Source organism: Akkermansiaceae bacterium, from assembly GCA_017798145.1.
Classification (GTDB): Bacteria; Verrucomicrobiota; Verrucomicrobiia; order Verrucomicrobiales; family Akkermansiaceae; genus Luteolibacter.
Window position 1 is genome coordinate 748,530 of record CP059069.1, and the last position, 57,671, is coordinate 806,200.

The window sequence follows — 57,671 nt, forward strand, 5'->3', positions numbered from 1 at the left end:
GGGAAAATCATCAACATCCACCATTCGTTCCTTCCCGCCTTCATCGGCGCGAACCCATACAAGCAGGCGCACGAGCGCGGGGTGAAGCTCATAGGCGCCACCTGCCACTACGTCACCGCAGACCTCGACGCGGGACCCATCATCGAGCAGGAGGTCGAGCGGGTCTCCCATTTCCACTCGCCCTCCGATCTTGCCCGGCTCGGCCGCCACTGCGAGCGCATCGCCCTGGCCAAGGGAATCCGCTGCCACGTCCACGACCGGACTCTCATCGACGGGCAAAGGGCCATCGTGTTCCCGGACTGAGGGAATGCAAACCGCATGAAAGCCCTCAGAGATTTCATGGATCCCGGAGGGGTGTACACCCAGAGGCAATACCTCCTGGCAAACCTGCTTCTGCTTGCGCTTGCCATCATCGCGGCAAAGGCCATCAAGGGCATTGGCATGGAAGACCCGCGGCCGGCCGTGATTCCCCTTATCGTCGCAATCAACTCCCTCTATGGAATCGCCTCATCGAAGCGATTCCGGGGACTCGGGCACTCGGCATGGTGGGGCATGGCCGCATCCGCCCTTCCCTTGGTCGGGCTGCTTCTCCTCTCTTCACCGGATAAGGAAACACGCATTCAATGATGCGGACGGGGCGGATTTTCCGGCGTATCCCCCTAATTTCGAAAGTTGAGGGTTGAAGTTCCCGCCCCCCCGCAACTAGTTTCCCTGCCCCACAGCAGAACATTCATGAACATCGTCGTCGAAAAACAGCCGAAATGCATCGCAGTCCTCAATGTCGAGGTTCCCTCCGCCGATGTCGCAGCGAAGCGCGCATCCATCGCCTCCACCTACGCCTCACAGGCCAAGATCCCCGGTTTCCGCCCCGGGAAAGCCCCGAAAGCGGTCATCCAGAAGCGTTTCGGGAAACAGATCTCCGAGGAACTCACCGAAGCCCTCTTCGGCGAAGCCTGCGACCAGGTGCTCGAGAAGGAGAACCTCAAGGTGCTGGACTTCGGTTTCCCGGACAACCTCAACGAACGCCCGGACGGCTCGATCGCCTTCGAGACCAAGCTCATCCTCGCCCCGGAGTTCACCCTCCCGGAATACAAGGGCATCGAAGTGAAAGCCCCGCCGGAGGAAGTCACCGACGAGGAGCTCGGCACGCAGCTTGAGAACCTCCGCGAGCGCCTCGCCGAGTTCGACGACATCGAAGGCCGCGCCCTGCAGAATGATGACATCGCCATCGTCGATTTCACCACCACCGTGGATGGCACCCCGCTCGCAGAGGCGATCGGCGAGAAAGGCCAATACCTCGCCAAGCGCGAGAACCACTGGCTGCCTGTCAAGGAAGGCGCTTTCCTGCCCGGATACGCGGAGCAACTCGTCGGACTGAACGCCGGCGACAAGAAGGACGTGACCATCACCCTCGACGCAGAATTCCCTTTTGAGGAGCTGCGCGGCAAGGAAATCACCCTCCACACCACCGTAACCGGCATCAAGGCACCGAAACTCCCGGAGCTTGACGATGCCTTCGCCGAAAAGCTAGTCCCCGGCAAGAGCCTCGACGAGATCAAGGGGATGATCCGCGAAAACATGGGCAGGGAGAAATCCAAGCAGATCGGCGAGTTCAAGGTCAACCAGATCGTCGAGCACCTGAACAAGGCCGTGAGCTTCGAGTTACCGGAGGAAATCGTCCAGCGCGAGACCCAGAACCAGGCGAACCAGCTTGTCGAGGAAGGCAGCCAGAAGGGTGCCTCCGATGAGGAAATGCTCAGCCAGCAGGAGCAGATTTTCTCCGTCGCCACCCAACGCGCCGTGACCAACCTCCGCACCAACTTCATCCTTCAGGAAATCGCCACGGCGGAGAAGATCACCGTCCAGGACGCAGATCTGCTCTCGCACATCGCCAGGATCGCCGAAAGCCGCAAGGAGCCGATCAAGAAGGTCATCAAGGATCTCCAGAAAAAGCGCCAGATCCAATCGATCCGGAATTCCATGCTCATCGGCCAGACCATTGACTTCCTCGTCGAGCAGGCGAAAGTCACCGAAGTTTCCGAAGCGGAACTCCAGGCAACACCCGCAGAATAATCACATGAACCTTTTCCCACCCTCAAACAGCAGCAGCCTGCAGTCACCGAAGAACAGCTACTACGTCCCCGTCGTCATCGAGTCCGATGGCCGTGGCGAGCGCTCCTTCGACATCTATTCGCGCCTGCTCAAGGACCGCATCATCTTCATCACCACCCCCATCGATGATGGCGTGGCCGCCTCCGTGATCGCGCAACTCCTTTTCCTCCAGATGCAGGATCCCAAAAAGGACATCCACATCTACATCAATTCCCCTGGCGGCTCAGTCACCGCCGGCCTCGCCATGTATGACACCATGCAGTTCCTCACCTGCGACGTGAACACCTACTGCATCGGCATCGCCGCATCCATGGGTTCCGTGCTGCTCACCGCAGGCACCAAGGGCAAGCGCTATTGCCTGCCGAACTCCCACGTGATGATCCACCAGGTTTCCGGTGGAGCTCAGGGCACGGCCTCCGATGTTGAACGCACGATCGGGTTCATGTTCAACCTCAAGAAGCGCCTCAACGGAATCCTCGCCAAACACACCGGCAAGACGGTAGAGCAGGTCGAGCACGACTCCGACCGCGACAACTACATGTCAGCCGAAGAATCCGTCGCCTACGGTCTCGTGGACAAGGTTCTCGAATCCCGCAAACAGCTTCCCGACGCGGTCTTGGCCGAAATCGAGAAAAAGGACTGATCCTCAGACCGCCTCTCCACCGGCTATAGCGCCAGTCAGTTTGATGCGTGCCATGGGGTAGAATTTGCTTTCTCCCGAAGGCCTGAAAGCGTATTCCAACGTCATGCTTTCTGCATTCAATCCTGAGAGAGGCTGTCTGGAAAATAGCTTTTCCGAAATTTTATTGTGTACGGATGACCAACTCCCTGGGAGAAGCTTGGGATGCCAAATTATCCAAGCAGTCTCAACGACGGTGAGTGGGAAGTCCTGCGCAAGCTCATCCCGAAATCCCCGCTGACCCTTCGCGGTCGGCCGCTCTCCTATTCCAAGCGGTCCATCATCGACGGAATCCTTTACATCATCCGCAGTTGTGCCGCGTGGCGGATGATGCCCAACGACCTCCCGCATTGGAAAACCTCCTACCACTACTTCCGGCTCTGGGCGAAACAAGGTGTCTGGCTGCGCATCCACGATGCCCTGAGGGACAGGGCACGCCTGGCACTCGGAAAAAAGCCCCAACCGCTGCGATCCTCGACAGCCAGAGTGTTCGGACAGCTAGCCAGCCGGGAGTTCGTGGCTATGATGCGGGTAAAAAGATTACGGGAAGAAAAAGGCACGCCCTGGTAGATACAAACGGCTTCCTGTTGTCACTCAAGGTAACCGGGGCGGACGTCCAGGATCGTGACGGGGCCAGGATGTTGCTGGAACCCTTGAATTCGACCTACGGGTGGTTGAAGAAGATCTGGGCGGATGGCGGCTATGGGGGGAAGCTCGTCAAGGAGACTGCCCGGCTCGACCGCCACCGGCAGATTGATCTGGAAATCGTGAAGCGGAGCGATGACATGAAAGGCTTCGAAGTCCTTCCGAAATGATGGATCGTGGAAAGGACGTTCGGCTGGTTGATCCAGTCCCGGAGGTTGATCCGTGACCATGAGGTTCTGATTTCCAGCTCCGAATCGCTGATCTATGTCACAATGGCAAAGCGGATGCTTAACAGGTTAGCCGTGTGAACCATTTTTCAGACAGCCTCTAAGCGAGTTGTATCCTACAAAATAATCCAAAGTATTCATTGGACGTACACGTAGGGAACTTTGAGGCTTCTGAACATCGTCCGCATGGACGATATTGCGCACGGAAGGCCCAGCTACCGTGGGGCATACGGCCGTAGAAATCAACCGCTCGGATTTCCCGCTTTCCGTACGGGCTTTCCGGAGCTTTAATCAGGGAATGGCTCGCGCTTCCAATCTGACAATGTGCTCTTTCTGCGGAAAGAGCCACTCCGAGGTGAAAAAACTCATCGCCGGCCCCGGCGTCTACATCTGCAACGAATGTGTCGATGTCTGCGGAAACATCCTGTCCAAGGAACTCAACCCGCCCGACGAATCCGGCAAGGGAAAAAAGGGCAAGGGCAAGAAATCCCACACCAAGGACGAGATCCCCACGCCCGCCGAACTGCTCGCCGAGCTCGACCAATACGTCATCGGCCAGCAGACCGCCAAGAAGGTGCTCTCCGTCGCCGTTTACAACCACTACCTCCGCCTGAACCAGGACAACCTCTCCGTCTCCGCCGAATACAAGGACGTTGAGATCGAGAAGTCCAACGTGCTTTTGCTCGGCTCCACCGGCTCCGGGAAAACCCTGCTTGCCCGCACCCTCGCCCGGGTGCTCGATGTCCCCTTCACCATCGTAGATGCCACCACACTCACCGAAGCGGGCTACGTCGGCGAGGATGTCGAGAACATCATCCTCAGACTGCTTCAGGCCGCCGATTTCGATGTTGAGCGCGCCGAGCGCGGCATCATCTACGTCGATGAGATCGACAAAATCGGCCGCAAGACCGAGAACGTCTCCATCACCCGCGATGTCTCCGGCGAGGGCGTCCAGCAGGCCTTGCTGAAAATCCTCGAAGGAACCGTCTGCAACGTCCCCCCGCAGGGTGGCCGCAAGCACCCGCAGCAGGAATACATCCAGGTCAACACCGAGAAAATCCTCTTCGTATGCGGCGGCGCCTTCGTCGGCCTGGAGGAAATCGTCCGCCGCCGCCTCGGCAGCAAGACCCTCGGATTCCACAGCGACAACAAGGCCTCCGGCCTCGACGAGACCGATTCCAAAATCCTCGAGAGGGTGTTGCCGGAGGATCTCCTCCACTTCGGCCTCATCCCCGAGTTCATCGGCCGCCTCCCGGTCATTTCCTCGCTCTGCAAGCTCACCGAGGACGAACTGGTGAAAATCCTCACCGAGCCGAAGAACGCCTTGGTGAAACAGTATTCCAAGCAACTCGCGCTCAACAACGTCAAGCTCCGCATCACCCGCGACGCCCTCCGTGCCATGGCACATATGGCCGTGGAACGTGGCACCGGCGCCCGCGCCCTGCGCTCCATTTTTGAGAAACTCATGCTCGATGTCATGTTCGATGTCCCCTCGCGCGGTGATATCGAGGGCGTCTCCATCAACCGCCACGTCGTCGAGGGCACCAAGCCCCCCTCCCTCCGCCGCCGCAAGGCGGACACAAGCGCCGACGCCGCATAGCCTGGATGATCCCCGGACAACAACTAGTCCGCATCACTCCGGATGACTCGCACGCCGCCGCAGGCTGGCTCACTCCACGAGAATCCGGGAGCCGACAGCCATCTTTGGGTAGACGATGGGCATCACCGCACTAGGCCCGCGGATGCAGGCGTGGGAGGCCGGGTAGCGGCGGATCGGTCCGATGTGGTGACCCACGCCGTCCCATGTGAGGCGCATCCAGTAGCGCATCGGAGCACCCACGAATTTCCCGCCTTCGGGGATCTCATCCTTGTTCACGTCCGCATCGCCATTGATCATCTTTCCCTCGGCATCGTAGATTTTCCCATAGGTGTTCGAGCTTTTGTCCACGATCTTCTCTAGCACCTTGTAGTCTCCGGGAGGCGTCGGGCGGCTCTTGGTACCGGAGCAGATCGGGTAGTCAATGACCACCTCGTCCCCGTTCATCAGCATGCCGCGCTGTTGCTTGAGGTCGATCTTCACCCAGGAGTTGGACGAATCCGTCTTCGGCAGGAGCTGGACGTTTTTCCAGACGTTGTGGGTTTTCGGATACCCTTTCTCCGCCTTGAAGTGCTCGTAGCTGCCCGGTTCGAAAGGGTTCACATAGCCCTCATCGGTCTTAGACAGCGTGGGGGCCGCAGGCTTGGTGGCGCAGCTAACCAGGAACGCAAAGGAGGCGCCAAGCAGCGGGAGAAGCAATCTGTTCAATGGCATTGTCGGGTTGGTATGGTTCGTCGGCGGGAGATAAAGCAATATCCGCACCATTGCAACCTTTGTAATTCGAGGCACCTTGGGTCAGGATGTTTCCCGCGATCCAAACAGAATGGTCTCCCAAGAGCTAAAAACCAAACTCCGCGACGTGCCGCACCAGCCCGGCGTCTATCTGATGAAGGACAGGCTGGGATCCATAATCTATGTCGGGAAGGCGTTGGACCTGAAACGGAGGCTTTCCTCGTACTTCACCCCTTCCCGGAAAAACCGTGCGAATATCAAGACCAGGGCGCTGATGGACTCCATCCACGATTTCGAGATCCACACGGTGCGCAACGAGCAGGAATCCCTGCTGCTCGAAGGCAAGCTCATCAAGGACTACAGGCCTCGCTACAACGTGGCTTTCCGCGACGACAAGCGCTTTCTCCACGCCAAGGTGAAGATGAGCGATCCCTTCCCCCGCTTCATCGCCGTGCGCGCCAAAAAGGAGGACGGCGCGCGCTACTTCGGCCCGTTTCCCCATTCCACGGCGCTGCATGAAACGCTCAACTGGATCAACCGCCGCCTCGGCCTGCGAGTCTGCCGACCGGTGAATCCCGGCGAGGCCGAATACCGCCACTGCAACGCGGATGTCATCCGCAATTGCTCCGCCCCCTGCATTGCCAGGATTTCCAGCGAAGACTACCTCGCCAAGGTGGAGGAAGCCTGCCTGATCCTGGAGGGAAAAGGCAAGAAGGCCATCTTCGACGAGCTGCTTGCCGAAATGGAGGCCGCCGCCGATGCGCTGGATTTCGAGAAGGCGGCGACCCTCCGAGATGTCCTCGCAAACATCCGCAAGACCCTTTCGCCCACCCGCCAGTTTTCTCGCGGCCGCGGTGTCCCAAGCACCGTAAAGCCAACCGAAGACCTCGCCGATCTCGGCGAGGCGCTGGGACTCGGCGGGCCACCGCGGGTGATGGAATGCTTCGACATTTCAAACGTCTCCTCAAACCACATCGTCGCCTCCATGGTTCGCTTCACCAACGGTGCCCCCGACAACCAGAATTACCGGAAATACCGCATCCGCACAGTCGCGGGTCAGGATGATTTCGCGTCGATGGCGGAGGTGATTTACCGCCGCTATTCGCGCATACTCCGGGAAAACCTGGGCGAGGAAACGGAGTTTTCGCAGGAATCACCCATCGAGGCGCAGCGGCGTCTCGCAAAGGATGGCAAGGCCAAGATCATCCTGCCGGATCTGGTCATCGTCGATGGCGGCAAAGGCCAGCTGTCGAGCGCGTTCAGGCAGTTGCGCACACTCGGACTCCAGAATCTGCCGATCATTGGCCTGGCGAAACAGCGGGAGGAGGTTTTTTTTCCCGGCCAGCCAGATCCCCTGCTCATCCCCCACGACCGCGGAGCTCTGAAACTCCTCCAGCGCATCCGCGATGAAGCACACCGCTTCGCCAACGGCTACAACGAGCTGCTCTACCGCCGCCGCATGAAGGAGAGTGCGCTCGACGATTGCCCGGGCATGTCTCCACGCCGCAAGGAACTCTTGCTCAAGGCTTTCGGCTCGCCCGCCCGCATCCGGAAAGCGAAGGCTTCGGAAATCGCCGCCATCCCGGGTATCTCTGAAAAATTCGCCATCAGCCTGCTCGATTTCCTGGGCGGAGACAGATAGTGTGTCCGACATGCCCGCCATCCACCGTTATTCACGCAGGCGATTCATCGCCACCGCAGCCGGCGGGTTCGCCGCCGCGCATCTCCCCGCGCTGGCCTCCGGGGCATCCCGCCCAAAGTCCCTCATCCACCTTTTCATGTCCGGCGGCATGAGCCAACTGGACACCTTCGATCCTTTGCCAGGTCTTCCGCATGCGATCCCGACTTCGGCTCCGGGCATTTCCATCAGCGGAAACCTACCCCTCCTCGCCCGGCACATGGACAAGATCACCCTCTTCCGCGCCATGGGACACGGGATGAAAGGCCACCCAGCCGCCTGTGAAGCCGCGCTCCGCTTTCCCGGCAGCTGGTCTTTCGACCGACCGACCTGCAGCGATTTCCACTCCGCGATCGGCGAGGCCATCCCCATGCTGCAGGGCGGGCGAAATCTCATTCGAATCGAGCTGGGGGGCTGGGACATCCATACGGAAAATGCCAGCCGCACCGCCCCACTCGCCGCAACCCTCGACAGCGGATTTTCCAAACTGCTCGAAACGCTCTCCGCCATTGGGCTGCTGGATGAAACGCTGATTGTCCTAAACACGGAGTTCGGACGCAACCCGGTGCACAACGGCTTCGGCGGGCGCGAACATGATCCGCGCGCCTACTCCTGCCTCATCGCTGGCGGCGGGATGCAAGGCGGCCGCTTGGTTACGGCAAAAACCTCTCCCCAGGAGTTCCATGCCAGGATACTCGACCGCTTTTCCCACACGCTGGCTTGAACCGCCCGTCCCGCAGTTTTTCCAAGATTCTATCTTGGACGTTCACCGCCCGCCGTTCACCCTCTCTGCGTGTCCGGAAAAAACATCGTCTATTTCGACCTAGAAACCCAGCGCAGCCTTAGCGATGTAAGCAACAACAAGGCCAAGCTCTGCATCTCCATCGCCGTCACCTACTCAACCGCCACGGATGAATACATCATCTTCGGCGAGAGCGAGCTGGACGCGCTCACCGACCAGCTCCTCAAGGCCGACCTCGTTGTCGGCTGGAACCACGTCGGCTTCGACTACCCGGTGCTCCAACCCTATGCGCTCCCGAACCTCGTCGAACAGACGCTGAACCTGGACATGATGCTCGACGTCAAGGAGCGCATCGGGCGCTTCCTCAAGCTCGACAACGTCGCCTCCGCCTCCCTCGGCACCGGCAAATCCGCAGGCGGCCTCGATGCCATCCGCTGGTGGCAGGAACACAAGAAAACCGGCGAGTTCGAACCCCTGCGCAAGATCGCCGAATACTGTGCCTACGACGTGAAGGTCACCCGCTTCGTCCACGAATACGGAATGAAAAACGGATTCATCCGCTACGAGGACGCCGGCAACACAATCGAGCTGCCTGTGGATTGGTGAAACCCCTGTCAGGAAATCATCCCGATCACCCGCACAACCGTGAGGGCGAACACCACGATGAGCGCCAGCAGGAATACCTTGATCGAAGCCTCGATGGAAGAACGTGTCATTGCGCCGCAGGGATAGCCCCGCTGTTGCCTTTTCGCCAAGAAAAATCCATTCTGCCACCATGAAATGCCAACGCCTCACTTTCAGCACCACCGGCAACCCGGCCGATGTGCTAGGACTCACGGAGTTCGACGCAACCGCCCTACAGCCCGGCGAAGTCCTGCTTGAAATCCACGCCTCCCCGATCAACCCGGCCGACCTCAATTACATCGAAGGCACCTACGGGGTGAAACCGGAACTTCCCTCCGGTGCCGGCATCGAGTGCTACGCAACCGTCGCACAATCCCGCTCGGACAAATTTTCCGAAGGCGATCCGGTCATCCCCATCGCCCGCATCGGCGGCTGGGCAAGCCACGCCGTCACCTCGGAGGAAAACCTCATCCGCATCCCCTCCGGACTCGATCCTCTCCAAGCCGCCATGCTCAAGGTGAACCCCGCCACCGCATGGCTCCTCCTCAACCAGTTCGAAAGCCTCCGCGAAGGCGATTGGGTCGCCCTAAACGCATCGAACTCCGGAGTCGGCCAATGCGTTGCGCAACTCGCCGCCCTCATCGGAGTGCGCACCCTCTGTTTCCTCAGAAACACCAAACTCGCCGCCGATCTCACTGCCCTTGGAGCAACCTCCGTCCTCGAAGACTCCGCGGAAGGTTTCGCACAAGCACGCGAACTGCTCGGAAAATCCCGTGCCAAGATCGCCTTAAACGCCGTCGGCGGCGATAGCGCCCTGCGCCTCATGAAACTCCTCGGCGAAGGCGGCACACACATCACCTACGGTGCCATGGGCAGGAAACCTCTCACCGTTCCCAACGGCCCGCTCATTTTCGGGGATATCCGGCTCCGCGGGCTTTGGGTGACAAAATGGATCGAAAACGCTCCCCGGGGGGAAGTTGCAGATACCTACCGCATCCTCGCCGGCCATATGACGGAAGGACTCCTCAGGCAGGAAACCGACTCCACTTACCCCCTGGCGAAACACCGCGAAGCGCTCGCCCGGCTCTCTGCCCCGGAGCGCCGGGGGAAGGTGCTTTTCCTGCCAGGCTCGGGAAATTAAGCTCATAAAAGGTTGATTTCACGCTTTGCAAGAACTTTAATAAGCTTTAAATAAGTCTTCATGAAACGCCACATCTCCAGAAACGGCTTCACCCTGGTTGAGATGACCGTGGTGATCATGGTCCTCATGACCCTGCTTGGCACCGGCCTCTACGTATCAAAACAATACGGAAACTGGCAACTGGGCAGGGCCGCCTCCGAACAACTCAGGACCGTCTATGCCGCGCAGCGCCTCTACCTTGCGGACAATCCGACGGCCACCATCTCCTCCATCACCACCGCCCAGATCGTCCCTTACCTCCCCAGCCGGGCCACCTCCATGCCCACCGTCACCTCGCTCACCGGCAACACACTCAACATCCGCGTCAACGTCACCCCCCCGAACATCAACAATGGCTCCGGCGGGGTCTATGATCCTTCCGGAAGCTCCACGGACTCCCTGTGGGATGTCGGCCAATGAGAACGCTTGCCACGATTTTCCTGATGACCCTTGGCACGGCCTACGCCGGCCCGGATCAGTTCCGCCTTGTCGGCGACTACCTGCTGCGGGCGCATTACAAGCTGACAGGGGCGGAGATGACACCCATCCCCATGAAACCCATCGCCTTCCGCGTCACCACGGACGGCATCACGGTCCGCATCTCCCCGGAGGGCGATGAGGAGTCGCACACCAGCTACGATATCTACCGCTCGGACGGCATCGGGCGCCAACGCGCTGAGGCTGGTGCCCTGGAGGTCATACCCGGCATCCAGGCCTACTCCAACACGGATGGCACGCTTCGCCACTTGCGCCTCTCGCGGGAGTCGCTCACCATCACCGCATTCCCAGGCGTCTCCGACCAGACGGTCGTCAGCTATGCGGTCGCGGCCGCGCCGAAAGAACCGGAACCAGCAAGCCAGCCATGACACCCATCCCCAAAGAGCAGATCGAAAACGAAAGCCCCCGCGCAATCCCGGGACTTCCCATCAATCCCTCCCCCACATCCTTTTCCACAGCCAACCGACGCAGCACTCATTGCACCGTCCAGCGGGTTTACCCATGGTTGCTTTTTGCAAGCACCGCCATCGCCGCCACCTTCTGCCTTGCCTACATCACCAAGCCCGTCATCCTCGCCGGCCCGTCGCTTACCCTTCCAGGAAACCCGAAAAAAACGGCGGCCTCCTCGGGCAATCCCTCCATCGCCAGCCCATCCTTGGAAATCCTCCCGGATCCTGACCGCCTCCCGGGAGATGCGGGGCGCCCCACCCCCGCAACCGCCGAAGGGAAATCCCCCGCATCCTCCCAGAAATCCGATTTCGAGGAAACCAACATCCGCGTCCAACACGTGCTGGATGCGGAAAGCGCAAATGGTGAGATCGACCGCATCATCGTCGATGTCCCCGTCCTTTACCGAAGCCGCAATCTCCGCTGGACCCAGGCGGAAACCGAGGAAGCACGCAGGCTTCTCGATCTTCTCAACGCCCATCAGGAAAAAACCCGTGCCCTCCGCGATGAGGGCACCGCACTCCTGGACTCATGGAACGCACTCATGGGCAGCTCCATCCCCTCCGCAGCACTTCGCGCGGACAGCCCCTCCCTTCCCGCCAACCAGTTCGATCCGCTCGCTCCGGACGGAGCCGCCGCCACCGAAACCATCGAGACGATCAAGCTCTCTAATCCCGAGAAATAGCCATGAAAAACTTATCCCAGATCCTGCTCGGCTGCACCATCGCCTCATCCGCCTTCTCACAGGAAACCGCCGAGAACCCAAGCCTCAAGGATGAGGTCCAAAGAGCCATCCTCGAGTTCAACAGCCTCAAAAACAAGGGCAAGCCCGAGGAAAACGAGGTCGTCGTCATCCTGCCGCCGCCGGAGACCCCGCCCACAGAAGCTCCGGCAGCCCCCCCATCCGAGGAATCGCAAAAAAAACAGCCCGCTCCCGACGAGCCTAGACTAATCACCGGCAAGCCCCCTGCCGAACAGGCTGACCTGCGGAACGAGGAAACCCCAGTCCCTTCCGATGAACCCCCGGCAGAAAGCCCCGAATCCCCCGCCACCGCCCAATCTGAAACCCAACCCAGCCCCGAAGAAGGACAAGGCCTGCAAGTCCGCGTCGAATCCATCCGCGAGGGCACCAGCACATCCGATCCCGGCCAGGTGAAGCTCAAGGCCAGCTTCCCGGCCAAGCCCCTGAGCCCGGCACCCGACGGATGGGGTCTGGAAAAATCCGAACTCGCACCCACCTTCCTGGAGGAAATCACACTCCGCCCCGGCAAGACCATCACCCTCAGCATTCAGCCGCACATCCTCACGCCCGCTGCGGACGGCATAGGCACATTCGCTGTCGTTGAGCCGGGCTTCGCCGTCTCCGATGGATACCGGCAGACCAACACCGTCAGCGCCATCCTCGGGCAATCCGTCGCCCAGCTCGACAAGGACTCCCTTCTTCTTGGCAACGCCATCTCGGACTTGCACCAGCTGCTCTCATCCCTACCCAAGCCAGAACCACCAACGGAAGACCTTTCGAAACCATGAACCCCACTCCACCAATGCTCTGCGGCATCCTCCTTGCCGCCATGCTCGGCGCAGGCATCAGCCACCACTGGTTCGTGCAGGGCCTCGTCTCGAATTCCCAGCAAACACCTGCGGCCATCCCCCTGCCCGGAACCGGAACCAACACCAAACTGCCCCCACACACCACGCCCCCTCCCGATCTCGCCCACATGCCCCTATCCCCATCCGGCGATGCGCAGAAAGAATTCTTCCAAGGCCTGCTTGCGGAAATCCGCTCCCTGCGCAACGAGAACAGAAACCTCATCGACCAGGTGGCGGAGACCAACCGGGACATCATGAAAATGGAATTCCGCCTCGATACACCTCCGCCTCCTTCCGCCCCGCTCCCGACCTCAGAGCAAAGGGATGACAGATCCGAATTGAGCACTGGGGTGATCACCGACGATGATTTCACCGGCGTCCTGCCTCCTCGTGCCAGCCCCGTATATCCGCTCGAGGATTGAGATGCGGGCATGTGCCCGCACCCGCAAAAGGCGAACACATGAACCCCCTCATCACCCTTTTCCTAACCCTCGCCTGCGCCAGCGCCTCGCCCGCATGGGAGGCGGAGCTTTCCCCTGCGAAACCAGGTCCACACCCTCCCATCCCGCCCTGTTCACTCGCCTTCACCCTCAGTTGGAAAGGCATGCTCAAGGCCGGCCAGCTGACAATGGATTTCGCCCCAAAGGGCGTGAATAAACCCGGCTCCCTCGTCATCAAATGCTCCGCCTCCAGCCGCGGTGCCGCCGCCGCACTTTTCCCCTACCGTCACAGCTACTGGTCGGAGATCAGGCCTTCCACCCTCGCCTCGCGCTACTTCCATTCCACCGAGGAGGATTCCAAGGAAAAGGCCGTCACCACCATCCGCTACTCCCGCACAAAGGCAGATGTCACCGAGATCTCCACCGATCTGCAGACCACGGTCGCCACCGCCGAATCTTTCGCCTTCCCATACGGCTCCGCCCGCGACCTCTTTTCCGCCATCCTCTACATACGCAGCCAGAAACTCGAACCCGGCGAGCAACACACCCTCCTGCTCCTGCCTTTCAAAACCCCATACCTCCTCAAGGTACGGTGCGAGGCCAAGGAAATGCACCTCGGCCAAGACGCACTCAGGCTCTCCTTCGCACTTCACAAGATCGACAGGAAAACACTCACCCTCGGCTCATACAAGAAGCTGAAGAAACCCGTTACCGTCTGGCTCAGCGATGATGCGGACCGCTTCCCCATCGAGCTGCGGGCATCCGTTTACATCGGCGATGTCCGCGCCGTCCTCACAGGATTCTCGAAAACGCCATGACCCATTCCACAGCCGGCACACCCGAAGAAATGGCGAAGATCGGAGCCTCCTTCGCAGCCCTGGCCAAGCCGGGCAACATCTTCGGCCTGACAGGCACCCTGGGCACAGGGAAGACCCAATGGGCCAAAGGCTTTGTCGCCGCGCTGGATCCCACGGCCACCGTCAGCAGCCCGACCTTTCCCATCGTCAACGGATACAGCGGCGGCATCACGCCGATCTTCCACTTCGATTTCTACCGGCTTAAATCCGCCGCAGAACTCCTCGCCCTCGGATGGGACGAATACCTCGATCAGGAAGGCATCACCATCTGCGAGTGGGCGGACATGTTCCCGGAACTCATGCCCGAGGAAACCATCTGGATCCGTATCTCACATCTCCCGGATGGCGGGCGGAGCATTGTCAGGACCAGCCGCCCGGAAGGCGCACAGCCGATCAGTAGTTGAGCGGGTTCTGAACGGTCGTAACCGCGCTCTTCACCGTGTTCTGCGCGGTTCTCACGGCGGACATGGGGATCCCGCAGGAGCCAAGCATTCCGCCCATCACCACCAACGCACCGAACTTCAAGAGGTTTTTCATCCCGGCCAGTTTCCTCATCGCAGCCCCACCGTCAAGAAAACCTTTGCCTATCATCATCATTCCAGCAGCCGCAAAAAAGAATCCTCATTCGCGTGCATTTCCCCCGCCACGCGCTTAAATCCCCTCCGCTACCGTGTTCCGCTTCCTCATCATTCTGGCCGTCCTTCCCATCCTCGCCGCCTTTGCGGCGCGCTGGTGGTTCGGGATGCGCGTGCTTTCAGGCGCAGGCCGCAGGCAATGCTCATGCGATCTTTCCCGCTGGGAAAACGCCTTCGGAAAAACGCATCTGCCCCCTTCCAAGAACGGGGATGCCAGGATCTTTGCGGAAATGCTACGCAACGCCGCCCTGGCCGATTGGAAAACCCGCGATCCCAAGGCCGCCGCCGCCCGCGAAGGTTCCCGCCGCTTCGGCATGGCCGTCCCGCCTCTTTCCCTCATGATCGCCGTCCTTGCCATCATCGTCGGGAAGCTCCCCGTCGTCGGAGCCATAGCCATCTTCCTTTTCGCCATCGCATTTTCAGTGGTCATTTCCTACCTCAGCATCTCCCCGGAGCTGAGAGCCATACTCACCGCCGCCCGCCGCCTTCGTGACACCGGAGCCTTCCACCGCCGCGACGATGAGGACGCCGTCATCGAAGCAGCCTCAGCCCTCGTCTGGAAAGAAGGCGCCCCCCCCGTCTTCAACCTCATCCAGCGCTAAATCTCCGATCCATCATCCAGAAAGCCCAAACCCAAGCTCTTATTTGAAGCCTGAAGTTTGAAATTTGAACCTTATGACCCTCCTCATCGTCATCTCCCTTTTCCTCCTCTGGAACCTCGAATTCATCGCCACCCTTCTCAACATCAAGGCCTTCCCCTCCACTCCTCCCCGGGAGCTGGAAGGACTCATGGATCAGGAAAAACTCGAAAAGGCACGCTCCTACCTGACCACCAACTCGCGCTTCGACATCATCCGAGCCAGCTTCTCGCTCGCCCTACTCCTCGCCTTCTGGTTCCTCGGCGGATTCCCTTATTTGGATGGTCTCGCCCGATCACTCGCAGGTAGCGAAATCCTTGCCGGACTCATCTTCCTCTCCGCACTTTTCCTCGCCCAAAGCCTCATCTCCATCCCCTTCGATTTCTACGAGACCTTCGTCATCGAGGAAAAATTCGGATTCAACAAAACCACAAAAGCCCTCTTCTTCGCAGACCGTGCCAAAGGACTCGCACTCGCCGCCGCCCTCGGCCTGCCCCTCATCGCCGGAATACTCTGGATCTTCGATGCCGTCCCCCACGCATGGCTCTGGGCATGGGCATTCGTCACCGCCTTCCAGCTCATCGCCACCTTCCTGGCACCCTCGCTCATCCTGCCGCTTTTCAACAAATTCACACCCATGGAGGACGGCGAGCTGAAAAACGGCATCCAAGCCCTCGGGGAAAAATGTGGCTTCCCGCTCCAAGGCGTCTTCACCATGGACGGCTCAAAACGCTCCACCAAGGGCAACGCCTACTTCACCGGCTTCGGAAAACTCAAGAAAATCGCCCTCTTCGACACCCTCATCGCCAAGTCCACCCCACCGGAGTTGCTCGCCATCCTCGCCCACGAGATCGGCCACTTCCGCCTCGGCCACATCCGCCAGCGTCTTGTCGTGGGCATACTCCAGATGGGCTTCATCTTTTTCCTCATCGGCATCGCCGTCGATTCGGGCGGAGCCTCCGCACGCCTGCTGCACGATGCGTTTTTCGTGGAAAAAATCTCCACTCATACCGGTCTGGTTTTCTTCATCATCCTCTTGGAACCAGCCTCAAAGCTCCTCTCCATCTTGGCCAATGCATGGTCGCGCAAGCACGAGTTTGAGGCGGATGCCTACGCCTCCGCAAACACCGGCACCCCGGAAGCACTCGCCAGCGCGCTCAAGCAGCTCACGACGGATCACCTCTCCCACCCCGCCCCGCACAAGCTGCGCATCGTGCTCGACTACTCGCACCCACCCCTCCTCCAAAGACTACAGGCACTGGCAGGCGGCAAGTAGCGGGGGCATATCTCACACCACCGCGCGACTCCTCCTGTTCATCAAGAACATCAGCGGCAGGGACAGAAAGGGAGAAAGCAGCAAGCCCCCCGCCAAGCCGAGCACGAGATTCAAGGTCACGTTCGGGGAAACCGGAGCCTCGGCGATCACCGGTTCATCGTGGATGACTATGGCCTGGCTCTCTGAATTCCGGGTGATTTCCTCTGTGATCAACCGGAGTTTCAACTGCTCAAGCAAAGCCAAGTCTGTTTCATAATCACGTTTTGCATCAACATAATCCTGCTTATCAAGCGGCTCCGAAGCACCCATTGTTCTTGCGATCGTCTCCAATACCTTCCTCCGCTCCTCCACCTTGTCCTCCTGCTCCCTCACCGCCTTCTTCAGCTCATTCACCATTTTTCCGACCGACTTCGATTCGAGCTCCATCCGATAGTCCCCGTAGGCGCGGGCAACCTCCGCCGCGATGTCCCGGGCATCCTCCCTATTTGTATGGCGGACATGGATCGTGAAAAGATCCGTCCCCCTGATATTCTCCGTCCGCACAATCTGCCTCAGGATCTGAAGCGCACTTTCCCGATCCAGCCCCCACTTGTTGACGAGATCCAGCGAATCCACCACCCCCATCAGGGAGTTACGGCTTTTGATCTTGTTGAACTCGGTGGCTAGGTAATTCTGGGCGGGAGCCTGAATCCCAGCGTCCATAACCGACCTGCTAGCAGGCTTGATCTCCATCGTCAGGGAGCTCTCATACTTCTTCGGCATCACATACGTGACCACCGCCGCGACCAAGAACCCCGCCATCATCCCCACCGGAGCTATCGCAAACAAAACCCACCAGTAACGCTTGAACATTCCGCAGGCTGCCTGATCCCCCGCAGGGCGCAAGTCCGTTCCGTGCGCCGCTATCGGGTCACAGCCGCAGGGTTTTCCTTTCCTCCCGCACTCATCGTGATAGGTATCCCCCATGAGCGACACCACCACCCAGATCTCCGAGGACATCAAGACCGCGATGCGCGCGAAGGACTCCACCGCCCTCAACTCACTCCGTGCCCTCAAAGCCGCGCTTACCAACGCCGCCATCGAGAAAGGCGGGCTTGGCACGCTGCTCGACGAGCCGGAGACGCTCGCCGTCGTACGCAAGCAGATCAAGCAACGCCAGGACTCGATCGAACAGTTCGAGAAGGCAGGGCGGGCTGAGCTTGCGGAGAACGAGAAGGCGGAGATCGCCATCCTTTCCAAATACCTGCCCGCCGCGCTCTCCCCGGAGCAGATCGAGGCGATCGTCGGCCAGGCAATTTCCGAAACCGGAGCCGCCTCCAAGGCGGACATGGGAAAGGCCATGAAGCGTGCCCAGGAACTCGCGGAAGGCCGCGCGGATGGGAAGCTCCTTTCCTCTGCAGTGATGAAAGCGCTCTCCTGATCCATCTGTAGCACTTGCCATCGCCCCGGATGGGGTATCTTCTGGAAATATGTTCTGGAAACAATTTCTGCTCGCCATCCTTCTCCCGCTCACCGCCACGGCGCAGGCCATCCCCTTCTCGGAGGCCGGGCAGCATGTCGGCAAGGAAATCACCGTGACCGGAAAAGTCTCCCGCGTGAACACCATCGCGTCCGGAATGACCTTCCTGAATTTCGGCACGCGGGGCGGGGCCGGATCCTTCACCGCCGTCGCCCGCCCGGGTATCTCGGATGCTGCTACGCTAAAAGCCTTCGAGGGAAAGGAAGTCGATGTCACCGGCACCGTGGAGCTTTACAAGGGCAGCCCGCAGATTTCTCTGAAATCACTGGAGTCGATCCAACCCGCCGGAGCAACCGCACCCGCCGAGCCGACGAAGACCCCGGACAATCCGGAGCCGACAAAACCGATTGCCACAGGCTACGCGATTAGCTCATTCGAGGTGACGCTTGAGCGCGGCGAAGTCCGCGCGGCGGGCAAGACCCACTCCGGATTTGTCCCGGAAAAAACCGGTGTCTCGGTTGCGGTTCCCGAGAATTTCCAAGCCGGGGCTGGCATGAAAGTCCTCGCCGTTTTCCCGGATTTCTCCGGAGAGGAGAATCTCGAAAAACTCATCACACCCTACGCGAAGGTCGCCTGCGCCAAGGGCTGGATCGTCGTCGCCGCGCACAGCCGCTCCCCGCTCAACGAGCTCCCGCCCGCATGGTTCGCCTCCATGTTTCAGGCTGCCCTGCGCCACCTCGGCACTGACTATCCCGGCATCGCAGAAGCTCCCCTTTGCCTCGCCGGCAGCTCCATCGGCGCCGGCAGGGCGACCCTTGGCTACGGCGCCCTCGTGAAAGAAGGCTACGATGTCCGCGGGCTTTTCCTCAACTCCCTGAAGTGGGAAAACTTCGGGGAATCCATCCGCACCTTCAGCCCATCGAAGTCCAAGGTGCGCAGGACAAAGGTTTTCGTCTCACACGGCAGCAAGGATTTCATGGCCACCCCGGCGGACAGCAAGAAAGCCGCCGATGCGATCCGCAACACCGATGTGGAGGAAGTCCGCTATGAGCTCCATGAGGGCAAGGGCTTCGTCGATCCAGCCAGCCTAACCAAGGCTCTCGATTGGTTCGCAGAGGAAAAATAGCCTTCCGCCAGATCCGGGCTGGCGATCATCGGATCGAGACGGCAGCGAGAACCGTAGCTTCCGCCCGACGCGCTGCATCCTCGGATCTGGAATGGATCCTTGCGACGAGATCCCCCGCAGAGATCCGCGCACCGCACTTGGCCAGGCGGTCGAAACCGACGGCGAAATCCACCGAGTCAGCCGCCTTGGCTCTTCCGGCTCCGAGTTCCAGGGAGGCTTGGCCGATCTGCCCGGCATCCATACCGACCACCACGCCGCTTGCTGCGGCCAGTACTTCATGGATCACCGGTGCCCTGTGGATCTCCGCAAGCCTCGCCAGATCCCCTTCCTTGCCGCCCTGCCTGACAACGAGCTCCACGAATTTCGCCTTCGCAGTCCCGTCGTCGAGCATTTCCCCGAGCCGTCCGCGCGGTACCCCGGCGATCGCCTCGCTGAGATCCAGCACTATCTCCCGGAGATCCGCCGGGCCGCCGCCATCCAGGCACTCCAGCGCCTCAACCACCTCCAGGGCGTTGCCCACGGCACAACCCGTCGGCTCGCTCATTTCATGGAGCATGGCGCGAACCTCAACCCCCATCTCACGGCCCACCGCGAGCATCCCGGCGGCTAGGGTTTCCGCATCCTCAAGGTGTTTCATGAAAGCCCCGGAGCCGTACTTCACATCGAGCACCAGCCTGTCGAGCGATTCCGCCATTTTCTTCGACATGATCGATGCGGTGATGAGCGGGATGGATGGGACGGTGCCTGTCACATCGCGCAGCGCATAGAGCTTCTTGTCCGCAGGACAGAAACGCTCGGTCTGCCCCATCATCACAACCCCGAGATCGGAGAGGATTTCCCCAGCCTCGCCCATGCCTATCGCCACGCGGAAACCGGGGATGGACTCAAGCTTGTCGAGCGTGCCTCCGGTGATCCCCAGCCCGCGCCCCGACACCATGGGCACCCGGCAACCGGCGCAGGCCACAAGTGGCGCAAGCACCAGGGAGACCTTGTCGCCGATGCCGCCCGTGGAGTGCTTGTCCACCACGGCGCTTCCAGGCGGGTGGGAGAAAACATCACCGCTCTCCATCATCGCACGGGTCAGCGCCGCCGTCTCAACGGCTGTCATCCCTCTGAAAAAAACCGCCATCGCGAAGGCGGACATCTGGTAATCTGCGACAGCGCCAGAAACATAACCGTCGACCAAATCCCTGATTTCCCCGGCGGATAGTTCCTCCCCCTCCCTTTTCCGGGCGATCAATGTCGGCACGTGCATGGCAGTCTTGTAACCTCAGCGGCAGCGTTCCGCAAGCTACCCCGGGGATTTCGTGTTGCCCAGGCCGTTGCCGCAGTGTTTGCAGAAATTCGCGCCCGGATCATGCCCCACCCAGCCGCATTGGCCGCATTTCCTGCCATCCATCCGCAGCATCTCCCGCTCCCTGCCGATCTCCGTGATCACGATGCCGGCTGGCACCGCGATGATCGCAAAGCCGCTCAACATGATCATCGACGAAAGCACCTTGCCCACCACCGTCAGCGGTGCCACATCGCCGTAGCCCACCGTTGTCACTGTAACGATGGCCCAGTAAATCGACTGCGGTATGGAGCTGAAACCGGGATTGTGTGCGCCCTCGACAAGATACATCAGCGTGCCTTCGATCGAGACGAGTATGAGGATGAAAAACAGGAACACGGAGATCTTCGGCCAGCTGGAGCGCAGCGAATTGAGCAGCAGGTTCGACTGGCCGAAGTGGTGGGCCATTTTCAGCACCCGGAACATGCGCAACAACCGGAGTATGCGTATCACCATCAGGTACTGGCTGCCGGTGAAAAGCAGGGCGAGGTAGGTGGGCAGGATGGAAAGCAGATCCACGATGCCGAAAAAGCTCAGGGCATACTTCCGCTTTTTCCGCACGACGAACATCCGCACCGCATACTCGCTGGTGAAGACGATGGTGAAAACCCACTCAAGGCTGAAGAAAAGCCTGCCATGCTCGCTGCGCAGGCTTTCCACGCTGTCGAGCATCACCACCAGCACGCTCGCCCCGATCAGGACGAGAAGGGCGACATCGAAGATCTGCCCGGCCTTTGTGTCCGAGAGGAAAATGATCCTCCACAGGCGCTCACGCCAGCCGCCTTTTTCAGATTTCCCATCAGGACTCATCACGTGGTGTCGGCACCCTAGCCGGGGCGGCGGGCACGGTCGAGGGCGGAATCACCGCCTCAGAAGGGCCAGATCAAGGGAATGATGGGGCATGCCACCAACAGGCAGATCACATTCAGCGGGATGCCCACACGCAGGTAATCCGCAAAGCGGTAGCCTCCCGGGCCATAGACCATCATGTGCGTCTGGTAGCCCATCGGAAGCGCGAAGGCCGCAGAGGCCGCGACCGTGACCGCCATGATGAACGGCCGCGAATCGACGCCAAGCTCGCCCGCCAGGCGCACGACGATGGGGATCATCATCACCGCCGTTGCGTTGTTGGACAGCACCTCGGTCAGCAGCAGGGTGAAAATGAAGATCAGCCACAGCAGTGCATAAGGCAGCATTTCCCGTGCGAAAAAGCTCTCCGCCAAGCCCACGAGATTCTTTGCAAGCCACTCGGCGGTGCCGGATGATTCCATCGCCATGCCAAGGCCGAGCAATCCGTAGAGCATCATCAGCACCTGCCAGTCCACGCTGGCGTACGCCTCCCTCGGGCTCAGCACCTTTGCCCACAGCAACACCAGCGCCCCGACAAGTCCGGCGTAATGGATGGGGATGGAAGGCAAGGGCAAGCCCATCCTGCGCAGCAAATCCGTGAGCGTGACCGTCAGCACCACCCCGCCCAGAACACCCCAGGACAGCAAAACCGGCCAGCGCTCGGCAGTGGGTGCGGGCGCATCTTCCGCCTTCGTCTGGGGTGCGTCCGTCAGCACGAAATCCCGGCTTGATTTCAGCTCGGGGAGATTGTTCACCGCTGTGATGACTAGCAGCGTGTCGCCGCGCTCGATGGAGATTTCCGACATGCGGCTGGTGATGTTCAGGCCGTTGCGATGAACCGCCAGCACCACGCAATTATAGCGCTGGCGGAAATCGGAACCCGCCAGGGTCCTGCCGACGATGGATGACTCGCCCGGCACAACCAGCTCCGAGACGATCCCGTCCACCACCGAAAGTTCCTGCGCGCCGATCTCGGAAAACAGCTGCTCCGGCTTGGCCGCCCCGCCCTTGCGCCGGTGCAGCGCCACCAGGAAACGGTCGTTCCTCTCCACAGTGACATCCCTGAGCGGCATCATCAGGCGCGCTCCACGCCGCCTGATTTCCAGCACATGGATCCCCGCATCCCTGTTGCCGAGGCGGGTGTCCATGAGCCGTTGCCCGATCAGCTCCGAACCATCTCCGATGAGCAGGTGATGCAGCGGCGTCGTGCGGTGATCGATCTCCAGGCTGCCTGTGATCGAGGAGCGCGAGGGCAGCAGCTTGGGGCCGAAGGCGACGAGGTATGCGATGCCGGCAATGGCCAGCGGAATGCCCAGCGGCGCAAGCTCGAACATTGTCATCGGCTGCAGACCCATGTCCTTGAGCGTGCCGTTGACCAATAGGTTCGTGGAAGTCCCTATCAGCGTGCAGCAGCCGCCGAGTATGGAGGAATAGGAAAGCGGGATGAGCAGCTTGGACGCTGGGATATCCTTCGACCTCGCGAAACCCAGCACGACAGGCATGAGGATGGCGACGATCGCGGTGTTGTTCATCCACGCGCTGAAAAACGCCGCCACCACCGTGAAGGCCAGAACCGAGGAGCGCAGCCCGCCGTTGACCCTGCGCTGCAGCAGTCGCCCGATCTGGTCCACCGCGCCGGACTTCTCAAGAGCCCCGCCGATCACGAAAAGCGCGGCGATGGTCAGCGGTGCCTCGTTGCGAAAAACCACCGACATGTCCGCCATGCCGACCAGCCCCAGCGCCACAAGCAAGCAGAGGATCGTGATCGCAAGCACATCCGGCGGAGCCCATTCGCGGACGAAGGCGACAAGCGTCAGCAAGACCACCAACAGGGTTAATGCAATATCCTGGTTCATGTACTGCCCGTGGGCGGCGTCCCTTTCGGGCGATGCGGCGGTAAATGCAAGTCAATCCGCCGGGAAGCGTCGGCTCAATGCGCCGTCTCTTCCCCGGAGTGATCCCCATGGTCGTGCAACTTCCGGGTTTCCTCGAAGTCGTGCCTTTCACAGGCTCCGAGACCGAATGCGACAAGAATGGCGAGCAGGGCGTAACGTTTCATCGCGCCTCTCTTAGACAATCCGGTGCGAAAGGCAACCCCTGATCGCAGGATTGCTGCGTCCGGTTTGTCAGCCCTTGGCTGCCCTGCGCTGGAGGAACAGGTCGATCCCGTCAACCAGCGCGATCCAACTGGCCTCGATGATGTTTTCCGAGACCCCGACCGTGCCCCACGTCTCGCCGCCGTGGGCGGAGACGATGAGCACCCGGGTCTTCGATGCAGTCGCGTCACGGCATTCCAGGATTCGCACCTTGTAATCGACCAACGCGACTTCCGCAATTTCAGGGTAGAAGGGCAGCAAGGCTTTCCGCAGCGCGATATCCAGCGCATTCACCACGCCGTGGCCCTCCGCCACAGTGAGTTCGGTGGCGTCGTTCACGTTCACCTTCACGGTCGCCTCGCAGACCGGCCTGTGGCCATCGCGGTATTGGCGGAAGCTGGTGTGGTATTCGTTCGCCTCGAAGGGCTTTGTGTATTTCCCGAGCTCCCTGCGGATCAGCAGCTCCAGCGAACCGCCGGCCGCCTCGAAGGAGTAGCCCTCGTGCTCCAGGCGCTTGATCTCCGCGAGGATGGCCGAAGCCTCGGGCGCACCCTTTTCGATGGGCATCCCCATCTGCTCCGCCTTGAGCAGGATGTTCGACTGGCCGCTGAGTTCGGAAACCAGTATGGCCTGCTCGTTGCCGACGCTGGAAGGCACGATGTGCTCGTAGCTGCGTGCGAGCTTCTGGACGGCATTCACGTGCATCCCGCCCTTGTGCGCGAAGGCGGTGCGCCCTACGAAAGCCGCGCGGGCGAAGTGCGGGTTGTTGGAAACATCGTCCACGAAAAATGAGAGATCGCGCAGATCCTCGAGGCGAGGCACCACCTCAAGGCCCATTTTGAGCTGCAGGATGGGGATGACGGAGGTGAGGTTGCAGTTCCCGGTGCGCTCGCCATAGCCGTTCACCGTGCCCTGCACGTGGCGTGCGCCCGCCTGGACGGCGGCAATCGCATTCGCCACGCCAAGCTCGCAGTCGTTGTGCGTATGGATCCCTACAGGGATGCCGGGCAGGTGTTCCTGCACCGCTTGGCAGATCTCCGCGATCTCGCTGGGCAGCGTGCCGCCGTTCGTATCACAGAGCACCAGGCAGGACGCCCCGCCGTCGGCCGCCGCCTTGAGCGTTGCGAGGGCGTGTTCCGCGCCGTCCTTGTAGCCGTCGAAAAAATGCTCCGCGTCGTAGATCACCTCACGCCCGTTCGCCACCAGATGGGAGACCGTGTCATGGATCATCGCCTGGTTTTCCCCCACCGTCGTGCGCAGGATCTCAGTGACCTGGAGCTCCCAGCTTTTCCCGAAAATCGTCACCACCGGCGTCTCCGCATCGAGCAGAAGTTTCACCTGCGCATCTTCCTCCACCTTCACGTTCGCACGGCGGGTCGATCCGAAGGCCGCCAGCTTCGCGTTGCTGAGGGACAGCGATTTCGCCTCCCGGAAAAACTCGACATCCTTGGGGTTCGATCCCGGCCAGCCGCCCTCGATGTAATCCACCCCGAACTCGTCGAGCCGCTTCGCGATCCTGAGCTTGTCGAGGCCGGAAAGCTGGAAACCCTCACCTTGGGTGCCGTCGCGCAGGGTGGTATCGTAGATATGGACTGATTTCATAGGGCTGATGCGGGGGCGCGGAGGCTAGTTGGATCCATGTGTGGACGCAAGGCGGAAGATCGGCCATGGCGCACCCTTGGCGAAAGCCCACCGGGATTTTCTCCCCATCATCTCATGAGCGGCGGTTCGCCGTGCTTGTCAATCCCCGCGATCCGGTAAAGCCTGAGACACATGCAGTTCATCGGGATCGAGATCGCCCCAGCAGGCACGAAAGCCGTCGTGCTCGATCTCGATTCCGCCGAGACGCTGGCCGAGGCTTCCGTCTCACACTCATGGATAGACGGCCTGCCGCCCGGCTACCGCGAGCAGTATCCCGCCCGCTGGATCGAGGCCACGGACCGGGTGGTGCGCGAGTGCCTTGCCAAGCCTACCGTCGACAGGAAACAGATCGCCGCCATCGGGGTCGCCGGGCCGCAACGGGGCTTGGTGCTGCTGGATGGGGAAAACCGCATCATCCGCCCCACCAAACTGGCAGGGGACATTTCCGTCCAGAAGCAGGCGGGCGAGATCGCCCGAGCCTTCGGCGGCTCACCCGGTTTGCTGGAACTCATCGGCCAGTCCCCGCCAACAGACTCCGCAGCCGCGGAATGCCTGTGGCTCAAACAGCACGAACCCTACCACTTCCAGCGTGCAGCCAGCATGCTGACCGTCCAGGATTTCATCTCCTACTGGCTCTCCGGCGAGCGGGCGAGCGAACCCGGCAGCGCCTCCACCACCGGGCTCTTCGATATCCGCAACCGCAGGTGGTCCGCCGAGATGATCGATTTCATTGACCCCGGCCTAAGCGCCATGCTGCCGCCCATCTGCTCGCCGGATAAACCGCGCGGCCTGCTCCGCACAGCCCTTGCGAAGGACTGGGGGCTCTCCGAACTCGTCCAGATCGGCGCGGGCAGCGCCTCCCCACTGCTCTCCGCACTCTCTGCAGGATGCGTGGCGAACGGTTCGGTGGCCGTCGAGCTTGGCTCCAACGGAACCGTCATCGGCGTCGGCGCAAGCCCGGTCATCGATCTCCGGGACGAGATTTTCCCGCTCTGCAGCGCCACCGGCGATTGGCTTGGCATGGCCAGCAGCGCGAACACCTCCCTCGCCCCGGAAGTCCTCCGCCGCCACTACGGCTGGGCCATGGAGGATTACGAGAAAATGGTCGCGAGCGTATCCCCAGGTGCCGACAGCCTCCTTTTGCTCCCGTATTTCTCACCGGAATCCGTCCCGCGCCTGAGCGAGGCCTGCGGCGTGCTCCACGGCATCACCCCATCCAATTTCACCCCAGCACACCTCGCCCGGGCCACGGCGGAAGGGGTCGCGCTGAGCCTCAGCTACGCGATGAGCCGCCTGCGCGACATGGGCTTCGCCCCCCTTGAAATACGACTCACCGGCGAGGCATCCCGCAGCACCGTCATGCCGCAGCTTCTCGCCGATGCGCTCGGCACGCCTGTCGTCCCCGTCACCTCCCGCCACGGCCCGGCGGTGGGTGCGGCAATCCAGGCTTCGGTGGGATTTTTCCAGCACTGCGGGGAGTCCCTCGGATTCGGCGAAATCTGCAGCTACCTCGTGTCCGGGGATCCGGAAGGCCGCTGCAACCCGGATCCGGACAACCACGCCCTCTATCAGGACAGGATGGCCCGCCAGCAATACCTCGTCGATACGCTCCACCCCGCAGGCTTCATCTGAAACATGGCCAAATCGACGAACACCGACATCAAGGGCAACCGGATCTCCCGCCTGGCAGGCCGCCTCGCTGCCTGCCTCATGAAGCTCTGGAGCATGACCCTCCGGTACGAGGTGAACGGCACAAAAGGCGTATCAAAACCGCAGATCGGGAAGAAACCCGTCATCTTCGTCCTCTGGCACAACCGCATCTTCACCATGCCACCGGTCTGGAAAGAAACCGGCGGCAAGGGACGCCGGTCCGTCGTCCTGACCAGCGCCAGCAAGGATGGCACAACACTCGCCACCGCCATGGAAAGATTCGGCCTCGGCGCGATCCGCGGCTCCTCCTCACGGCGCGCCGTCTCCGCCCTCATCGGGATGAAAAAAGCCCTGCGCGAGGGCTTCGATGTCTGCGTCACCCCGGACGGCCCGAAGGGGCCGCGCTACCAAGTCCAGCCGGGAGTCATCAAGATCGCGCAGTCTGCGGCAGCGGAGATCATCCCCATCCACATCCGCTATGGGGGCGCATGGCGGCTCAGTTCATGGGATCGCTTTGTCATCCCAATGCCTTTCAGCAGGGTGAACATCACGTTTGGAGATCCTATGCACGTCCCCGGCGACCTGAGCCCCGAGGACTTCGAAAAAGCCCGGCTTGCCCTGCAGGAATGCCTGCTCTCCGGCAGCGACGATGCTTGATCCGGACAACTTACCCCTTGGCATCCGCTGCCGGATCACCTATCCATTTCATAACCCAAAACAAAAAACACCATGTCCTACGAACTCAAGCAAACCGCCGGCGGCAAATTCATGTTCAACCTGAAGGCAGCCAACCATCAGGTCATCCTGACCAGCCAGCTCTACGAAGGCAAAGCCTCCGCACAGTCAGGCATCGCCTCCGTCCAGAAACACGGAGCGGACGACAAGAATTTCGAGCTGAAAACCGCTTCCTCCGGCCAACCCTATTTCATCCTCAAGGCATCCAACGGCCAGACCATCGGCAAGAGTGAGATGTACAACAGCGAAGCCGCCGCCAAGAACGGCATCGCGTCGGTGAAGAAGAATTCCGCCTCCTCCAAGATCAAGGAAGCCTAACCTCGCCCGGCCTCTTTCCAACGGCTCTTCCGGCTTCCGGACGAGCCTTTTTTATGCCGTCGAAGCCCGAAAAACCTTGATCCAACCCTACGGAAGTCAGAAAATTTGAAAAAATAGTAAGGAAATCTTAAATTTTTAATTGCCGCATGAATAAAATTATGCAGAATCCCGACCCATGAAGATGACCACACGCCTTGCCTCTCTTCTCGCCCTCTTCGCCACCACCGGCCCGCTGCTTTCCGCGACCGAACTTGAGCGCCTCCGAGCCAAATGTGCGGAGCAGGAAATGCAGATCAACCAGCTGGAGCTGAAAATCGCCAGGCTCACCGACACTCCGCCACCCTCGCGCAGCGCTAGCACCGAGGACACGGCGGCTCTGGATTTCAAGCCCATCGAGAAGCCATCCACCTACACGGTGAAAGCCGGTGACAGCATTGAGCGCATCTCCCGCAACACCGGTGTTTCCGCGACCACCATCAACAGACTGAACGGCCTGAACTCCAGTTCCATCATCCATCCCGGCCAACAGATCAAGCTCCCGGGCACGACAGCCAGCGCTTCCAGTGCTCCAAGGAATTCCGCCGCGGCCACGGCAACCCGCACCCACACAGTCCAATCCGGTGAAACATACTACAAGATCTCCCGGAGATACGGCGTTTCCGTTGACGATCTCATCGCCGCGAACCCGAACGTGAACCATCGCGCCCTGCGTGTCGGCCAGAAAATCAAGGTGTCAGCTGCCGAGGAAATCGTCAGCAAGCCCACCACCAAGCCGGCTCCATCCCTTTCCTCTGCACCTTCCATCCCGATCTCCAATTACGAGGAGCCGGCCAAGAAATCTCGTGCCCCGGAGCTTCCCGTCCGCATCGACAAGGAGATCACCTACGGGGAGTTTGCCAGGATACACAACACCACGACAAGCCGCCTCGATGAACTCAACGGCCTCGAGCTAGACCCTTCCACTGTCCTCGCTCAGGGCTCCGAGCTGTATCTACCCGCCCAGCCATAAGCGTTCAGCAGGAGCCCGGGGACAGACAGCCCCAAGATGGAACAACCCGCCAGGAGCTTGGCTTCTGGCGGGTTGTTCATTTCAGACGAAATTGATCCGGCTCCGGATCCGCCAGCCTTCCCCCTTGGAATCCGCGATTCCCACGCTATCGTTCTATCCATGCCGACCGATCTTTCCCGCCGCCATTTCATAGCCACCGGTGCCGCATGGGCTGCGGGCAGGGCGCTGGCAGGTGCAGCGACCGCGCAGGACCACAGGACGATCTCCATTATCCACACCACCGATCTCCACGGCCATATCCTGCCGACGCAAACCTACTCCGGGCAGGAGGATCTCGGCGGCTTCGCGAGATGTGCGACGCAGATCCGACTCTGGAGAAAGCAGAACCCAGATTCCTTGCTCGTCGACGTCGGAGACCTCTACCAGGGCACCGCCGCATCCTTCCACAACGAAGGCCGCCTCTTCGTCGATCTGCTTGCAAACTTCGGATACGATGCCTGGACACTTGGCAACCACGACTTCGACTGGGGCCCGGAGGTTTTGGAAAACAATATCAAGGCGGCAAAGATCCCCATCCTCACCGCGAACATCAACGGTGCGCCGGAAAAGGTCATCCCGTGGCGGATGCGCGAGGTTGGAGGTTTTAAGATCGCCCTGATCGGCCTCGTCACCCCCGGCCTGCCCTTCTGGCTGATGCCGGAAACCCTCGGCGGATTCGCAGCGACGGATCCGGTGCTCGCTTTGAAAAAATCCATCGCTCAGGCACGCTCCGCAAAGGCGGACGCCATCGTCGTGCTAGGCCACTACGGCCAGCTCAAGGAGGATGATTTCGCAAACCCCCTCCGCCACACCCTCACCGAGGCACCCGGCGCGGACATCTTTATTGCCGGCCACACCCACAAGCACATCCCATCGCTGGAGATCGGCGGCACGCTCTACACCCAGGCGAACTACTTCGGCATCCACTGCGGGAAAGTCGATCTCACCTTCGATGTGCATACACGCAAGCTCATCGCGAAAACCGCGGTCACGGAATACATGGACAAGCGCTTCGATCTCGATCCCGGCGTGATCAACCTTTCCCAGCCGGAGCTGAAAACAGCGGAGGAACAGCTCGCCCGTGTCCTCACCACGCTCAAAGAACCCATCCCCGGCAAGAAACGCGATAGCCCCCTGGCCCGCCTGCTCTGCCAGAGCATTTCCGATGCCCTGCGCCGCAACAAAACCCCGGCAGACGCCATCTTCCACGGCACCTTTGGCACCCCGGAGATCCCCGCAGGCCCCGTCACGGTGGCAGATGCATGGGAGATCCTGCCTTACGAAAACACCCTCGTCACCGCCACCATCACTCCAGCTCAGTTGTTGGAAATCATCGCGGAGGACAGGAAAACTTACTCGGACAGAACCCTGTGGCCGTATGAGATCGTTTGGGAAAAACGCACGCCCGTCCGCATCCTCAACGAGGGCAAAGACCTCCCCGCAGACAAGCCGGTCACCATCGCATTCAACTCCTACGACTCCCAGTCCGGCGGGCGGAAACTCATGCGCCTCCGGGAGATCGTTTACCTGCCTTCCTCAAATCGGCAGGCCATCGATATCAACACCCGCGACGCGCTTATCGAAAGCCTGCTGAATTCATAACTCCGTCAATGTCACATTTCCGTCACGAAAACGCCTTCTCGACAAAGCACCCGGCATGTAGGAATATTTCCTTAGTCCCGCGAACCCAAACAAGCAACCAGCCATGATCAAATCCATTTTCACAGGCGGCATCGCCCCGCTGCTTCTCGTTTCCTGCGGTGCCATGGAGTCCATGAAATCCACGGCATCCAACGCCACCAAGGGTATCAGCCAATTCTCACTTTCAGACCTCCGTCCATCCAAGATCGATGTCGTGGAAGTTCGCGAGAAAGACCTCAAGGAAATGCCCCTCGGCAAAGATCGCGCACTCGCCTACGAGCGCAAGAAGTCCTTTTGGGCATCCTTTACTGGCACCTTCAAGGAACCCTCCCTCCCCGCCATCGACGACAGCGAGATCGACGGCTCCCTGCTCCCGCCCAAGCCGCTCTGATTTACAACGAGCGATCGGATACCGGAAATCCCACTCAGCTTTCAGGCTGGGTAGTCGCCACTGGCACGGGAAACAGGATTTTGTGTTTTTTGATATTTCCGGGACGGGTGCCGCTATTGAACACGCATATCTCCCGGCGGGTAGGGCGCAGCACCACTGTCGAGGCGCTGAGTATCTTCCACTGCTTTTGCCCGGCATGGTAGAACTCATACATGACAGGGGTGTTCGTCGGCTTGGCTAGGGCGGGAGCCTGGTAGATATCCGACTTCCCAGGAGCGACCGTTACCGTATCGCGCCCGAACTTGGCGCGTATGTTCGTATCGCTCAGGTTTATAAAAAGCCTATCCCCTCCCTTGAAGTCCGCCAGATTCTGCACCTTGGCTAGGAAAACAAGATCCCCCTGAGGCTCTGGCAAAGGCGCCAGCAATACCAGCGCTTCGCGAACACCTTCGGGGATTTTCGCCTCGGCGAGGATCAGATACTTCGTCTCCCCGGGCTTCTCGGGATCAGGGATGCCGCGAACCATGCGAAGAATGCCATCTGCAGGGATCTCCACTGGATCGCTCGTCATGTAACTGGGTAGCAGGATCTCTGTGATTTCCTTTTCCCCGGCCACCTTGATCGGATTTTCAACGCCCTCCGGCATGGGCGCGATACAGGCAAACCACGCAGAACGCGCAGGCTTCTTCGGCTTCCCGGCATCCGCAGATCTCTCCTGCCCGGCCAAAGGGAGGATACTGGCTAAAAATAAAAATGCGTAGCGTGTGGCTTTTCTCATGAACATGTCAGGACTGGATTTAAGACAAGTTTTCAGATCTCCAATCCGTTGAGCCAACGGAAACTCTCGATCTCGAATTTTCTACCAAAACGGCGGTTAGTTGTTGTCAGCGCACTGTTGGCTGATTCTGAAAACACCCCAGTGCCATCGATTTCGCGTGATGGGGTTTCTGGATCGTTTGTCCTATCGCAATACTCCGGCACCCGTTGCACGATCGCCTCGCACCAGGCACGGGCGAGGATCTTGCCATTCGGGTCGATGGCATCCCCGTAGGCGCGTATGCGGAAGGTGTCGTCGCGCACCGAGAGGGTGTTGGCGATGGGTTTGAGGATATCCGTCTGGATGACATACCCAGGGATACCCGCGAATCGGGAGCCAACTGCGGCGTCAGGCGTCGAGAACGCATGGCTGCCAAGATCGCTTTCCTTGAGCATGAAGTCAGGGGAACTTTTGAAAGGGTAATTGATGGAACCCGCCTCCGGGCTTCCATCATCGTAGTCAATGGCGGATTGCAAAGCCCCCAGCGTGCCCAACTTGTCATCGGAAAGACGGCGGTTGATGAACTCGGAAAAATTCAGGAAGGGGCCGCGCTGCTTCACCTGTTTCACACATTCCTCGGCGAGTTTGCGCAGTTGCCCGTCATCCAGGAAACGCACACCAGACCAGGCCTGCATACCATCGTCGCGGGTGACTCCGAATTCAGGATCGTTGCCTTCCTTGTCTGTCGTCGCTGTGTTGAAACGCGAAACGGCGATACGTTTACCCGCTGGTATGCTGACGGGCCGCAATGTCCCGCTCGCATCCCGATACACCACCTGACGCTCACGGATACCTGCAAAGAGGGCATTCCACGCATCCACAGAAGTGCTATTCACGTTGAACATACCCTCAACCATCATGTGTTTCGCCGCCTTTAGGTAGCCATCGGCGGCCTCCAGCTCCGCCTTCACCGCAGGAGCAGAATCCCCTCCCGAATGATATTTGTAGCGGGCGTTCGCCACATCATCCCCGTTTACGAGTCTCTGCAAATTGTCACCAAGGCTGCTGCTAACAGATGCACCGGGCCGCGTCTGATCCGCCAAGGAGGAGACGAAATAATCGTCCCACAGCGCATCGTTGAGTAAGAGGACATGATCCCAATAATCGCAGTAGGCCTTGGTGTCGGTTGCGGTATGCCCCGCATTGAGATTATTCCTGTCTTTCAAATCCATGCTGATGGAATTGTTAAGGAACTGATAGACCTCGCGGCGTGGGATCATCGGATGAAGGAAAGAGTTGCCGATCCCGGGACCGGTGACACCGCTTCGGTAGGCGGTTGCCTTCGCCTCTGCCATGTAGAGAGAACGGCCTGTCAAATCAGTCGTTCCGCCACTTGGATGAAATCCTTTCTTCCATTCCGGATTGAGTGTTCCGGGTTCGACCCAGCCCGGTTCGATCCGCATTGTCGAAAAACCAGCAAGACTGCCGATAGGAGCCGTCGGCAGCTCAAGGCTTGGCACGGCGGTGACACGTTCCTCATTGCTCAAGAGCGCACTGCGCCCCACGTGTTGGATGATGTCATCCACATCCTTTCCTGCTCCGAGCAAAGAGCCAAACCGGAACTCATAGGGAGAATCAGTCCTTTGGGTGTTTCCGGTTTTCGCATCCTCAGACATGTAGAGGCCTTTTCCCAAATAGAACGGGGGCGCTTGAATCCAATTGCGGCAGCGCCAGTCCTGCTCCCAACTGATCGTGTCATAAGTGTGGTCATAAATTCCTTTAGGCACCAACTGCATGTAGCCGACCGGAAGCAGAGCATTGTCAAAAACCCATGGGGCAGGGCTGCTTTGCGGAGTAATTGGCGCGAAATATTGCGATGTACTCAACCAATCGACATGATCATTGAAGCGCAGCGACAACCTGGGATGTGGCTCGCCGGTAGGTGACCAGAACCGATAAGTCACGAAAGACGCGGGCGTGTTTCCATGTTGGTAGTTGAACATGTGGTAGATCTTGTGCCCGAAGGTGATGCCAAATTTGGGATTATCCGCACTGGTAAAATCCTTATTCGGTATTCCGTTGTTATATGGCAGGCCACCGAAGGATTGGGGATCGAATCCAGGGGGCATGGGCAGCAGGTAGTCACCTCCGATCGTTTCTCCTTTGGCGGAAAAAATCCGGAACTCACCTGGATTAAAGACGAGATCCGCCCCGTCATTGGAAATGATCTTCAGCATTTCGTCGTTGAACCTCATCATGATGTCGTCCGTCGTAAGGGTGCTGCCGGTAAAAAACTTTCCACGCATCGGTTGTGCCAGTTCCAGATAGGTTCTCGAAGACAGCGTGGCACTGGGAAGGCGCATCTCCACATTGTAGGGATTCCAATAAACCATAATTGGTGACATCACGTACCGCAGTCTGTGCTTGCCTGGAATTTTGGCCGCATCGGTCTTCAGGCTGAAGATATAGGTAAGATGGCTTAGGATCGGGAATCTTGCGTAAGAATCCTGGCTTTGCCATGCTGATGAAATCCCGATATTGCAGCCGGTCCAAGGTTTGCTGCCATCCCAATTGAGACCCGCTGTCCCGGCGGTTCCGCCTTCCTCGAATTTCAACGCAATCGCATCGCTGTCCTGCCGGTACATCCGGTAGAAATGCCGCATGCGTGTCCATGACGCGAATTGGCGCTCATAGAGAACGGCTTTGTTGGCGATGTCGGGGCTCATCGGGCGGATGGATGGCTCACGGACGTCGCCGGGATCGAATCGATAGGGCTCAGGCAATGCCGATTTCCCTTTCTCGAAAAGCAGGCTTAGATCCTTTTTAAGGTGCCCGGTGCGCACACTGGCGAGCACGCCCTGGCTTCTTGCCGTCAAGTCGAAGAAATACTCCCCCACCACATCCTCATTGATGCCTGCCGCACCAAGCGAGCGGCGAGTGATGAGCTTGTTGCCTAGCAAAGGATTGGAATCAAGTGCGCCAAGACCCGGAAGGATACCCACGCCGACCTCTGCCGTGTCTCCGCTGGAATTTTCCCACCTGTCCATGCTCAACGCACGCGGTTGCTTGGCCAAATCAATCCTAGCCTTGTGGTTCTCCGGGCCAATCCACCAGGCGCTGCGTCCTTTTCCGCCTATATCGTTCAGGTAAGCTCGAGTGACCTTTTCCGGACTACTTGCGGCCGCAGGCCCAAGGCTACCCTCGCCCACCAGCACTACCGAGTTGCTGTCGTTCCATCCGCTCGGATTGAGCGGCGCATTCACCTCATCCGACATGCCATCCGGCATCGAGAGCAGCCACCTGCGGAACATTTTTTCCCGCTTTGGCGAGTATGTATCCCCGATGAGCAGCGATTCACCGGTTTCCGGATGTTTGTAGGGTGCATTGAGCCAGCCGCCCCATGAATCGTAGCTGGCCAGCCAGTTCGGCTGGCTGACTCCCTCGATAGCCTCGGTGCCTGGGTTTTGGTCGAAGATAGCCGCCTTGGCGCTCACCCGCATGTCCGGCCCCATCTCTTTCTGAAGCTCGCCGATAGCGATTTGCAGAGCCATTCTGGCGTTGGCCCGCGCCTCATTCATCGAGTCCTGCCTGCCGCTTGTGCGGAGGGTCAGAGCGGAGAGGCTCAGCATCCCCAAAGCGAGAATACCGAGCAACACCATGAGCATCAGAGCACTGACGAGGGCAAAACCGCTCCGCTTGCGATACCGAAGCCTGCTGGATGAATCCGGTGGGTAGTATCTCATTTGTATCTACCGTGCAGGGCCACACCATCGCCCGCAAGGGTATTTTCCCCTCCGTAATCGCATCGGCACGTTTAGGAAATGATACAGAGCCGAGGCGTCTCCCATTTTCCATGATGAAAAGTCAATCCGGTTGCCAAAGCGCCCGGCTCCCTGTTGAGTCCCTCCCCGCCCATGGCAAACGACTTCGCATTCGAATCCCTCAACCACGCCCAACGCGAAGCCGTCGCCGCTCAGGATGGCCCGGTGATGATCCTTGCGGGGGCTGGCACGGGAAAAACCCGCACGGTGACATGCCGCATCGCCCACATGCTGGAGCGCAAGGTATCCCCTTCGGAAATCCTGGCCGTCACGTTCACCAACAAGGCCGCCTCCGAGATGAAGGAGCGCATCGGCGGGATGGTCTCCAAAAAAGCCGCCGGCGAGATGACCGTCTGCACCTTCCACTCGCTCTGCGTGCGCCTTCTGCGCGGTGGCATCGACAAGCTCGGCTACAAGAAAAATTTCTCCATCACCGCATACTCGGATCAGGTGGGTATCATGAAGCAGCTGCTCGTCCGCAAGGGCGGCACCGATGAGAAGATCAAGGCGGAAACTGTCCTGACGGAAATCTCCAAAGCCAAGAACAAGGGCATCGATGTCCAGGACTTGCAGGACGATTTCTTCGCACAACTCGCCGTCGCCTACCAGAACGAGCTCCGCGCCCAGAATGCCGTTGATTTCGATGATCTCCTGCTCCTCGCCGAGCAGGTGCTGCGGGAGCATTCCGATGTCCGCGATCATTTCCGGAAGATCTACACCCGCGTGACAGTGGATGAGTTCCAGGACACGAACTCCCTCCAGATGCGCCTGCTCCAGCAGCTTGTCGGGCCGCCATACCATGTCTGCGTTGTCGGCGATGACGACCAGTCCATCTACGGCTGGCGCGGCGCGGAGGTGGCGAACATCCTGGAGTTCGAGCGCTTTTTCCCGAACCCGAAGATCATCCGCCTTGAGGAAAACTACCGCTCCACCGAGGCGGTGCTGCACACCGCGAACTCCCTCATCAAGCACAACATTGGCCGCCGCGAGAAAGTCCTCCGCTCCACGCGCGGCGGCGGAAATAATGTCCGCATCGTGGCCATGCCGGGCGATGACGAGGAGGCGGATTTCATCGCCGACGAGATGATAGGCGAGAAAACCGCCCACGGGCGTGAGTGGGAGGACTTCGCCATCCTCTTCCGAACCAACGGCCAGTCCCGCAAGCTGGAGCTGGCGCTGCGCGACAGGAAAATCCCCTACCGCATGGTCGGCGCACAATCGTTCTACGACCGCCGGGAGATCCGCGATGTCCTCGCCTACGCATCCATCCTCGTCTCCCCGGACAACGACGTCCCCCTGCTCCGCATCCTCAACGCGCCGAACCGTGGCATAGGCCAGGCCTCCGCCGTCCTCGCCACGGATCACTCCCGCGAGAAAAACCAATCCGTCTGGCAAGCCCTCTGCGACCCCTTCTTCAACACGACCCTCGGCACCAAGACCGCCTCCGCCATCGACAGTTTCGTCGCACTCATCTCCTCCGCAAAAAACAAAATCGACATCGCCAAGGAAAACCCCGCAGACGTCCTCTCCGAGCTGCTCCGTGAGATCGATTATCTCCCGTGGATTGAGCGCGGCTGTAAGAACGATTCCGAGCGCCAGCAACGCGGGGAGGCGATCCACTCGCTCATGGAATCGCTCCGCGACCACATCTCCAAAGGCAAGAAACTCCAGACCTTCCTCGACGATTCCGCCCTCGCCTCCGACCGCGAAGACGATGACCTGGAGAAAAAAAAGGGAGCCACCCTCATCACTCTCCATGCCTCCAAGGGCCTGGAATTCCCCATCGTCTATCTCGTCGGCCTGGAGGAAGGCTTCCTGCCCCACAGCCGCAGCATTTCCGAGGGCACCAAGGATGAGGAACGCCGCCTGCTTTACGTCGGCATCACCCGCGCCCAGGAGTCCCTGACCATGACCTATTGCACCGTCCGCATGAAATGGGGCCAGAAAACCGGCTGCCAGCCCTCCTCGTTCATCGGAGAGCTCGACGACAAGCACCTGGATCACACCACCTTCGACGAGATCCAGAACACCGAGATGTCCGGCGAAGACCTCGACAACTTCTTCGCCTCTATGAACAGCATGTTCGGCGAAGGGGACTGACTCGCCGCAATGCTGCGTGAGCGATGCAGCGAAGGGTTCAGCACCATGCCGCCCGGATGCCCCGAACGGGAAGAGGTGTTTCATCCATCGGTTTTCCCCAAGCTTCCCGCTTGCAATCTCATCTGCCAAATTGAAAGCTATCACCCGCAGCGTGAATCCCGCTGGGAATCCCATCACGCACTTTCCCACCGAACAGAATCCCATGACAAGAATACCAGCGCTCATCTTCGCCGCCGTGGCATTGCCACTGACCTCCGTGCGTTCACAGCCTGTCGAGGTGAACGGCTTCGCAGCCACCGTCAACGGCAGCGTCATCACGAAAAACGAGGTCGCGTTCCTGCTCGGCCCGGTCTACGCGCAGCTTGCCACACAGTTCCCGAGGCGCGGGCCGGAATTCGAGAGGCAGTTCAACGAGGCCAGGGACAAGATCCTGCAGGAACTCATCGACCGCCGCATCATCCTTGATGAGTTCAAACAGATCGGAGCTGTCATCCGCCCCGCCGTCGTCGACGAGGAGATCAAGCGCCAGGTCAGGGAGCTCTACAACGGCAACGAGGCAAAGCTGCGCGAGGAACTTGCCAAAAGCAGGCTCACCATGGATCGCTACCGCGAGATCACCCACGAGAAACTGGTCGTGCAGGCCATGAAATCCCAGCAGTTCTCGGACGCACCGCCGCCGCTGCCCAACGAGGTGCAGAAGGAATTCGACGAGATCAAGCTGAACCTCCGCGACATCACCAAGGACAGGATCACCTTCCGGAAGATTTTCATACCTGCCACGGATGCGGAAAACCCGCTTGCAACCCCGGAGACGCAGCTCGCCCTGGCCGAAGACATCGCCGGGCAGATCAACGGCGGCAAGGAATTCGAGGAAATGGCGAAGACCTACTCGAAGGATGCCTTCGCCGAGCAGGGCGGCCTACAGGAAGACCTACCGCGCATCGACCTCTCCCCGGAATTCGCAGCCATCCTCTTCGATTCGCCCGAGGGCAAAACAATTGGCCCTCTGCTGGATCCGCGCGGCTTCACCATCGTCAAGGTCATCTCCAAGAACCACGCCTCGCCGCCGCCCCTCTCCGAAGTCCGCCCCATGGTGGAGGAAAGGGTCCGCCGCAACAAGACCTCGCAGAAATACGAGCGCTGGATCGAGTCCCGCCGCAAACGCGCCATGATCGATATCCGGAAGTGAACCCGGGCCACCATTGAGAAACAGGATCATCCCGGAAAACCATGGAAGAGCGTTACGAAATAAAGGGCAAGATCGGCCAGGGAGGCCTCGGTGCGGTGTATCGCGCCTTCGATGTCCGCATGAACCGAGAGGTCGCCATCAAGCGTATCCTTGCGAGCCCCGATGACTCGAGCGTCTCCGAGGAAGCGACCCGCCAGCTCGTCAAGGAGGCCGGATCCCTCGCCGCCCTGCAGCATCCCAACATCGTCACAATCTACGATGTCGGTTCGGACGAGGACGGCCCCTTCGTGGTCATGGAACTCCTCACCGGAGAGACCCTGGAGGAAATCATCGGCAAGGGTTCCTTCACATGGCAGGACTTCCGCCAGCTCGCCATGCAGACGCTGGAGGCGCTCATCGCCGCCCAGGAACTGCATCTTGTCCACCGCGACCTGAAACCGAGCAACATCATGCTCAGCTGGCTCCCCTCCGGGAAATTCCAGGTCAAGATCGTCGATTTCGGGCTCGCCAAGCTTTCCGCAAAGCCCTCCCTCCAGACCATAGACCAATCCGACGGCGTCTTCGGATCCATCTACTTCATGGCTCCCGAGCAATTCGAGCGCGTCCCCATCGACCTCAAGGCGGATCTCTATGCCATCGGCTGCGTTTTCTACTACGCACTCACCGGCACCTATCCCTTCGATGGGGATACGGCGGCCGGCGTCATGGCATCGCACCTCCAGCACCACGTCACCCCCCTCCAGGAAATCCGCCAAGGCATCCCGCTCTGGGCCTGCGATTGGATCATGTGGCATATCAACCGCCAGCCAACCGACCGGCCGGAATCCGCGCGGGAAGCCCTCAGGTATTTCGTCGAGAACGACGCACAGGGCACTACCCCGCTGAGCACCGGCATACCCGCGGCAGCCGCCGAGGAAGCGAAGCGCCCCCGCCTCGTCATACCGGGCGCGCCGGTCCCCGCACTTGTCAAGGAACCTGTCCCCACACAGCCCATCAAGACTGCTGCAGCGCCCGTAGCCCTCATGCCCCCGAAAGGCTCGAAACCCAGCGTCCACACCACAGCCCAGGTCGTCCAGTCCGCGCCGCCCTCGCAAGCCTCGACCGAGGAGGAAACCGAAACGCCATCCCCTCCACCGCTCTCGCCCCCACCCCTCGTCACACCCGTTCCTGCCCTGGCAAAAGCCGATCCTACGGGTGCCGCACCGCCCGTTCTCAGGAAAGCAGGGTCGTCAACCGCACCACTACTGAAAGCCGCAGGCTCCCCAACCCAACCCATCGCCCCCCCCACCAAGCCCCTCCAGATCGCTGCAGACCGCCTTCCGGGAAGCCCACCCGTCCCGTCCACCGTCGCGCTCACCCCAAGCTCCGCATCCGCATCTCCATCGTCAGCGCCTTTACCCACAGCCCCGCAGGTGGCTCCGAAAAGCAAACCCATCTCACCTGCCATCAAGGTCGTCATCGCCGTATTGCTCGGCCTTCTTGCCGTGGGGCTTGGCGTGATCGTCCTGAAGAAAAGCGGCGACAACGCGGAGGCCAAGATCTACAACGAAATGATCCAGGCCGCCGCCAAGGACGGAGCCACCAAGGTGCCAGTCAACAAGCGCGGCCTTGAGATCCTGCTCCGCAACGCATCCACGGTATCCGCCAACACACAGCGCGAGGTCGTCTATAAGGCGCTCTACCTCGCCGAGTCAACCGACGGGACGGACGTCGATGCACGCATCGCGGAATTCGCCACCACCCAGGAAATCATTCCCGATGTCCGCATCGTCCTGCTGCGCCAGGTGCTGCGCCGCAGGGAAAACCCCGCCATCATCGGCACCCTCCTGGATTTCGCCCGCAGCACGGATGACAAGATGGCCTCCATCGCCGCCATCGAGGCCACACGCTTCATGGCAAAGGACGCCCAATTCGCGGAATTCCTCGATATCATGAAATCAACCAAGGACGACCTGATCCGCAAGGCCGCCGAGGAAAACGCCGCCGAGATCATCGGCAAGACCGACTCCAAGGCCGCACTCGGCAAGGCCGTAGCCGAGGCGCACGAGTCAGCCACCGAGGATGTCGTCCGCTACTCCATGCTCCGCCTGCTTGGCAGGATAGGCGGCGAGTCATCGCTCGCCCTCGCCAGGAAAAACCTGAACAGCGAGGATGTTAAGGACAAGATAGCCGCCATCGTCGCGCTCGGCATTTGGGCTGACGATGCCGGCTTCAAGGAGCTGATCGCCTTCCTCGGCACCGGCCCGGATCTTGCGACCCGCTCGCGCGCATTCGAATCCGCCTACCAATACGCTTCCGAAAAAGAAGGCGACACCAAGGAAACCTGGATACTTCTATCCACCCAGGCGAAGACCCAGGATGAGCAGATGAAGCTGATCCGCGGCCTCGCCAACGTGAAACCGGAGCCATGGGCTTTCGAACTCCTCGGCAAGCTCGAGAAGGAATCGGAATACGACAGGGTCATCGACCTCGCCGAGCGCGCCATCGTCCGCCTCAAGGACATAGAGAAAACGCAGGCGAATCCCGGGGGCGAGTAAATCGCCTCATTCGTCCCAGCATTTCGGTTTTTCAGTTTTTCTAACTCCGTGTCCCCAGAACAACAGCTCACCCAACTCACCGCAGGCACAGCCAAAGTCCTTTCTGAGAAAGAACTGCTCGAAAAGCTCAAGCTCGGCCGTCCGCTCAGGATCAAGCTCGGCGTCGATCCCACCGCCCCGGACATCCATTTCGGGCACACGGTCGCCCTCGAAAAGCTGCGCCAGTTCCAGCTCCTCGGCCATCAGGCGGTCCTGCTCATCGGCGATTTCACCGCCACCATCGGCGACCCCTCGGGCCGCTCCGCCACCCGCCCGCCCCTCACCCGCGACGAAGTCTTGGTCAACGCGGCGACCTACACGGAGCAGGCTTTCAAGATCCTCGACCGCGAGAAAACCGAGATCGTCTATAACGGCGATTGGTTCCGGAATATGAGCTACGAGGAAATCCTCCGCCTCAACTCCCGCGTCACCCTCCAGCAGATGCTCCAGCGCGAGGACTTCCGCAACCGCATCGAGTCCGGCCAGGAAGTCCGCCTCCACGAACTCCAATACCCCGTCATGCAGGGCTGGGACTCCGTCGAGATCCGCTCCGATGTCGAGCTCGGCGGCACCGACCAGCTTTTCAACATCCTCGTCGGCCGCGACATGCAGAAGGACGAGGGCCAGCCGCAGCAGGTCGTCATGGTCATGCCACTCCTCGAAGGCCTCGACGGTGTGAAGAAAATGTCGAAATCCTATGGCAACTACATCGGTGTCTCCGATCCGCCCCAGGAAATGTTCGGCAAGCTGATGAGCATTTCCGACGCGCTCATGGATCGCTACTACCTGCTGCTGCTCGGCGAGACCCGCGATCCCTCCTCCCACCCGATGGATTCCAAGAAGCTCCTCGCGCACCGGCTGACGGCGCGCTACCACGGTGATGCGGAAGGCGAAGCGGCACGCGCCGACTGGGACACCCGATTCTCAAAAAAGGATCTCACATGCGCCGAACTCCCGGAAATCCCGATCTCCGATCTGCCTGTGGATCACACCGTCCTTTCAATCACCGCCTTCGCCTTCAAAAATTCCTTCGGTTTGGAAAAATCAAACGGCGAACTGCGTAAACAGTTCATCCAGCCCGGCTCCGTTCAGCTTAACGGCGAAAAACTCACCGATCCCGCCGCCCACATCTCGCCCGCCTCCGGCGACACTCTCAAACTTTCCAAGAAACACGCAGTCCGCTTCGTCTGACAAAAATCAAGAACCACCATGAAACCGATCCTACTTCTCGCCGTCCTCGCACCCATCGTCTCCGCCGGGGAAACTCAGCTTTTCAACGGAAAAGACCTCACCGGCTGGGAGGGCGATCCAAAATTCTGGTCAGTCCAGGATGAGGCAATCACCGGTGCCTCCAGTCCCGAGAATCTCGTCCCGCACAACACCTTCATTGTCTGGAAAGGCGGCGAGCCATCCGATTTCACCCTCACATTGAAATACCGGATGACCCCCGGCGACGAAAAGAAATACACCAACAGCGGCATCCAATACCGCAGCAAGGTCATCGACGCGGAGAAATTCATCGTCGGCGGATACCAGGCGGATTTCGAATACGCCGACAAATGGAGCGGCATCCTCTACGAGGAAAAAGGCCGTGGCATCCTCGCCAAGCGCGGGGAGCAGGTTGTCATCAAGCAGGGCGAGAACCCCAACAAGCCCAAGCTCGAAGTCACCGGCAAGACCGGTGATCCCGCCGAGATCCAGGCAGCCATCAAGAAGGACGACTGGAACGAATACAAGATCATCGCCAAGGGCAACAAGGTCCAGCATTTCATCAACGGCAGGCTTACTGCGGACGTCACCGACGAAACCGCCGAAGCGCCAAAGAGCGGCGTCATCGCCCTCCAGATGCACCAGGGCCCACCCATGAAAGTGCAGTTCAAGGACATCACCCTCAGCACCGGGGAATGACCCGATCGCGCTGGCCAGTCCAGCAGACGGCTTGACTTTCCGTACGTCTCCCCCCATCCATCCCCTACCAGCCATCCGCGCCCGTAGCTCAGCTGGATAGAGCATCCGCCTTCTAAGCGGACGGTCACTGGTTCGAATCCAGTCGGGCGCACCAAGCGCCAACAGAAATCAGCCAGGAGGATGCCACCGGATGGGGGCGTGGGACTCAATCCGGCCTGGCGCAGCAGCGAAATGTTTCCACGCAGAACGTGTTGGGAATAAATTCCCTTTCCCCACCGGCGGGTCTGGGCTAGATAACCACTGAGATGAGTTTCACTACGCGCCTGCTGCTTGCACTCTGCGTCCTCGCAGGACTGGCCAACGGCATGGTGCACAAGGGCATCCACGACGGGCACGATGAGTGCGCCGCCGAGCATGCTCACTCTCATGCTCACTCTCATCCTCACGGCCATGATTCTCAGGATGATGGGGATCAAGAAGATGTGCCGCACCACCACGATTGCTGCCACTTCCCGAGTGCCGTTTGCGCCTTGGGCGGCATATCCGCATCCGTTTCTTTCCAGCCCATCCTGCTCGGAATTTCCGAACATGTCTCTCTGCGCCCGGAAGATCCGGTGTATGCCCTGGACAAGCCGCCCCTGATCTGAGGCCGCCGCCCTCCTCCCGGAGGTTGCATGCAGCGCGTGCTTATTCCCAGCACGCCCCTCCCCTGTTGCCGCAAGGTGCTGGTGCACCCATCTGCGGTGACACCCAGACCCAGACTCAGACGAAGCGCCACCCGCGCACACCCATCCATGAAATTCCCATACCCGGCCCTAACTGCCGTTTTCCTGACAAACCTGCTCCCCGTCGAGGCGCAGCCTGCGGAGATACTCACCTACGAGTCCGTACCGGCACGCATCCGGCACGGAAACCCGGAGCTCGCCGCAGCACGCCACCGCATCGGCGAGGCCTTGGGTCGATTGAAACAGGCAGGCCGCCTTCCCAACCCATCCCTGCAAACCGGACTCTCCCACAATGTCCGCAATGCGGAAGGCGGCTTGGAGATCGGCATTTCCCAGAAATTCCCGCTTACCAACCGGCTTGCGCTGGAGAAGGAAATCGGCATCGCGGGGGTCAAGGCAGCGGAAGCGGAGGTGAAAAACGTGGAGCGCTTGCTTGCGGCCGAGGCGCGTGCCGAGTTCGTGAAAACGCTGGCGGTGCGGGAACGGCGGGCGCTGCTGCTGGAACAGAAATCCCTTGCCGATGGGCTGGCCGACTTCATCTCCGGGGCTTCCGCACGGGGAGAGCTTTCCAAACTCGATGCGGCACAAACACGGCTCGCCGCCCTGCGCCTGACAACGGAAGAGCGCAGGCTGGAAGCGGAGGAAACCGCCTCGCTGGGAAGGCTGCGGCCACTGCTTGGAATCGCCGCCGGGACTCCCGTCTCCCTCTCGGGGAAAATCCCCACCCTATCGCTCCCCGGGATCGCCGCAGTGAGCCGCCCGGACCTGGATGCCATGAATGCGGAGCTGGATGCCGCCAATACAGGGATCACCCTGGAACGGGCACGGCGGCGGGATGACATCGAGGCTTCCGTTTTCGCTGCGGGCGAGCGAGTGGAGGACGCCCCTGTTGGATTGGAAAACGAGGGCATGATCGGAATCAGGCTGAGCCTTCCCCTGCCCTTTTGGAACGACAACCAGGGCGCGATCGACGAGGCAACCGCCCGGCAAGGGCGCAAGCGCGAGGAACTCAATGCGCTCCTGCGGGACATCGACCACACCAGCGATACCGCACGCGCGGAAATGCGGCAATGGGCGGCGCTGGTTTCGGAAATCGATGCTTCCCTGCTGCCTCTGGCGCGCACGCAGACGGAACTGCTGGAAGACGCATACCGCAAGGGCCAGGGCGACCTCCAGGCGGTGATCCGTTCCCGCGAGCAAATCTTGGAGCTGCAAGCCTCCAGAATCGATGCAGCCCGGGAGTTCCGGCTTGCCCATATCCGCTACCAGGCCGCGACCGGCCAACCCTAACAGAACCCCCCATGAAACGAATCGTCACATCCCTTTTGCTTCTCGTCACCGCCCACGCCGCGGACACCATCGTGCTCGACGAGACGGGTGAGAAAAACCTGCGCATCGAGACCGCAGTGGTCGCGGAGACGGACTTCGAGGACACGGTGTTCTCACTCGGCCACATCGAGGCATTACCGGAAAACACCGCCGCCGTCAGCAGCCGCATCCCCGGCCGGGTGATTGCCATTTCCGCAAATCCCGGCGATACGGTCGAGAAAGGCGCGGAAGTGGCGCGCATCGAGAGCCGCCAGCCGGGCGATCCTCCGCCGGTCGTCACCCTGGAGGCGCCCATCGACGGGCTGGTGACGGAGCGCAGCATACGCCTTGGCGATCCGGTCACGGCGGACTCCGCCCTCATGGAGATCACCGATCTGGGCCGGGTCTATGCAGTGGCGAAAATCCCGGAGCATTTGGCAGGAAAAATGGCCAAAGGCAGCATGGCGCACATCCGCGTGATCGCGCTGCCGGATCAGGATTTTGAGGGCACCATGATTCGCTTCGGCACCAGCGCGGATGAGGAGAGCGGAACCATCGACGCAGTGTTCCTGCTGCCAAATCCCGGCAACCGGCTGCGCGGCGGAATGAGGGCTGAGTTTTCAATCGTCCTCAGCAAGCGCCCCGGCGTGATGAGCATCCCACGCCCCGCCCTCCAGGGCGAGGAGGCTGGCCGCTTCGTCTATGTGAGGCACTTCGATCTGCCCCATGCCTTTGTCAAGGCACCGGTCATCGTCGGCGCGATGAACGACAGGCAGGTGGAGATCGTGACCGGACTTTTCCCCGGCGATGAGGTGGTGACGCGCGGGGCATATTCGCTCTCCTATGCGGGCGCGGGAACCGTTTCGCTCAAAGAGGCGCTCGATGCCGCGCACGGCCACGAGCACGCGGAGGACGGATCCGAACTGGGCGAAAATGAAGCGAAGCAAGATCACAAGGGCCATGCCCATGGCGAAGAAGCTCATATCCAAGGCAGCCGCCTATGGATGTATTCCTCCATCCTGCTTGGTCTTCTGCTCATCGCCTCCCTGTTGACCCGGAAAAGCAATCCAAGGACGGATGCCTGAAGCAGGCGTCACATCACCAACTTCCCCACCATGCTCAACAAGCTGATCCAATTCTCGCTGGCCAACCGTGCCGCGGTGGTCGCCGTCTCCATCCTCATGATGGTGCTCGGCCTCCACACCGCCACACAGCTGCCCGTCGAGGTCTTGCCGGATCTCACCAAGCCAACCGTGACAATCCTGGTCGAGGCACACGGGCTTTCACCGGAGGAGGTGGAAACACAGATCACAGTCCCGCTTGAAAACTCGCTCATGGGCATCACCGGCCTCACCAGGCTGCGCTCGAACTCGGATGTCGCCCTGTCCCTGATCTACGCGGAATTCGGCTGGGGCACGGACATCCAAAGAGCCCGAGTGCTGGTGCAGGAGCGGCTCCAGTCCGCCCGCGAGAAACTGCCGCCCGGCACCGAGCCTTTCATGACCCCCGTCGCCTCCCTGATGGGGGAGATCCTGCTCGTCGGCGTCCGCTCGACCGTTGCGGAGGGCGGTGAGGGACACCTCAAGCCCGAGGAGGTGCGCACCCTCGCCGACTGGACGATCAAGCCGCGCCTACAGTCAATCAACGGCATCGCGGAAGTCCTCAACATGGGCGGCGGCATACGCCGGATCGAGATCCAGCCGGACCCGCATCGCATGTACGCACACAATGTCAGCTTTGCGGAGCTTGAGAATGCTGCGCAAAACGCCGCCAGCCGCAGCGCCGGCGGTTTCCTTAACACCGGCCCGACGGAGATCATGATCCGCAACCTTGCGATGACCGTGGAACCGGATGAGATCGCAAAAACGGTGGTGAAAAAAATCGACGACAGGCCCATTTCCATCGCGGATGTGGCGGATGTGGTGTGGGGCATCGAGCCGATGCGCGGCGATGCCACTGTCAGCAAAGCCCCGGAGAAATCGCCGACCTACGGGGTCATCATGTCGATCACGAAAGCACCCGGAGCGGACACCCGCAGGCTCACCGAAGAGATCGAGGCTGCGCTCGCCGATCTGGCGCCCGCCCTGCCCGCCGGAGTGGAGACGACCACGCTTTTCCAGCAGAAGGACTTCATTGACCACGCGATCGGGAACCTGACTGAAGCGATCCGCGACGGAGCCATCATGGTGGTGATCGTGCTGTTCCTCTTTCTCCTGAATTTCCGCACCACCTTCATAACCCTCACGGCCATACCCATGTCCTTCGCGGTGACCATGCTGGTTTTCAAGCTCTCCGGGATCAGCGTGAACTCGATGACCCTCGGCGGCCTCGCGGTGGCCATCGGCATGGTGGTGGACGATGCGATCGTGGACGTGGAGAATGTGTTCCGGAGGCTGCGTGAGAACGCCGCCCGCCCCGAGCCTTTGCCAAGGCTCTCCGTCATCGCCAGCGCATCCGGCGAGGTGCGCAACTCCATACTCTACGCCACCGTCCTCATCATCCTCGTCTTCCTCCCGCTGCTGGGTTTGAGCGGAGTGGAGGGGAAACTCTTCGCCCCCATCGCCATCGCCACCATCGTCTCGATGAGCGCCTCATTCATCGTCTCGCTCACCGTCATCCCGGTGCTCTGCTCCTTCCTGCTGAAGCCGAGGGACGGCGGCAAGCACAGGGACGGAGCGATTTCCCGGGTGTTGAAATGGCTCTTGGAAAAGACCCTTCTCCGCGCCGCCCTCGCCCAGCCGCTGATCGTGCTGCTCATCGCCTTCGCGCTGATGCTCGCCTCATTTTCTCTCTATCCCGCCATGAACAAGGACTTCCTGCCGCGTTTCGAGGAGGAGACGGCGCTCGTGGCGGCGACTGCGGCACCCGGCACCTCGCTGGAGGAGATGAACCGCATTTCCGATGTCATCGAACAGCAGATCCTTTCCGTCCCGGAGGTCAGGAAAATCGGCAGGCGGCTGGGTCGGGCGGAGCGCGGCGACCACGTGGTTCCGGTCTCCACCGCGGAGTTCGATGTGGATTTCACGGCCAGCGAAAGATCCCGGAAAGAAATCCTGGATGACATCGGCGGAAAAGTCCGGACGGTGCCGGGCATCTTCGCCGTGGTCGGCGGCCCGCTTGGGGACAGGATAGGCCACATGATGAGCGGGGTGTCCGCGCCGGTGGCGGTGAAAGTCTTCGGCCCGGACTTGGAGAAAATCCGCAGCATCGGCACGGAGGTGCAAAAAGTCGCACGGACGATCCCGGGTTTCGAGAACGCGAAGCTCGACCAAGCGGCCTCGATCCCACAGCTGCGCATCGAGCCGGACCGCACCCGCGCACTCGCCTACGGGATCACGCCCGGCAGGATCAGTTCGGAGCTCTCCGCACTGCTCGGCGGCCATGAATGCGCCAAGCTCTACGCGGGACAAGTGGAGATCAACCTCGTGACCCGCCTGCCGCTGGAGTGGAGGAACTCCCCGCAGAGGATTTCCGAAATCCCCATCCAGGTTTCCGAAAAACAATGGGTGCCGCTTTCCCAGATCGCCGACGTCCGCGAGGCCAAGGGGCCGAACGTGATATTCCGTGAAAACAACCAGCGCAGGTTTGCCATCGCGATCAAGCCGACGGCGCGCGATGTCTCGAACCTCGCCGCCCGCCTGGAGAAAGAGGTCGCCGAAAAGGTAAAGAGGCCGGAGGGGTATTTCATCACCTTCGAGGGCGAATTCCAGGCACAGAAAGAGGCCACGCAGCGCATCGCCATCCTTTCCTCGGTGGTTTTCATGATCATTTTCATGATGCTCTGCGGATACTTCAAGAGCGCCTCGCTCGCCCTGCAGGTGCTGGTCAACATTCCCCTCGCACTGATGGGCGGGCTCGCGCTGACATGGCTGATGGTGGACAACATCTCGATTGCCACGCTGGTCGGGTTCATCGCCGTGGGCGGCGTGGCGGCGCGCAATGGGATCATGATGGTCTCCCACTACCTCCACCTCATGCGGCACGAGGGCGAGGGCTTCACGCGGGAAATGATCGTCCGCGGCACCAAGGAACGGCTCATCCCCGTCTTGATGACCGCGCTTTCCGCAGGCATCGGCCTCATCCCGCTCGTCCTCGCGGCAGACCAGCCCGGCAAGGAAATCCTACATCCCGTTGCTGTCGTCATCGTCGGCGGGCTGATCTCATCCACCTTCCTGGACATGGCCGTGACCCCGGCGATGTTCTGGCTGATCGGCAGAAAGGCCGCCGCCCGCGCACTTTCCCTGCGCTCCGAGGCATCGATATGAATTTTCACCGACAACAACACATCCAAACAACGATATGAAGATAACAAACGTAACACTGACGGCAATGGCACTACTCACCCCTTACCTCTTCGCCGGGGAAAAAGGACAGGACAACCATGGCAAGGACAACCACGACGAAGCCGGGCACAAGCACGCCGCCATCACCGCCGGCCCGAACGGCGGGAAGATTTTCACCTCCACGGAGCCCCATTTCGAGTTCTTCGTGACGGAGGACAGGAAGCTGCGCCTGACCTTCCTGGACAAGGAAAACAAGCCGGCTCCCGCCGGGGATGCCACAGCATCCGCCATCGGCGGCGAACGCTCGGCACCGACGAAGATGACCTTTGCGAAGGTTGGCGAATCCCTCATCTCCGAAAAGCCGCTTCCCGAAGGCAAGAAGATCCCGCTCATCCTGCAGGTGAAATCCGCGGCCGATGCCGACAACGTGACCGAAAGGCTCACCGTGGATCTCAACAGCTGCCCGACCTGCGTGCACCTTGAATATGCCTGCACCTGCGGCCACTGAGAAATCGGCGCTTCCCCAGGGTGCCTCCGCCGAGATAGCCTCAGGCACATGAAAGACCCCGCCCTCTGGGAGAAGCTGCGTTCCTTTCCGCTCGATGACCCGGAAGCGGGCTTCCGTTTCTCCGAACGGCTGGCGCGGGAAAATGGCTGGACGCAATGCTTCACGGCGGAGGTGCTGGGCGAATACCGGCGCTTCCTCTACCTCAGTGCGGCGGCTGGTCATGCGGTGACACCTTCCGATGCGGTGGACCAGGCATGGCACCTGCACCTCTGCTACACCCGCAGCTACTGGCACGACCTCTGCCGCGACACCCTCGGCTTCCCTCTCCACCATGGCCCGACAAAGGGCGGAGTTGCGGAGCGCGCGAAGTATGCGGATTGGTATGAACGGACACTTGCCTCTTACCGCGAGGCATTTGGTGATGAACCGCCACCGGCTGTCTGGCCGGCTTCGGGAGTCCGCTTCGCGAAACGGGACTTCCGGCGCGTCGATGCATCCTCCCACTTCATCGTCAGGAAACGCCATCTGGCGGCGCTCGCCGTCGGTACGGGCTTGTCCATCCCCCTGGCGAGCTGTGCCAGCCATCTCGCCAGCGCCGATGGATTCTCGGTTTTCCCCGTCTTCATCATCGCATTCGTCCTTTTTGTCATCCTTGCCTCGATTTTCTCCAAAAAAGGAGGGAAGGGCGGCGGCGGATGCTCCGGCGGAGGAAGCTGCGGCGGCGGCGGTGCCGACAGCGGCTGCTCCGGTGGGGGAGGCTGTGGCGGCGGCTGCGGCGGCGGGGATTGACCCTGCTTCGCCCAATGCAAATGCACGAAGGTTGTGCGTTGACGCACCCGGATTTTGCCACCAAGCTTGCCGCGCAGACATTCGCAACCCCAAACATCCTATGACCCTAATCCGACGTTTTCTCAGCGTGGCCCTAGCCGCCTCGTTCATTTCCGTGGCAGCCGCCCAGGAGGCCAAACTCAAGATCGCCACCGTGGACATGCAGGAGCTTTTCAAGCAATACTACCGCACCAACGAGGCCCAGAAGCAGATCAACGTGGAGCGCGCCCGCATCCAGAAGGACAACAACGAGCGCCTCGCCCGCATCCGCGAGCTGGAAACCAACCTCGGCAACCTCAAGAAGCAGATCGAGGATCCGGCGATCAACGATTCCAAGAAGCAGGCGCTGTTCAAGGACTGGCAGATGCAGCAGCAGGAGGGCATCGCCCTTGACCGCGAGCGCCGCGAGTTCCTCCAGCGCCGCAACCAGGCGCTCAACGAGAAGATGGTGCAGCGCATGAAGGGCATCCTTGAGGAAATCCGCAAGCTCGTCGAGGAGCAGGCCAAGACCGACAACTATGACTACGTCTTCGACAAATCCGGCCTCAGCACCTCTCAGGTTCCCTTCCTCCTCTATACCAAGGACGCGACGGACATCACCGCCGGCCTGCTCAAGGATCTGAACAAGGACGCCCCTGCGGAATCCCTCCCATCCGAAGAGCCTGCTCCTGAGACCGCTCCCGCACCCGTCGAGGAGTAATCCCAAAGACACCTCCCGCTTTGGCAATCAGCCTGAGTCTTTCGGAACTCGCCGCCCGTACTGATGGAAAAATCATCTGCGGGGAGGCGGGTTCCCTTTTTTCCGGCATGGCCGCCCTCGATGCGGCCGGGTCGGACGACATCAGTTTCCTCGGGAACGAAAAATATCTGCCCCATTTCCTCGCCACCAAGGCAGGCGCGGTGATCGTCCCTGCGGGCTATGACTTCAAACCCGGCGGCCCCGCGCTGGTCGCGGTTGCGAATCCCTCGCTGGCCTTCGCGGCTGTCGTCCGGCATTTCGCGGCGGAGGCGGAAAAATTCACCCCCGGCATCGATCCAAGGGCCATCGTTTCAGCGACCGCAAAGCTCGATCCCGCGAAAACCCGTGTCCATGCCGGTGCTGTGGTGATGGACGGCGCGGTCATCGGCGACGGTACGGAGATTGCCCCGAACGCGGTGATTCAGACCAACGCCGTGATCGGCAACGACTGCCGCATAGGCGCGAACGTCACGATCCGGGAGCGCTGCATACTCGGCGACAGGGTTTCCATCCAGCCCGGCGCGGTCATCGGATCGGACGGATACGGATACGAGTTTTCCAACGGGAAACACGTGAAGATCGACCAGGTCGGCATCGTCGAGATCGGCGACGACGTGGAGATCGGTGCGAACACCACGATCGACCGCGCCCGCTTCGGCAAGACCCTCATCGGCGAGGGCACCAAGATCGACAACCTCGTGCAGGTCGCCCACAATGTGGTCATCGGGAAGCACTGCCTCGTCATTTCGCAGACCGGCCTTGCGGGCAGTTCCAAGCTTGGGGACTATGTCACCATCGCCGCGCAATCCGGGGTTGCGGGGCATGTGACCATCGGCACGAAAGCGATCCTAGCCGCCCGCACCGGAGTCACAACGAATCTGGCAGGCGACGAAACCTACTCCGGATACCCCGCCATCCCGATGAAGGAGGACACGAGGAACAAAGCACTTGTCCGCCGCCTTCCCAAACTCGTCGAACGCGTGAAGAAACTGGAATCCCGCGCCCCCTGAGCAGCATGATCGACTTCTCATGGTTCTCCCAACCCGACGCCTGGGCCGCGCTTTTCACTCTGACCCTGCTTGAGATCGTCCTCGGCATCGACAATATCGTGTTCATCTCCATCCTCGTGGACAGGCTTCCGCCCGAGCAGCGGAAGCGCGGCCGCATGATAGGCCTATCCCTCGCCATGGTCATGCGTCTCTGCCTGCTGGCGACGATTTCCTGGATGATGGGGCTTACGTCCGCCATCTTCTCCATCCCCGTGCACCCCGCTCTCTGGAACATGATGCCCTACGCGGCGGAGCACGCGGGAATGCTCGACATCAGCGGCAAGGGGCTGATCCTTCTGGCGGGCGGTTTTTTCCTGATCTGGAAAGCGACCAAGGAAATCCACCACAAACTCGAAGGCCACGAGCAAACCGGGCACTCCATCAATGCGGCGACCTTCGGCGCGATCATGGCGCAGATCGCGGTGATCGACATAGTGTTTTCTCTGGACTCCGTCATCACCGCCGCAGGCATGGCGGATCACCTTTCCGTGATGATGCTCGCCGTGGTGATTTCCATCGGCGTGATGATGGTCTCCGCCTCATCGATCGGGGATTTCGTCTCCAAGCACCCATCGGTGAAAATGCTGGCCTTGTCCTTCCTCATCCTCATCGGCACGGCGCTGATCGCTGAGGGATTCCATTTCGAGATCCCCAAAGGCTACATCTACTTCGCGATGGCGTTCTCGCTGGGCGTGGAAATGCTCAACCTCAAGCTCCGCAGCAAGGGCGGTGCGATGCCATCACCGCACTGACACGACGAAAAACAACAATGTTGGCACAACCGACGCGTCTCGCAGTATGGTGAAACGATGAAAAAAGGGGGTGCCGCCTCCCTGTAAGCCGGATTCTGTCCACCCCGGTTTTACCCGGAGCTGGACGGTCATTTCTCTCAACCCGGCTTGCGCCGGGCGCCCCGCTTGCGCGGAGTGCGACTAATACCCGGGAGTTGACGGGCGGGCCGCCCTTTCCCTGTTATGTCTTGCACCACCCGGGGTTTCCAATGCCGCTCCGGTTGCCCTCGGCGCGGTGGGCTCTTACCCCACCATTTCAACCTTACCTGTGCCCTTGCGGGCCATCGGCGGTGTCTTTTCTGCTGCACTTTCCATCCGCTCCCCTCTCGGTTTGCGTTCCCTGCTTTCACAAGGCGGGTTGCCCTACGGTGTCCGGACTTTCCTCAATAGGAGCTTGCGCCCCATTGCGACCGCCCGGGAGACGGCGAGGGAATCAACGCTGAAAAGCGAAACACTGGAAAGCCGAAAAGCCGGAAAACCAACTTATTTCAGCGTTTCAGCATTTACCAAACGAGCACATCCAGGAGGAACACGGCGATCATCAGGACACCGACGACGATCTTAAAACCCATCCCGGCGAGAGTTCCGACCACGCTGCCGACCCCCGAAACCGCAGACTCCCGCGTTTTCATCTTCGCGAAAAGCTTCTCGAAGCCAAATGCTCCGACCAATGGCCCGACGAGAAGGCCGAAGGGGAGGAAAAATAGGCCGACGATGCCACCGACCAATGCACCGACCGCGCCCCAGCGGCTGCCGCCGAACCATTTTGCGCCCAGCGAGCCGCTCATGATCTCGAAGGCCTGCGAGACCGCCATCAGCAATACCAGGATGGAGAAGCCCCACCAACCTATGCCTGCGGATTGCCCAACCACGAGGCGGTAGCAGACGGCACCGGCAAGGATGATGAGATGCCCCGGCAACACCGGGATCACGCAGCCCGCCAAGCCGATCAGCAGGATCACCGCAGTGACCAGCCAGATCCCGCCGTCTTTCAATATCTCCGCCATGGCAGCAGGCTAGCCCCGGGGCGAAATCCGGCAAACCGATTCTGTGCGCTTGAATGTCATGCCCGCATTCCTAAGCTCCAGCCATGCGCAAGCTTCTCACCCTATTCATGGCAATCACCGCCACCCTCTCCGCCCAGGAGGCTCACATCGTCGTTGAGGCCTACTCGGGAAAAGTCCTCTCCGCATCGGGCTCCACCGAGAAGCGCCCCGTCGCCTCCCTCACGAAAATGGCCACCGCGATCGTCGCCGTCGATTGGGCCACCGCGACCGGCACGGACATTGCGACCCACATGATACAGGTTCCGGACATCGTCCTCCAGATCAACTCCTCGAGCTCCATCCAGCTCGCTCCCGGAGATACCCTGACGCTGCGCGATGCCCTCTACGCCGCACTGCTCTCCTCGGACAACATCGCCGCGCTCAGCATCGCCCACCACGTCGGCGGCCAGCTGCTTGCGCGACGCGGCAGAGGCGGGGATCCGGTGCTGGCCTTCGTCGCGGAGATGAACAAGCTGGCCAAGGCAACCTACGCCAAGAACACCCTCTTCGTGAACGCCCACGGCCTCGAGAACGGCCCTAAGCCCGGCTACTCCACGGCCGCCGACATGGCGCGCATCGCCATCCATGCGATGCGGCGCAACGCGATCACCTTCATCGTCCGCCAGAAGACCCGGCAGATTTCCGTCAACGGCGCTGCCGGAAAACGCAGCTACACGCTGACGAACTCGAACGAGTTGATCGGCGAGCAAGGCATTCTCGGGGTGAAGACCGGAACCACCCGTGCCGCAGGCCCGTGCCTTGCCACCTGCATGGACCGCGATCCCGTCGTCCGCACCAAGCCGGACGGCAGCAAGGGAGTCACGCCCCGCCGCCTCATCGTCGTGGTTCTCAATAGCCCGGATCGATACGCCCGCACCCGCCAGCTCATCAAGGCCGGCTGGGCTTTCTATGATCCATGGCTCGCCGCCGGTGCACCTGTGAAAGATGCGAAACGCGAAATCCTATCCACCCCCGCACCCGTCCGGTGAAATTACCGTTGGAACCTGAAAATTGAACCTATGAGAATCGGAATCCTGAACAGCGGCGGCGATTGCCCAGGGCTCAACGCGGTCATCCACGGTGTCGTCGGCGCGGCGGATCAGCTCGGCTGGGAGGTCATCGGATTCAAGGACGGTTTTGAGGGTCTGCTGCCGCCCGGCGATTTCCGCATCCTCAAGCCCGCCGATACAATAGGCATTCTCAAGCTGGGCGGGACCATACTCGGTTCCACGAACAAGGGCCATTTCGCGGCGAAAATCGGTGCCGGGGATGTCGCGGAGGTGCCTGCGGAAATCGTCGCCCGCGCGAAATCGACGATGGAGCGCATGGACATTTCCGCCCTCGTCATCGTCGGAGGCGACGGCTCGCTGACCACAGGCCTCCAGCTTTTCCGTGCCGGCTGGCCCATCGTCGGGGTGCCGAAAACGATCGACAACGACCTCTGCGCCACGGCCATGACCTTCGGTTTCGACAGCGCGGTGACGACGGTTGTCGATGCCCTCGACCGGCTCAACACCACGGCGGAATCACACAAGCGGGTGATGGTGCTGGAAGTCATGGGAAGGCACGCGGGCTGGATCGCGCTCTGGGGCGGGATGGCCGGTGGCGCGAACGTCATCCTCCTGCCTGAAATCCCCTTTGACCTCCAGACCGTCGCCGATTTCATCAAACAGCGCGACGCGCGCGGACAACACGCAACGCTCATTGTCGTGGCGGAGGGCGCCAGGATGCCGGATGGCGGGCTGGTGACCACGGCGCAGAATTGTGGAGGCGAAGTCCGACTCGGCGGTATCGGTGAGCAGGTTGCCCGCAGCCTCCAGGATCTGACCGGAAAGGAAACCCGCTCGACCACCCTCGGCCACCTGCAGCGCGGCGGCGCACCGACCGCCTTCGACCGCATCCTTGGGATGCGCTTCGGAGTGATGGCGGTGAACCTTGCCGCGGAAGGCAGCTTCGGGCGCATGGTTTCCTACCAGGCATACCATGTCGATTCGGTTCCCATCGAGGATGCGGTCAACAAGCTCCACCTCGTGGATCCCGAAGGAGAAGTCGTCCAAGCCGCCAAGGCGGTCGGGATCTGCATGGGGGACTGAGAACGGGAATCATTTCCCGAACACAACCCCGCCGTCCTTCATCTCCGCCCTGATCACATCCCCATCGGTGAATTTCCCTTCGAGGACATCGAGGCTGAGCGGATCCAACAGAACGTGCTGGATCGCGCGCTTGAGCGGCCTGGCTCCATAGACCGGATCGTATCCCTGGTTGCCTACGTATTCCTTCGCCTCTTCCGAAAGCGCGAGGCCGAGGCCTTGTTTTGCGAGACGTTTGCGCACGCGGTCGAGCTGGAGATCGACGATGCTGGTGAGATCCTCGCGGTTGAGGCGGTCGAAGATGACGGTCTCGTCGATGCGGTTGAGGAACTCAGGGCGGAAATGCCCGCGCAGCGCCTCCATCACCGCGGCCTCGCGCTGCTCCGCGTTCTCCTCGCCTAGGATGAACTGGGAGCCGATGTTCGAGGTCATGATCAGCACGGTGTTGCGGAAATCGACGGTGCGGCCCTGGCCGTCGGTGATGCGCCCGTCGTCGAGCACCTGGAGCAGGACGTTGAAAACGTCCGGGTGAGCTTTCTCCACCTCATCGAAAAGGACGACGGAATATGGCTTGCGGCGGACGTGCTCGGAGAGCTGCCCGCCCTCATCGTAGCCGACGTATCCGGGCGGTGCGCCGATGAGCCGGGAAACACTGTGTTTCTCCATGTATTCCGACATGTCGATGCGCACCATCGCGGCCTCGTCATCGAAGAGGAACTCCGCCAAGGCCTTGGACAGCTCGGTTTTCCCGACCCCGTCGGGGCCGAGGAAAAGGAAGGAACCGATGGGGCGGTTCTCATCCTGCAAGCCCGCACGGGCGCGGCGCACGGCGTTCGCCACCGCCTTGATCGCCTTTTTCTGGCCGATGACCCGATCACCAAGCCGCGCCTCCATGGAGACGAGTTTCTGCTTCTCCCCTTCCTGCAGGCGGCTGACCGGGATGCCCGTCCATGAGGAAACCACCCGCGAGATATCCTCTTCCGTGACCTCTTCCTTGAGCATCGCACCGTTCTTCTGGAGATGGGCGAGGCCTTTCTCCGCCTCCTCCAGAGCCTTCTGCGCCTCCGGC

General features: G+C 60.6%; 53 protein-coding genes, 1 tRNA gene, 1 other RNA gene and 1 pseudogene (2 of these 56 cut by a window edge). 44 read left to right on the forward strand and 12 right to left on the reverse strand.

What is annotated here, in order from left to right; genetic code table 11:
- From purU to clpX, 6 genes and pseudogenes are all read left to right on the forward strand, one after another.
- Positions 1-303: the end of a formyltetrahydrofolate deformylase gene (gene purU, locus HZ994_03195; GenBank protein QTN34303.1), read on the forward strand. It extends 540 nt beyond the left edge of the window; the window shows 303 of its 843 coding nt (coding positions 541-843); the start codon falls outside the window, past its left edge; it ends in the stop codon at positions 301-303.
- 15 nt (positions 304-318) lie between these two features.
- Complete coding sequence (locus tag HZ994_03200) at positions 319-627, forward strand: hypothetical protein (GenBank protein QTN31375.1); 309 nt, start codon at positions 319-321, stop codon at positions 625-627.
- Positions 628-732: 105 nt separating this feature from the next.
- Positions 733-2,073, forward strand: a complete 1,341-nt coding sequence (tig, locus tag HZ994_03205) for a trigger factor (protein QTN31376.1) — start codon at positions 733-735, stop codon at positions 2,071-2,073.
- A 4-nt stretch (positions 2,074-2,077) separates the two neighbouring features.
- Positions 2,078-2,755, forward strand: a complete 678-nt coding sequence (locus tag HZ994_03210; protein ID QTN31377.1) for an ATP-dependent Clp protease proteolytic subunit — start codon at positions 2,078-2,080, stop codon at positions 2,753-2,755.
- 201 nt (positions 2,756-2,956) lie between these two features.
- Positions 2,957-3,744, forward strand: a pseudogene (locus HZ994_03215) (IS5 family transposase).
- A gap of 217 nt (positions 3,745-3,961) precedes the next feature.
- On the forward strand, positions 3,962-5,263 hold the full coding sequence (clpX, locus tag HZ994_03220) for an ATP-dependent Clp protease ATP-binding subunit ClpX (protein QTN31378.1): 1,302 nt from the start codon (positions 3,962-3,964) through the stop codon (positions 5,261-5,263).
- 69 nt (positions 5,264-5,332) lie between these two features.
- On the opposite strand, the gene HZ994_03225 is transcribed toward clpX, so the two are convergent.
- On the reverse strand, positions 5,333-5,974 hold the full coding sequence (locus tag HZ994_03225) for a L,D-transpeptidase (protein ID QTN31379.1): 642 nt from the start codon (positions 5,972-5,974) through the stop codon (positions 5,333-5,335).
- Positions 5,975-6,146: 172 nt separating this feature from the next.
- On the opposite strand from HZ994_03225, the gene HZ994_03230 reads away from it, so the two are divergent.
- The 11 genes from HZ994_03230 to tsaE all read left to right on the forward strand — a co-directional run bounded on the left by HZ994_03230 (position 6,147) and on the right by tsaE (position 14,452).
- Entirely contained in the window at positions 6,147-7,634 is a 1,488-nt protein-coding gene (locus HZ994_03230; protein ID QTN34304.1) for an excinuclease ABC subunit UvrC, read from the forward strand.
- A 10-nt stretch (positions 7,635-7,644) separates the two neighbouring features.
- A complete protein-coding gene (locus HZ994_03235) occupies positions 7,645-8,394 on the forward strand; it encodes a DUF1501 domain-containing protein (protein QTN31380.1) in 750 nt (249 codons plus the stop codon).
- Between the two features lie 69 nt (positions 8,395-8,463).
- Positions 8,464-9,018, forward strand: a complete 555-nt coding sequence (locus HZ994_03240; protein QTN31381.1) for a ribonuclease H-like domain-containing protein — start codon at positions 8,464-8,466, stop codon at positions 9,016-9,018.
- A 169-nt stretch (positions 9,019-9,187) separates the two neighbouring features.
- Positions 9,188-10,177 carry a zinc-binding dehydrogenase gene (locus tag HZ994_03245; protein QTN31382.1) on the forward strand — a complete coding sequence of 330 codons (990 nt, stop codon included), beginning with the start codon at positions 9,188-9,190 and terminating at the stop codon, positions 10,175-10,177.
- 60 nt (positions 10,178-10,237) lie between these two features.
- Positions 10,238-10,636, forward strand: coding sequence for a type II secretion system protein (locus HZ994_03250; protein QTN31383.1), 399 nt, complete (start codon positions 10,238-10,240; stop codon positions 10,634-10,636).
- Positions 10,633-11,082, forward strand: coding sequence for a hypothetical protein (locus HZ994_03255; protein QTN31384.1), 450 nt, complete (start codon positions 10,633-10,635; stop codon positions 11,080-11,082). The genes HZ994_03250 and HZ994_03255 overlap by 4 nt, the downstream gene beginning before the upstream one ends.
- Positions 11,079-11,846, forward strand: coding sequence for a hypothetical protein (locus HZ994_03260; GenBank protein ID QTN31385.1), 768 nt, complete (start codon positions 11,079-11,081; stop codon positions 11,844-11,846). Before HZ994_03255 ends, HZ994_03260 begins: the two co-directional genes overlap by 4 nt.
- 2 nt (positions 11,847-11,848) lie before the next feature.
- On the forward strand, positions 11,849-12,691 hold the full coding sequence (locus HZ994_03265; protein ID QTN31386.1) for a hypothetical protein: 843 nt from the start codon (positions 11,849-11,851) through the stop codon (positions 12,689-12,691).
- A complete protein-coding gene (locus HZ994_03270; GenBank protein ID QTN31387.1) occupies positions 12,688-13,173 on the forward strand; it encodes a hypothetical protein in 486 nt (161 codons plus the stop codon). The genes HZ994_03265 and HZ994_03270 overlap by 4 nt, the downstream gene beginning before the upstream one ends.
- A gap of 38 nt (positions 13,174-13,211) precedes the next feature.
- The gene (locus HZ994_03275) at positions 13,212-14,009 is read left to right on the forward strand and encodes a DUF3108 domain-containing protein (GenBank protein QTN31388.1); all 798 of its coding nucleotides are present in this window, start codon (positions 13,212-13,214) and stop codon (positions 14,007-14,009) included.
- Positions 14,006-14,452, forward strand: a complete 447-nt coding sequence (gene tsaE, locus HZ994_03280) for a tRNA (adenosine(37)-N6)-threonylcarbamoyltransferase complex ATPase subunit type 1 TsaE (protein QTN31389.1) — start codon at positions 14,006-14,008, stop codon at positions 14,450-14,452. Before HZ994_03275 ends, tsaE begins: the two co-directional genes overlap by 4 nt.
- On the opposite strand, the gene HZ994_03285 is transcribed toward tsaE, so the two are convergent.
- The gene (locus tag HZ994_03285) at positions 14,442-14,585 is read right to left on the reverse strand and encodes a hypothetical protein (GenBank protein ID QTN31390.1); all 144 of its coding nucleotides are present in this window, start codon (positions 14,583-14,585) and stop codon (positions 14,442-14,444) included. The two genes, tsaE and HZ994_03285, sit on opposite strands and share 11 nt — an antisense overlap.
- 133 nt (positions 14,586-14,718) lie before the next feature.
- On the opposite strand from HZ994_03285, the gene HZ994_03290 reads away from it, so the two are divergent.
- On the forward strand, positions 14,719-15,285 hold the full coding sequence (locus HZ994_03290) for a hypothetical protein (GenBank protein QTN31391.1): 567 nt from the start codon (positions 14,719-14,721) through the stop codon (positions 15,283-15,285).
- Positions 15,286-15,358: 73 nt separating this feature from the next.
- Positions 15,359-16,597, forward strand: a complete 1,239-nt coding sequence (locus HZ994_03295; protein ID QTN31392.1) for a M48 family metallopeptidase — start codon at positions 15,359-15,361, stop codon at positions 16,595-16,597.
- 12 nt (positions 16,598-16,609) lie between these two features.
- Here HZ994_03295 and HZ994_03300 read toward each other — a convergent pair whose 3' ends face one another.
- Positions 16,610-17,596 (reverse strand): hypothetical protein, encoded by a 987-nt coding sequence (locus HZ994_03300; GenBank protein ID QTN31393.1) that lies wholly within the window; start codon positions 17,594-17,596, stop codon positions 16,610-16,612.
- Here HZ994_03300 and HZ994_03305 point away from each other — a divergent pair.
- Together HZ994_03305 and HZ994_03310 are read left to right on the forward strand one after the other, a co-directional pair.
- Positions 17,562-18,017 (forward strand): GatB/YqeY domain-containing protein, encoded by a 456-nt coding sequence (locus HZ994_03305; protein ID QTN31394.1) that lies wholly within the window; start codon positions 17,562-17,564, stop codon positions 18,015-18,017. The two genes, HZ994_03300 and HZ994_03305, sit on opposite strands and share 35 nt — an antisense overlap.
- A 49-nt stretch (positions 18,018-18,066) precedes the next feature.
- Positions 18,067-19,182 (forward strand): hypothetical protein, encoded by a 1,116-nt coding sequence (locus HZ994_03310; GenBank protein ID QTN31395.1) that lies wholly within the window; start codon positions 18,067-18,069, stop codon positions 19,180-19,182.
- 25 nt (positions 19,183-19,207) lie between these two features.
- Here the strand turns inward: HZ994_03310 and HZ994_03315 are convergent, their stop codons facing one another.
- The 4 genes from HZ994_03315 to HZ994_03330 all read right to left on the reverse strand — a co-directional run bounded on the left by HZ994_03315 (position 19,208) and on the right by HZ994_03330 (position 25,062).
- Positions 19,208-20,431 carry a thymidine phosphorylase gene (locus tag HZ994_03315; GenBank protein ID QTN34305.1) on the reverse strand — a complete coding sequence of 408 codons (1,224 nt, stop codon included), beginning with the start codon at positions 20,429-20,431 and terminating at the stop codon, positions 19,208-19,210.
- A 42-nt stretch (positions 20,432-20,473) separates the two neighbouring features.
- Complete coding sequence (locus HZ994_03320; protein ID QTN31396.1) at positions 20,474-21,325, reverse strand: ion transporter; 852 nt, start codon at positions 21,323-21,325, stop codon at positions 20,474-20,476.
- Positions 21,326-21,384: 59 nt separating this feature from the next.
- Entirely contained in the window at positions 21,385-23,220 is a 1,836-nt protein-coding gene (locus tag HZ994_03325) for an SLC13 family permease (GenBank protein ID QTN31397.1), read from the reverse strand.
- 270 nt (positions 23,221-23,490) lie between these two features.
- A complete protein-coding gene (locus tag HZ994_03330; GenBank protein ID QTN31398.1) occupies positions 23,491-25,062 on the reverse strand; it encodes a citramalate synthase in 1,572 nt (523 codons plus the stop codon).
- Between the two features lie 171 nt (positions 25,063-25,233).
- On the opposite strand from HZ994_03330, the gene HZ994_03335 reads away from it, so the two are divergent.
- The 6 genes from HZ994_03335 (at position 25,234) to HZ994_03360 (ending at position 30,884) form a co-directional block, all read left to right on the forward strand.
- Positions 25,234-26,733 (forward strand): hypothetical protein, encoded by a 1,500-nt coding sequence (locus HZ994_03335; GenBank protein ID QTN31399.1) that lies wholly within the window; start codon positions 25,234-25,236, stop codon positions 26,731-26,733.
- Between the two features lie 3 nt (positions 26,734-26,736).
- Positions 26,737-27,408, forward strand: a complete 672-nt coding sequence (locus HZ994_03340) for a lysophospholipid acyltransferase family protein (protein ID QTN31400.1) — start codon at positions 26,737-26,739, stop codon at positions 27,406-27,408.
- 72 nt (positions 27,409-27,480) lie between these two features.
- Positions 27,481-27,804: a YegP family protein gene (locus tag HZ994_03345; protein ID QTN31401.1), complete on the forward strand. Its 324-nt coding sequence runs from the start codon at positions 27,481-27,483 to the stop codon at positions 27,802-27,804.
- Positions 27,805-27,979: 175 nt separating this feature from the next.
- Entirely contained in the window at positions 27,980-28,813 is an 834-nt protein-coding gene (locus HZ994_03350) for a LysM peptidoglycan-binding domain-containing protein (GenBank protein ID QTN31402.1), read from the forward strand.
- Between the two features lie 159 nt (positions 28,814-28,972).
- Entirely contained in the window at positions 28,973-30,454 is a 1,482-nt protein-coding gene (locus HZ994_03355) for a bifunctional metallophosphatase/5'-nucleotidase (GenBank protein QTN31403.1), read from the forward strand.
- A 103-nt stretch (positions 30,455-30,557) separates the two neighbouring features.
- Positions 30,558-30,884 (forward strand): hypothetical protein, encoded by a 327-nt coding sequence (locus tag HZ994_03360; protein ID QTN31404.1) that lies wholly within the window; start codon positions 30,558-30,560, stop codon positions 30,882-30,884.
- A gap of 34 nt (positions 30,885-30,918) precedes the next feature.
- Here HZ994_03360 and HZ994_03365 read toward each other — a convergent pair whose 3' ends face one another.
- Both HZ994_03365 and HZ994_03370 read right to left on the reverse strand, forming a co-directional pair.
- The gene (locus HZ994_03365) at positions 30,919-31,719 is read right to left on the reverse strand and encodes a hypothetical protein (GenBank protein QTN31405.1); all 801 of its coding nucleotides are present in this window, start codon (positions 31,717-31,719) and stop codon (positions 30,919-30,921) included.
- Positions 31,695-35,384 carry a hypothetical protein gene (locus tag HZ994_03370; protein QTN31406.1) on the reverse strand — a complete coding sequence of 1,230 codons (3,690 nt, stop codon included), beginning with the start codon at positions 35,382-35,384 and terminating at the stop codon, positions 31,695-31,697. Before HZ994_03370 ends, HZ994_03365 begins: the two co-directional genes overlap by 25 nt.
- Before the next feature lie 171 nt (positions 35,385-35,555).
- Here HZ994_03370 and HZ994_03375 point away from each other — a divergent pair, with 171 nt between their 5' ends.
- The 15 genes from HZ994_03375 (at position 35,556) to HZ994_03445 (ending at position 53,427) form a co-directional block, all read left to right on the forward strand.
- On the forward strand, positions 35,556-37,562 hold the full coding sequence (locus HZ994_03375) for a UvrD-helicase domain-containing protein (GenBank protein QTN31407.1): 2,007 nt from the start codon (positions 35,556-35,558) through the stop codon (positions 37,560-37,562).
- A gap of 202 nt (positions 37,563-37,764) precedes the next feature.
- Positions 37,765-38,751: a SurA N-terminal domain-containing protein gene (locus tag HZ994_03380; GenBank protein QTN31408.1), complete on the forward strand. Its 987-nt coding sequence runs from the start codon at positions 37,765-37,767 to the stop codon at positions 38,749-38,751.
- 41 nt (positions 38,752-38,792) lie between these two features.
- A complete protein-coding gene (locus HZ994_03385; protein QTN31409.1) occupies positions 38,793-41,288 on the forward strand; it encodes a protein kinase in 2,496 nt (831 codons plus the stop codon).
- A 48-nt stretch (positions 41,289-41,336) separates the two neighbouring features.
- Positions 41,337-42,518 (forward strand): tyrosine--tRNA ligase, encoded by a 1,182-nt coding sequence (locus tag HZ994_03390; GenBank protein ID QTN31410.1) that lies wholly within the window; start codon positions 41,337-41,339, stop codon positions 42,516-42,518.
- A gap of 18 nt (positions 42,519-42,536) precedes the next feature.
- Positions 42,537-43,235 carry a DUF1080 domain-containing protein gene (locus HZ994_03395; protein ID QTN31411.1) on the forward strand — a complete coding sequence of 233 codons (699 nt, stop codon included), beginning with the start codon at positions 42,537-42,539 and terminating at the stop codon, positions 43,233-43,235.
- 77 nt (positions 43,236-43,312) lie between these two features.
- Positions 43,313-43,389: transfer RNA gene (locus tag HZ994_03400), tRNA-Arg, on the forward strand.
- Positions 43,390-43,540: 151 nt separating this feature from the next.
- A complete protein-coding gene (locus HZ994_03405) occupies positions 43,541-43,882 on the forward strand; it encodes a hypothetical protein (protein ID QTN31412.1) in 342 nt (113 codons plus the stop codon).
- Between the two features lie 147 nt (positions 43,883-44,029).
- Positions 44,030-45,250 carry a TolC family protein gene (locus HZ994_03410; protein ID QTN31413.1) on the forward strand — a complete coding sequence of 407 codons (1,221 nt, stop codon included), beginning with the start codon at positions 44,030-44,032 and terminating at the stop codon, positions 45,248-45,250.
- 11 nt (positions 45,251-45,261) lie between these two features.
- A complete protein-coding gene (locus HZ994_03415; GenBank protein ID QTN31414.1) occupies positions 45,262-46,353 on the forward strand; it encodes an efflux RND transporter periplasmic adaptor subunit in 1,092 nt (363 codons plus the stop codon).
- Positions 46,354-46,383: 30 nt separating this feature from the next.
- Complete coding sequence (locus HZ994_03420) at positions 46,384-49,533, forward strand: efflux RND transporter permease subunit (GenBank protein QTN31415.1); 3,150 nt, start codon at positions 46,384-46,386, stop codon at positions 49,531-49,533.
- Between the two features lie 34 nt (positions 49,534-49,567).
- Entirely contained in the window at positions 49,568-50,059 is a 492-nt protein-coding gene (locus HZ994_03425) for a hypothetical protein (protein QTN31416.1), read from the forward strand.
- A gap of 48 nt (positions 50,060-50,107) precedes the next feature.
- Positions 50,108-50,848 carry a hypothetical protein gene (locus HZ994_03430; protein QTN31417.1) on the forward strand — a complete coding sequence of 247 codons (741 nt, stop codon included), beginning with the start codon at positions 50,108-50,110 and terminating at the stop codon, positions 50,846-50,848.
- Between the two features lie 100 nt (positions 50,849-50,948).
- A complete protein-coding gene (locus HZ994_03435) occupies positions 50,949-51,587 on the forward strand; it encodes an OmpH family outer membrane protein (GenBank protein ID QTN31418.1) in 639 nt (212 codons plus the stop codon).
- A 20-nt stretch (positions 51,588-51,607) separates the two neighbouring features.
- Positions 51,608-52,636 (forward strand): UDP-3-O-(3-hydroxymyristoyl)glucosamine N-acyltransferase, encoded by a 1,029-nt coding sequence (gene lpxD / locus HZ994_03440; protein QTN31419.1) that lies wholly within the window; start codon positions 51,608-51,610, stop codon positions 52,634-52,636.
- A 5-nt stretch (positions 52,637-52,641) separates the two neighbouring features.
- Positions 52,642-53,427: a TerC family protein gene (locus HZ994_03445; protein ID QTN31420.1), complete on the forward strand. Its 786-nt coding sequence runs from the start codon at positions 52,642-52,644 to the stop codon at positions 53,425-53,427.
- 68 nt (positions 53,428-53,495) lie between these two features.
- Here HZ994_03445 and rnpB read toward each other — a convergent pair.
- Together rnpB and HZ994_03455 are read right to left on the reverse strand one after the other, a co-directional pair.
- Positions 53,496-53,892: RNase P RNA component class A (rnpB, locus tag HZ994_03450), an RNA gene on the reverse strand.
- A 77-nt stretch (positions 53,893-53,969) separates the two neighbouring features.
- A complete protein-coding gene (locus HZ994_03455; protein QTN31421.1) occupies positions 53,970-54,473 on the reverse strand; it encodes a DUF456 domain-containing protein in 504 nt (167 codons plus the stop codon).
- Between the two features lie 83 nt (positions 54,474-54,556).
- On the opposite strand from HZ994_03455, the gene HZ994_03460 reads away from it, so the two are divergent.
- Both HZ994_03460 and HZ994_03465 read left to right on the forward strand, forming a co-directional pair.
- Positions 54,557-55,501, forward strand: coding sequence for a D-alanyl-D-alanine carboxypeptidase (locus HZ994_03460; GenBank protein QTN31422.1), 945 nt, complete (start codon positions 54,557-54,559; stop codon positions 55,499-55,501).
- Between the two features lie 30 nt (positions 55,502-55,531).
- Complete coding sequence (locus HZ994_03465; GenBank protein ID QTN31423.1) at positions 55,532-56,605, forward strand: 6-phosphofructokinase; 1,074 nt, start codon at positions 55,532-55,534, stop codon at positions 56,603-56,605.
- Between the two features lie 9 nt (positions 56,606-56,614).
- On the opposite strand, the gene clpB is transcribed toward HZ994_03465, so the two are convergent.
- A protein-coding gene (gene clpB, locus HZ994_03470; GenBank protein ID QTN31424.1) for an ATP-dependent chaperone ClpB crosses the window boundary here: on the reverse strand, positions 56,615-57,671 show its 3' portion. Its footprint extends 1,517 nt past the window's final position; only the last 1,057 of its 2,574 coding nucleotides appear in the window; its start codon lies off the right edge, out of view; its stop codon occupies positions 56,615-56,617.

Coding starts and splice junctions, on each gene's coding strand:
- HZ994_03200 (QTN31375.1), top strand. CDS start 319: ATGAAAGCCCTCAGAGATTTCATGGATCCCGGAGGGGTGTACACCCAG.
- tig (QTN31376.1), top strand. CDS start 733: ATGAACATCGTCGTCGAAAAACAGCCGAAATGCATCGCAGTCCTCAAT.
- HZ994_03210 (QTN31377.1), top strand. CDS start 2,078: ATGAACCTTTTCCCACCCTCAAACAGCAGCAGCCTGCAGTCACCGAAG.
- clpX (QTN31378.1), top strand. CDS start 3,962: ATGGCTCGCGCTTCCAATCTGACAATGTGCTCTTTCTGCGGAAAGAGC.
- HZ994_03225 (QTN31379.1), bottom strand. CDS start 5,974: ATGCCATTGAACAGATTGCTTCTCCCGCTGCTTGGCGCCTCCTTTGCG.
- HZ994_03230 (QTN34304.1), top strand. CDS start 6,147: ATGAAGGACAGGCTGGGATCCATAATCTATGTCGGGAAGGCGTTGGAC.
- HZ994_03235 (QTN31380.1), top strand. CDS start 7,645: ATGCCCGCCATCCACCGTTATTCACGCAGGCGATTCATCGCCACCGCA.
- HZ994_03245 (QTN31382.1), top strand. CDS start 9,188: ATGAAATGCCAACGCCTCACTTTCAGCACCACCGGCAACCCGGCCGAT.
- HZ994_03250 (QTN31383.1), top strand. CDS start 10,238: ATGAAACGCCACATCTCCAGAAACGGCTTCACCCTGGTTGAGATGACC.
- HZ994_03255 (QTN31384.1), top strand. CDS start 10,633: ATGAGAACGCTTGCCACGATTTTCCTGATGACCCTTGGCACGGCCTAC.
- HZ994_03260 (QTN31385.1), top strand. CDS start 11,079: ATGACACCCATCCCCAAAGAGCAGATCGAAAACGAAAGCCCCCGCGCA.
- HZ994_03265 (QTN31386.1), top strand. CDS start 11,849: ATGAAAAACTTATCCCAGATCCTGCTCGGCTGCACCATCGCCTCATCC.
- HZ994_03270 (QTN31387.1), top strand. CDS start 12,688: ATGAACCCCACTCCACCAATGCTCTGCGGCATCCTCCTTGCCGCCATG.
- HZ994_03275 (QTN31388.1), top strand. CDS start 13,212: ATGAACCCCCTCATCACCCTTTTCCTAACCCTCGCCTGCGCCAGCGCC.
- tsaE (QTN31389.1), top strand. CDS start 14,006: ATGACCCATTCCACAGCCGGCACACCCGAAGAAATGGCGAAGATCGGA.
- HZ994_03285 (QTN31390.1), bottom strand. CDS start 14,585: ATGAAAAACCTCTTGAAGTTCGGTGCGTTGGTGGTGATGGGCGGAATG.
- HZ994_03295 (QTN31392.1), top strand. CDS start 15,359: ATGACCCTCCTCATCGTCATCTCCCTTTTCCTCCTCTGGAACCTCGAA.
- HZ994_03305 (QTN31394.1), top strand. CDS start 17,562: ATGAGCGACACCACCACCCAGATCTCCGAGGACATCAAGACCGCGATG.
- HZ994_03300 (QTN31393.1), bottom strand. CDS start 17,596: ATGTCCTCGGAGATCTGGGTGGTGGTGTCGCTCATGGGGGATACCTAT.
- HZ994_03310 (QTN31395.1), top strand. CDS start 18,067: ATGTTCTGGAAACAATTTCTGCTCGCCATCCTTCTCCCGCTCACCGCC.
- HZ994_03320 (QTN31396.1), bottom strand. CDS start 21,325: ATGAGTCCTGATGGGAAATCTGAAAAAGGCGGCTGGCGTGAGCGCCTG.
- HZ994_03325 (QTN31397.1), bottom strand. CDS start 23,220: ATGAACCAGGATATTGCATTAACCCTGTTGGTGGTCTTGCTGACGCTT.
- HZ994_03330 (QTN31398.1), bottom strand. CDS start 25,062: ATGAAATCAGTCCATATCTACGATACCACCCTGCGCGACGGCACCCAA.
- HZ994_03335 (QTN31399.1), top strand. CDS start 25,234: ATGCAGTTCATCGGGATCGAGATCGCCCCAGCAGGCACGAAAGCCGTC.
- HZ994_03340 (QTN31400.1), top strand. CDS start 26,737: ATGGCCAAATCGACGAACACCGACATCAAGGGCAACCGGATCTCCCGC.
- HZ994_03345 (QTN31401.1), top strand. CDS start 27,481: ATGTCCTACGAACTCAAGCAAACCGCCGGCGGCAAATTCATGTTCAAC.
- HZ994_03350 (QTN31402.1), top strand. CDS start 27,980: ATGAAGATGACCACACGCCTTGCCTCTCTTCTCGCCCTCTTCGCCACC.
- HZ994_03355 (QTN31403.1), top strand. CDS start 28,973: ATGCCGACCGATCTTTCCCGCCGCCATTTCATAGCCACCGGTGCCGCA.
- HZ994_03360 (QTN31404.1), top strand. CDS start 30,558: ATGATCAAATCCATTTTCACAGGCGGCATCGCCCCGCTGCTTCTCGTT.
- HZ994_03370 (QTN31406.1), bottom strand. CDS start 35,384: ATGAGATACTACCCACCGGATTCATCCAGCAGGCTTCGGTATCGCAAG.
- HZ994_03375 (QTN31407.1), top strand. CDS start 35,556: ATGGCAAACGACTTCGCATTCGAATCCCTCAACCACGCCCAACGCGAA.
- HZ994_03380 (QTN31408.1), top strand. CDS start 37,765: ATGACAAGAATACCAGCGCTCATCTTCGCCGCCGTGGCATTGCCACTG.
- HZ994_03385 (QTN31409.1), top strand. CDS start 38,793: ATGGAAGAGCGTTACGAAATAAAGGGCAAGATCGGCCAGGGAGGCCTC.
- HZ994_03395 (QTN31411.1), top strand. CDS start 42,537: ATGAAACCGATCCTACTTCTCGCCGTCCTCGCACCCATCGTCTCCGCC.
- HZ994_03405 (QTN31412.1), top strand. CDS start 43,541: ATGAGTTTCACTACGCGCCTGCTGCTTGCACTCTGCGTCCTCGCAGGA.
- HZ994_03410 (QTN31413.1), top strand. CDS start 44,030: ATGAAATTCCCATACCCGGCCCTAACTGCCGTTTTCCTGACAAACCTG.
- HZ994_03415 (QTN31414.1), top strand. CDS start 45,262: ATGAAACGAATCGTCACATCCCTTTTGCTTCTCGTCACCGCCCACGCC.
- HZ994_03420 (QTN31415.1), top strand. CDS start 46,384: ATGCTCAACAAGCTGATCCAATTCTCGCTGGCCAACCGTGCCGCGGTG.
- HZ994_03425 (QTN31416.1), top strand. CDS start 49,568: ATGAAGATAACAAACGTAACACTGACGGCAATGGCACTACTCACCCCT.
- HZ994_03430 (QTN31417.1), top strand. CDS start 50,108: ATGAAAGACCCCGCCCTCTGGGAGAAGCTGCGTTCCTTTCCGCTCGAT.
- HZ994_03435 (QTN31418.1), top strand. CDS start 50,949: ATGACCCTAATCCGACGTTTTCTCAGCGTGGCCCTAGCCGCCTCGTTC.
- HZ994_03445 (QTN31420.1), top strand. CDS start 52,642: ATGATCGACTTCTCATGGTTCTCCCAACCCGACGCCTGGGCCGCGCTT.
- HZ994_03455 (QTN31421.1), bottom strand. CDS start 54,473: ATGGCGGAGATATTGAAAGACGGCGGGATCTGGCTGGTCACTGCGGTG.
- HZ994_03460 (QTN31422.1), top strand. CDS start 54,557: ATGCGCAAGCTTCTCACCCTATTCATGGCAATCACCGCCACCCTCTCC.
- HZ994_03465 (QTN31423.1), top strand. CDS start 55,532: ATGAGAATCGGAATCCTGAACAGCGGCGGCGATTGCCCAGGGCTCAAC.